This is a genomic window from Achromobacter marplatensis, assembly GCF_002209535.1.
Classification (GTDB): Bacteria; Pseudomonadota; Gammaproteobacteria; order Burkholderiales; family Burkholderiaceae_B; genus Achromobacter; species Achromobacter marplatensis.
This window is the reverse complement of the sequence record NZ_NJIG01000026.1, coordinates 1-53,257: the sequence shown is the minus strand read 5'-3', so window position 1 is coordinate 53,257 and position 53,257 is coordinate 1. Positions and strand designations below refer to the sequence as shown.

General features: G+C 66.9%; 46 protein-coding genes. 19 read left to right on the top strand and 27 right to left on the bottom strand.

What is annotated here, in order from left to right:
* Positions 1 to 665 precede the first annotated feature (665 nt).
* From CEY09_RS30065 to CEY09_RS30020, 10 genes are all read right to left on the bottom strand, one after another.
* Positions 666 to 3,242, bottom strand: coding sequence for a sensor domain-containing protein (locus CEY09_RS30065; RefSeq protein WP_088591412.1), 2,577 nt, complete (start codon positions 3,240 to 3,242; stop codon positions 666 to 668).
* A gap of 39 nt (positions 3,243 to 3,281) precedes the next feature.
* On the bottom strand, positions 3,282 to 4,079 hold the full coding sequence (gene siaD / locus CEY09_RS30060) for a biofilm regulation diguanylate cyclase SiaD (RefSeq protein WP_088591409.1): 798 nt from the start codon (positions 4,077 to 4,079) through the stop codon (positions 3,282 to 3,284).
* Positions 4,076 to 4,453: a biofilm regulation phosphoprotein SiaC gene (gene siaC / locus CEY09_RS30055; RefSeq protein WP_006228045.1), complete on the bottom strand. Its 378-nt coding sequence runs from the start codon at positions 4,451 to 4,453 to the stop codon at positions 4,076 to 4,078. The genes siaD and siaC overlap by 4 nt, the downstream gene beginning before the upstream one ends.
* A 40-nt stretch (positions 4,454 to 4,493) precedes the next feature.
* Entirely contained in the window at positions 4,494 to 5,033 is a 540-nt protein-coding gene (gene siaB / locus CEY09_RS30050) for a biofilm regulation protein kinase SiaB (protein ID WP_006228044.1), read from the bottom strand.
* 22 nt (positions 5,034 to 5,055) lie between these two features.
* Complete coding sequence (gene siaA, locus CEY09_RS30045; RefSeq protein ID WP_208625084.1) at positions 5,056 to 7,044, bottom strand: biofilm regulation protein phosphatase SiaA; 1,989 nt, start codon at positions 7,042 to 7,044, stop codon at positions 5,056 to 5,058.
* Between the two features lie 230 nt (positions 7,045 to 7,274).
* Positions 7,275 to 7,979 carry an ABC transporter ATP-binding protein gene (locus tag CEY09_RS30040; RefSeq protein WP_088591408.1) on the bottom strand — a complete coding sequence of 235 codons (705 nt, stop codon included), beginning with the start codon at positions 7,977 to 7,979 and terminating at the stop codon, positions 7,275 to 7,277.
* Positions 7,979 to 8,755 (bottom strand): ABC transporter ATP-binding protein, encoded by a 777-nt coding sequence (locus tag CEY09_RS30035; RefSeq protein WP_006228040.1) that lies wholly within the window; start codon positions 8,753 to 8,755, stop codon positions 7,979 to 7,981. Before CEY09_RS30035 ends, CEY09_RS30040 begins: the two co-directional genes overlap by 1 nt.
* Entirely contained in the window at positions 8,752 to 9,714 is a 963-nt protein-coding gene (locus CEY09_RS30030) for a branched-chain amino acid ABC transporter permease (protein ID WP_088591407.1), read from the bottom strand. The genes CEY09_RS30035 and CEY09_RS30030 overlap by 4 nt, the downstream gene beginning before the upstream one ends.
* 2 nt (positions 9,715 to 9,716) lie before the next feature.
* Positions 9,717 to 10,637, bottom strand: coding sequence for a branched-chain amino acid ABC transporter permease (locus tag CEY09_RS30025; protein WP_006228038.1), 921 nt, complete (start codon positions 10,635 to 10,637; stop codon positions 9,717 to 9,719).
* 202 nt (positions 10,638 to 10,839) lie between these two features.
* The gene (locus CEY09_RS30020) at positions 10,840 to 12,003 is read right to left on the bottom strand and encodes an ABC transporter substrate-binding protein (RefSeq protein ID WP_088591406.1); all 1,164 of its coding nucleotides are present in this window, start codon (positions 12,001 to 12,003) and stop codon (positions 10,840 to 10,842) included.
* 282 nt (positions 12,004 to 12,285) lie between these two features.
* Between CEY09_RS30020 and CEY09_RS32420 the strand changes: the two genes are divergently transcribed.
* From CEY09_RS32420 to CEY09_RS29990, 6 genes are all read left to right on the top strand, one after another.
* Entirely contained in the window at positions 12,286 to 12,474 is a 189-nt protein-coding gene (locus tag CEY09_RS32420) for a hypothetical protein (protein ID WP_088591405.1), read from the top strand.
* Complete coding sequence (locus CEY09_RS30010; RefSeq protein WP_006228035.1) at positions 12,467 to 12,961, top strand: MarR family winged helix-turn-helix transcriptional regulator; 495 nt, start codon at positions 12,467 to 12,469, stop codon at positions 12,959 to 12,961. Before CEY09_RS32420 ends, CEY09_RS30010 begins: the two co-directional genes overlap by 8 nt.
* A 54-nt stretch (positions 12,962 to 13,015) precedes the next feature.
* Positions 13,016 to 14,056, top strand: coding sequence for a hypothetical protein (locus CEY09_RS30005; RefSeq protein WP_088591404.1), 1,041 nt, complete (start codon positions 13,016 to 13,018; stop codon positions 14,054 to 14,056).
* 110 nt (positions 14,057 to 14,166) lie between these two features.
* Positions 14,167 to 15,393, top strand: coding sequence for a bifunctional glutamate N-acetyltransferase/amino-acid acetyltransferase ArgJ (gene argJ, locus CEY09_RS30000; RefSeq protein ID WP_088591403.1), 1,227 nt, complete (start codon positions 14,167 to 14,169; stop codon positions 15,391 to 15,393).
* 6 nt (positions 15,394 to 15,399) lie between these two features.
* The gene (locus CEY09_RS29995; protein WP_088591402.1) at positions 15,400 to 16,266 is read left to right on the top strand and encodes an ATP-binding protein; all 867 of its coding nucleotides are present in this window, start codon (positions 15,400 to 15,402) and stop codon (positions 16,264 to 16,266) included.
* A complete protein-coding gene (locus tag CEY09_RS29990) occupies positions 16,259 to 17,221 on the top strand; it encodes a Nudix family hydrolase (RefSeq protein WP_088591401.1) in 963 nt (320 codons plus the stop codon). The genes CEY09_RS29995 and CEY09_RS29990 overlap by 8 nt, the downstream gene beginning before the upstream one ends.
* 57 nt (positions 17,222 to 17,278) lie before the next feature.
* On the opposite strand, the gene CEY09_RS29985 is transcribed toward CEY09_RS29990, so the two are convergent.
* The 5 genes from CEY09_RS29985 to CEY09_RS29965 all read right to left on the bottom strand — a co-directional run bounded on the left by CEY09_RS29985 (position 17,279) and on the right by CEY09_RS29965 (position 21,606).
* A complete protein-coding gene (locus CEY09_RS29985) occupies positions 17,279 to 18,019 on the bottom strand; it encodes a branched-chain amino acid ABC transporter ATP-binding protein (protein ID WP_006228030.1) in 741 nt (246 codons plus the stop codon).
* Position 18,020: 1 nt separating this feature from the next.
* Entirely contained in the window at positions 18,021 to 18,728 is a 708-nt protein-coding gene (locus tag CEY09_RS29980; protein ID WP_088591400.1) for an ABC transporter ATP-binding protein, read from the bottom strand.
* A 20-nt stretch (positions 18,729 to 18,748) separates the two neighbouring features.
* Complete coding sequence (locus CEY09_RS29975) at positions 18,749 to 19,630, bottom strand: branched-chain amino acid ABC transporter permease (protein ID WP_088591399.1); 882 nt, start codon at positions 19,628 to 19,630, stop codon at positions 18,749 to 18,751.
* Between the two features lie 9 nt (positions 19,631 to 19,639).
* The gene (locus CEY09_RS29970; RefSeq protein WP_006228027.1) at positions 19,640 to 20,632 is read right to left on the bottom strand and encodes a branched-chain amino acid ABC transporter permease; all 993 of its coding nucleotides are present in this window, start codon (positions 20,630 to 20,632) and stop codon (positions 19,640 to 19,642) included.
* An 89-nt stretch (positions 20,633 to 20,721) separates the two neighbouring features.
* Positions 20,722 to 21,606: a LysR family transcriptional regulator gene (locus tag CEY09_RS29965; protein ID WP_088591410.1), complete on the bottom strand. Its 885-nt coding sequence runs from the start codon at positions 21,604 to 21,606 to the stop codon at positions 20,722 to 20,724.
* A gap of 160 nt (positions 21,607 to 21,766) precedes the next feature.
* On the opposite strand from CEY09_RS29965, the gene CEY09_RS29960 reads away from it, so the two are divergent.
* The 10 genes from CEY09_RS29960 to CEY09_RS29915 all read left to right on the top strand — a co-directional run bounded on the left by CEY09_RS29960 (position 21,767) and on the right by CEY09_RS29915 (position 33,503).
* A complete protein-coding gene (locus tag CEY09_RS29960) occupies positions 21,767 to 22,999 on the top strand; it encodes an amino acid ABC transporter substrate-binding protein (RefSeq protein WP_088591398.1) in 1,233 nt (410 codons plus the stop codon).
* Positions 23,000 to 23,061: 62 nt separating this feature from the next.
* Positions 23,062 to 24,480, top strand: coding sequence for an amidase (locus tag CEY09_RS29955; RefSeq protein ID WP_088591397.1), 1,419 nt, complete (start codon positions 23,062 to 23,064; stop codon positions 24,478 to 24,480).
* 203 nt (positions 24,481 to 24,683) lie between these two features.
* Positions 24,684 to 26,105 (top strand): ABC transporter substrate-binding protein, encoded by a 1,422-nt coding sequence (locus CEY09_RS29950; RefSeq protein WP_088591396.1) that lies wholly within the window; start codon positions 24,684 to 24,686, stop codon positions 26,103 to 26,105.
* A gap of 1 nt (position 26,106) precedes the next feature.
* Entirely contained in the window at positions 26,107 to 27,228 is a 1,122-nt protein-coding gene (locus CEY09_RS29945) for an ABC transporter ATP-binding protein (protein WP_088591395.1), read from the top strand.
* Positions 27,225 to 28,169, top strand: a complete 945-nt coding sequence (locus CEY09_RS29940; RefSeq protein ID WP_088591394.1) for a carbohydrate ABC transporter permease — start codon at positions 27,225 to 27,227, stop codon at positions 28,167 to 28,169. The genes CEY09_RS29945 and CEY09_RS29940 overlap by 4 nt, the downstream gene beginning before the upstream one ends.
* Positions 28,159 to 29,058, top strand: a complete 900-nt coding sequence (locus CEY09_RS29935) for a carbohydrate ABC transporter permease (RefSeq protein WP_006228020.1) — start codon at positions 28,159 to 28,161, stop codon at positions 29,056 to 29,058. The genes CEY09_RS29940 and CEY09_RS29935 overlap by 11 nt, the downstream gene beginning before the upstream one ends.
* A gap of 28 nt (positions 29,059 to 29,086) precedes the next feature.
* Positions 29,087 to 29,998, top strand: coding sequence for a DUF6963 family protein (locus CEY09_RS29930; RefSeq protein ID WP_088591393.1), 912 nt, complete (start codon positions 29,087 to 29,089; stop codon positions 29,996 to 29,998).
* Positions 29,999 to 30,002: 4 nt separating this feature from the next.
* Positions 30,003 to 30,662, top strand: a complete 660-nt coding sequence (locus tag CEY09_RS29925) for a TetR/AcrR family transcriptional regulator (RefSeq protein WP_088591392.1) — start codon at positions 30,003 to 30,005, stop codon at positions 30,660 to 30,662.
* Positions 30,663 to 30,672: 10 nt separating this feature from the next.
* A complete protein-coding gene (locus CEY09_RS29920) occupies positions 30,673 to 32,172 on the top strand; it encodes an N-acyl-D-amino-acid deacylase family protein (RefSeq protein WP_088591391.1) in 1,500 nt (499 codons plus the stop codon).
* Between the two features lie 80 nt (positions 32,173 to 32,252).
* On the top strand, positions 32,253 to 33,503 hold the full coding sequence (locus CEY09_RS29915; protein WP_088591390.1) for a D-amino acid dehydrogenase: 1,251 nt from the start codon (positions 32,253 to 32,255) through the stop codon (positions 33,501 to 33,503).
* A gap of 27 nt (positions 33,504 to 33,530) precedes the next feature.
* On the opposite strand, the gene CEY09_RS29910 is transcribed toward CEY09_RS29915, so the two are convergent.
* The 8 genes from CEY09_RS29910 to CEY09_RS29875 form a co-directional block, all read right to left on the bottom strand.
* Positions 33,531 to 34,535, bottom strand: a complete 1,005-nt coding sequence (locus CEY09_RS29910; protein ID WP_167390189.1) for a Bug family tripartite tricarboxylate transporter substrate binding protein — start codon at positions 34,533 to 34,535, stop codon at positions 33,531 to 33,533.
* A gap of 153 nt (positions 34,536 to 34,688) precedes the next feature.
* A complete protein-coding gene (locus CEY09_RS29905) occupies positions 34,689 to 36,149 on the bottom strand; it encodes an efflux transporter outer membrane subunit (RefSeq protein WP_088591388.1) in 1,461 nt (486 codons plus the stop codon).
* On the bottom strand, positions 36,146 to 39,259 hold the full coding sequence (locus CEY09_RS29900) for a multidrug efflux RND transporter permease subunit (RefSeq protein WP_088591387.1): 3,114 nt from the start codon (positions 39,257 to 39,259) through the stop codon (positions 36,146 to 36,148). The genes CEY09_RS29905 and CEY09_RS29900 overlap by 4 nt, the downstream gene beginning before the upstream one ends.
* A complete protein-coding gene (locus CEY09_RS29895) occupies positions 39,256 to 42,354 on the bottom strand; it encodes an MdtB/MuxB family multidrug efflux RND transporter permease subunit (RefSeq protein WP_088591386.1) in 3,099 nt (1,032 codons plus the stop codon). The genes CEY09_RS29900 and CEY09_RS29895 overlap by 4 nt, the downstream gene beginning before the upstream one ends.
* Positions 42,355 to 42,366: 12 nt before the next feature.
* Positions 42,367 to 43,644, bottom strand: a complete 1,278-nt coding sequence (locus CEY09_RS29890; protein ID WP_035214302.1) for an MdtA/MuxA family multidrug efflux RND transporter periplasmic adaptor subunit — start codon at positions 43,642 to 43,644, stop codon at positions 42,367 to 42,369.
* 318 nt (positions 43,645 to 43,962) lie between these two features.
* Positions 43,963 to 44,715 carry a cell division protein ZapD gene (gene zapD / locus CEY09_RS29885; protein ID WP_035214312.1) on the bottom strand — a complete coding sequence of 251 codons (753 nt, stop codon included), beginning with the start codon at positions 44,713 to 44,715 and terminating at the stop codon, positions 43,963 to 43,965.
* Between the two features lie 71 nt (positions 44,716 to 44,786).
* Entirely contained in the window at positions 44,787 to 45,413 is a 627-nt protein-coding gene (coaE, locus tag CEY09_RS29880) for a dephospho-CoA kinase (protein ID WP_088591385.1), read from the bottom strand.
* Positions 45,414 to 45,423: 10 nt separating this feature from the next.
* On the bottom strand, positions 45,424 to 46,281 hold the full coding sequence (locus CEY09_RS29875; RefSeq protein ID WP_088591384.1) for a prepilin peptidase: 858 nt from the start codon (positions 46,279 to 46,281) through the stop codon (positions 45,424 to 45,426).
* Between the two features lie 193 nt (positions 46,282 to 46,474).
* Between CEY09_RS29875 and CEY09_RS29870 the strand changes: the two genes are divergently transcribed.
* Positions 46,475 to 47,239: a copper resistance protein NlpE N-terminal domain-containing protein gene (locus CEY09_RS29870; RefSeq protein WP_088591383.1), complete on the top strand. Its 765-nt coding sequence runs from the start codon at positions 46,475 to 46,477 to the stop codon at positions 47,237 to 47,239.
* 217 nt (positions 47,240 to 47,456) lie between these two features.
* On the opposite strand, the gene CEY09_RS32740 is transcribed toward CEY09_RS29870, so the two are convergent.
* From CEY09_RS32740 to CEY09_RS29850, 4 genes are all read right to left on the bottom strand, one after another.
* The gene (locus tag CEY09_RS32740; protein WP_088591382.1) at positions 47,457 to 47,831 is read right to left on the bottom strand and encodes a response regulator transcription factor; all 375 of its coding nucleotides are present in this window, start codon (positions 47,829 to 47,831) and stop codon (positions 47,457 to 47,459) included.
* A gap of 125 nt (positions 47,832 to 47,956) precedes the next feature.
* On the bottom strand, positions 47,957 to 48,811 hold the full coding sequence (panC, locus tag CEY09_RS29860) for a pantoate--beta-alanine ligase (protein WP_088591381.1): 855 nt from the start codon (positions 48,809 to 48,811) through the stop codon (positions 47,957 to 47,959).
* Between the two features lie 36 nt (positions 48,812 to 48,847).
* Positions 48,848 to 49,738, bottom strand: coding sequence for a segregation and condensation protein A (locus CEY09_RS29855; RefSeq protein WP_006228004.1), 891 nt, complete (start codon positions 49,736 to 49,738; stop codon positions 48,848 to 48,850).
* Positions 49,739 to 49,754: 16 nt separating this feature from the next.
* Positions 49,755 to 49,943, bottom strand: coding sequence for a DUF3460 family protein (locus CEY09_RS29850; protein WP_006228003.1), 189 nt, complete (start codon positions 49,941 to 49,943; stop codon positions 49,755 to 49,757).
* 98 nt (positions 49,944 to 50,041) lie between these two features.
* On the opposite strand from CEY09_RS29850, the gene CEY09_RS29845 reads away from it, so the two are divergent.
* Both CEY09_RS29845 and glpK read left to right on the top strand, forming a co-directional pair.
* Entirely contained in the window at positions 50,042 to 51,496 is a 1,455-nt protein-coding gene (locus CEY09_RS29845; RefSeq protein WP_088591380.1) for a DHA2 family efflux MFS transporter permease subunit, read from the top strand.
* Positions 51,483 to 53,009 (top strand): glycerol kinase GlpK, encoded by a 1,527-nt coding sequence (gene glpK, locus CEY09_RS29840; RefSeq protein ID WP_088591379.1) that lies wholly within the window; start codon positions 51,483 to 51,485, stop codon positions 53,007 to 53,009. The genes CEY09_RS29845 and glpK overlap by 14 nt, the downstream gene beginning before the upstream one ends.
* Positions 53,010 to 53,257 lie beyond the last annotated feature (248 nt).

The window sequence follows — 53,257 nt, the reverse complement described above, 5'->3', positions numbered from 1 at the left end:
GGGGCCCGCCGATTGGCGCCGCCCGGGCGGCGCCAATCGGCATACGCGTCTGGTGTCGTTGGGGGGGTGGTCGCTTGCGCGCGGGTGGGAGGGGCGAAGGGTTCGTCATTCGTAGGATGGGTGGAGCGCGGCAGATCCACCATTAGGATGATGACGCCTGTCGCGCGTAACCCATCTGGTGGCATGCATGGATGATGGGTTACGTGCGGCATACATTCGCGTGCCTATGCCGACCGGTACGCACTCCACCCATCCTACGGAGCACGGACAGACACGTACGGGCCAAGCACCTCAAAACCCAAACCGCATCCTCACGACGCAAGACGACGCGTAAGCTCCCCGAGGCCGCCCGCGCGGCCGGCCGGGAGCGGGCCCCGCAAGGTCCTCCACCATCCAAACACCGGTGGAGAGAACCCTAAGCAAACCACCCTCCCCAGCTGACGCGAAATTTCAACTGACAGAGCCCGGGGCGACGGTGGCCTGCGGGGCGCGGGGCGTCGATAAGCCCGAGGGAATCTGAAGGCAGTTGCCGCAGGCAACAACGAAGATGACAACGGGGCAGTCCGGAGCGAAGGCTCCGGACCGCAATCGTTGACCCGCGCCCCGCAGGCCATCGTCGCCCCGGGCGTCTTAAGAACCCACGCCCGCGACAACACAAAACGCCGTCAAGCTCTCCCCCGAAGCCACTCCTCCAATTCCTTAGCCGGCAACGGCGGCGAAAACAGAAACCCCTGTCCCGCCGCACACCCCTGCTCGATCAAGAACCGCCGCTGTTCCTCATTCTCGACGCCTTCGGCTACCACCGGCAGGCTCAAGCTCTCTCCGATCCGAATGACGGCGCTCGTCAACGCCCGCGCCGCATCATCGCTTTCCAAACCCTGGACAAAGCTGCGATCCAGCTTCAATTCGTCCACGATCAGGCGCCGCAAATGCCCCAGGCTGGAATACCCCGTCCCGAAGTCGTCCATCGACAAACGCACGCCCAGGCGATGCAGTTCGGCAATGGTCCGCAACGTGCCGGCGGTAGCGTCCAGGACCACGCCTTCGGTTATCTCCAGCATCAGGTCGGCAGGCGCCAGGCCGAATTCGGCCAGCGTGGCTGCAATCATCCTGGGCAGGTTCAGGTTGTGGAAATTCGTGGCCGACAGGTTCACCGAAACCGACGGCACCTTCAATCCGTTGTTGCGCCACGTCGCCAACTGCGAGCACGCCTCGCGCAGCGCCCAGTCGCCCAGGTCGCCGATCAGCCCGCACTCTTCGGCCAGCGGCACGAAACGCACCGGCGAAATATCGCCGAGCGTCGGGTGGCGCCAGCGGGCCAGCGCTTCCACCCCGTACAGGCTGCCGTTCTTCAGGCCGACCTGCGGCTGGTAGTGCAGGCGCAGCGCCTTGGCTTCCAGCGCGTCGCGCAGAGCCGCTTCCAGCGCCAGGCGTTCTTGCGCCTGGCGGTTCATTTCCGCGCTGAAGAAAGAGATCCGGTTTCGTCCCGCCGTCTTGGCCTGGTACATCGCCATGTCGGCATGGCGCAGCAACGTATCCATGTCGCGGCCGTTTTCCGGGAACACGCTGATGCCGATGCTGACCGACGGGTTCAGGGTGATGCCGCCCACCGAGAACGGCTGGGCCAGCGCCACCAGGATGTGTTCGGCGGCGGCCGTCAGCCGGCCGTGCTCGAAGTCCGGCATCATCATCACGAACTCGTCGCCGGACAGCCGGCCGACGATGTCGGTGGCCCGCGCCAGGCGGCGCAAGCGCTGGGCCACGTCGCGCAGCAAGGCGTCGCCGATGGGATGGCCCAGGGTGTCGTTGACCTGCTTGAAGCGATCCAGGTCCAGGAACAGCACCGCCACGCGCTTGCGTTCCGGTTCGGCGCGCGCCAGGGCCTGCTCGGCCTGGGCCAGCAGCAGGTTGCGGTTCGGCAGGCCGGTCAGTTCATCGTAGAACGCCAGTTGGCGGATGCGGGCGCGGGCTTCTTCACGTTCCAGCGCCAGCGCGCACAGGTAGACGCACACATCCACCAGGCGATGGTGGAAGTCGTCGGGCAGGCGGCGTTCGCGGAAGTAGAAGCCGAACGTGCCGATCACGCGCCCGTCGCTGGATTTGATGGGCGAAGACCAGCAGGCCTTGATGTCGTCGGGCAGCGGCAGGTGGCGGTAATCGTCCCACAGGGGGTCGGTGGCGATATCGGGCACGATGACGGGGCGGCCCAAAAACGCGGAAGTGCCGCAGGCGCCCGATTGCGGGCCGATCTTCACGCCGTCCAGCGCATCGCTGTAGGCGGGCGGCATGCTCGGGGCCGCCAGCGGGCGCAGGTGGCCGGTGTCATCCACGCGCAGCACGGTGGCGGCCACTTCGGGCGCCAGGCGCTCGACTTCGCGGCACACCATGTTCATGACCTCGACCACCGAGGCCTCATTCACCATCGCCTGCAGCACGCGGCGCTGCAGGACTTCGTGCACCTTGGTGGGGGTGATGTCGGTCAGCACGTCCACGATGTTGACGAGCGTGCCCCGGTCGTCGAAGACCGAGTTGGCCATGACCGACACCCATAGCGGCTTGCCGCAGCGGTCGTAGACCAGCACGTCCTTGTGGTAGCCCTCGCGGCAGGCGATGCGGCGGTCCAGTTCTTCGCGGGTGCCGCCGTCGGGCCGGCCGCCGGCCAGCAGTTCGCCCAGTTCCTGGTGCACGGCATCGCCCCGGCCGAAGCCGAGCATGCGCTGGAAGCCGTCATTCACATAGACGATGCGGCCATCGCTGCCGGACACGGCAACGGCGTTGCCGGTTTCGTTGATGCCCAGCAGCAGCAGGCGGATCTCTTCCTGGCGCTCGGCATCGGCAATCGACTTGCGCGAGATGACCGAAATGCGCACGACCTCGCCATCATCGTCCTTCAACGGCAGATAAGTGGCCTCGATCCATAACGACCCGCCGTCCTTCTTGCGGTAGCGGCAGGTGCCCGAAAAATGGTCGCCCTGGAGCAGCCGGGCCCAGATGCGTTCTCCGCTGGCGATGCCCTTGCCTTCGTCCATGCTGTCGCACAGCCTGTCGTGGCGCAGCGCCAGGGCCTCCTCCAGGGTGTACCCCGCGGCAGCCAGGAAATTGGCGTTGGCGTTCGACAGCGAGCCGCTCGCATCGAAATCGAACAGCAGCAGCGCCCGATTCATCGACGTCAGGTAATTGCCCGCATGCCACGCGGCGCCCTGGGGGCCCGCGCTCGAAACGCCTACATGAGTATCAAGCATAAGGGGCTCCATGCCGGAATACAGCTGTTCCGGTTTCATTCAGCGCTTTGGAAAACCAAGCGCGACGCGGTCTCGTCCGTCCTGCTTGGCCAGGTACAGCGCCTGGTCCGCACGACTGAGCGTTTCCGAGAAGGTCTCTCCCAACTGGTGATGCGCCATGCCGATACTGACCGTCAACCGCAATACCTCGTCGCCCGCCGCCACCGCCAGCCCGCGCACCGCGCCGACGAGCCTGTCCATGACGCCCTGGGCGGCTTCGGGCGGCGTGTGGGGCAGCAGCACCAGGAATTCCTCGCCGCCCCAACGTCCGCACAAATCGTATTCGCGCAGGCTCTCGCGCATCACACCAGCCAACTCGACCAGCGCGCGGTCGCCCGTCTCGTGACCATAGCGGTCGTTGACCGCCTTGAAATGGTCTACGTCCAGCATGGCGACGACAAAGCTTTCGCCGCTGCGCGAGGCGCGCTCGACTTCCTGCTTGATCATTTCCATCAGGGCGCGACGGTTCAGCAGGCTGGTCAGCGGATCGCGGCTGGAGGTTTCTTCCAGCGCCGCGTTCAGGTCGCGCATCATGTTCTGGTAGTGGTCGGAAATCCGTGCGATGCGGGTCAATCGGCGCAATTGCCGGTCGAATTGGTCGCACAGGCCCAGTTCGCGCTCGTGCGCCATGGACTGGTAGGCATCCGACAACTGGGTCACGCGTTCAATACGCGCCATCTGCTCGGCCGTATGCCGCCACAGCGCCTCGAGCGCTTCGCGCAGCGGATGGCCTTCATAGGCGGGGTCCGCCAGCAGTTCGGTGATGCGTCGATCCAGCTCGGCGGCGCCCGGTTTCATTCGCGGCCAACCACCGAGAACGGAAAAGTGCAGTCTTCCTTGAATTCCTCGGCCAGTTCGCCGACGCGTTCATTGCGCTTGTCGTAGAACCAGGTCACGCTGACCTGACGGCCTTTGCCGTGGGCCGCTTCGAGGACGTCGAAGATGTCCATGACGGACTTGATGCTGCTGGTGTTCAGATACAGCAGTTCCAGTTCCAGGCTCAGCGGGGCGGTCGTGCCCAGCAGATACGCCTCGACCCACTCGATCACGGGGCCGAACAGTTCGAAGGAATTCTCGGGATAGGAGTCGCCGCGCATCGCCAGCACGCCGGCGGCGGCATCGGCGGTGATGGCGGGCGTGGACTGCGTCCCGGGAATGTTCAGATCTTTCATCAAATACTCCGAAAATAATTCTTGAATGCCTGCGGAGCCCTCAGATCACTACGCTCAGGCTGAAGAACGCCTGTCCTTCCTGCGCAGCGGGCGTCAGGCTGGCCTCCAGCGGGGCGCCGGCGCGCCGGGCGATATCGATCAGCCCCAGACCCGCGCCCGAGGCCACGCCTTGGGTGCGCGGCTTGTGCAGCTGCGTCTTGTATTCGGCCTTCAGGGCCGCCTTGTCCAGCGCGGCCAGTTCCTGGATCCGGGCGACCAGCGCATGGCCGTCATCGGACTTGACCAGATTGCCCGCCGACACCACGTAGCGGCTTTCATCGCGGCGGCCGATCACGACGGTGGCCGAGGCCTCGGCGTCTCCGTTGGCGGCAGCGTACTGGCGGATGTTCTGGATCATCTCGATGTACACCGAGAACACGTCCATCGCTTCGGCCGGGCGCACATGTTCGGCGTTCAGGTAATTCTTGAGCGCGTTGCCGATTTCCTCGATCAGGCTGCGGGAGATCGGCCCGTTGAAGCACAGCAGGGTGCGGTTCTGATTGAACCGTTCGCCCAGCGCGTAGAGATCGGAGGCATTCATAGCGGTACCGCCCTGATAACGTTTATTCGAAACGGAAAGACAGCAAGGTGATGTCGTCACGCTGGGGACGGCCACCCTGATATTCGGCCAGCGCTTGCGTAAAGGCGGCGGCCTGTTCAGTTAACGGCTGCCGCGCGTGTCTCTTGAGCATATCCGCGAAACGCGTGTTGCCGAACCCGAATCCGTGCTCGCCGCCCGCCTGGTCCAGAAAGCCGTCGGTGGCCAGGTAATAGGTCCAGCCCGGCTCCATCTGCAGCTCGATATTCTCGTAGACCCCGGCGCGTTTGTCGCCCAGCGCACGCCGGCCGCCGGGGATCTCGCGCAAGGTATCGCCATCGCTGGCGTACAGGCTGATCTTCGCGCCCGCATACCGCAGCCGTCCGGTCTGGCGGTCAATATATACCAGGCCTGCATCGGTGTTGGTGGCCAGCGCCCGGGGCAATTGCGCATCCGCAAGCATGGCGCGGATGGCGGCGTCGGTGCGGGTCAGCACGCCCGCGGGATCGCCGGGTCCGACCTCGGTGATCGCCAGGTCGATGGCGGCGCGCGCCAGCATGGTCATCAGCGCACCCGGCACGCCGTGGCCCGCGCAGTCCATGATGCCCAAGAGGCAATTGACGCCGTCCGAGCGGAAGACATAGAAGTCGCCGCCCACCACGTCGCGCGGCTTCCACAGCACGAAGTGGTGAGCGCCCAGGGACTGCGTCAGTTGGCGGTCCGGCAGGATGGCGCGCTGGATCAGGCTGGCGTAGTCAATGGAGTCGCCGATCTTCTTGTGCGCGGCGGCCATGGCGCGGTTGGCGTCTTCCAGTTCGGAGGTGCGTTCGCGCACCTTCGTTTCCAGTTCGGCCGTGTGCTGGCGAACCTTGTCGGCCATGACGCCGAAGGCGCGGCTCAGGTCGCCGATCTCGTCTTGGCCACCCGGGGGTAGGCGCACGTCGTAGCTGCCGTCCGCGATGGCGCGGGCCGACTGCTGCAGGCGGCGCAAGGGGCGCAGCATCAGCCGTTCAATGGCGTAGCCGAAGCACAGCAGCATGGCGGCAAACAGCACCGCCAGGCCGATGGCCGCCGGCCAGAGCCAGCCGGTGTCCAGCACGCGGGCTGCCCCCAGGTCTACGACCGTCAGCACATGCCAGTGCAGCTCGGGCATGTAGGCCACGGACATCAACTGGCGCGCCCCGTCCATCTTCACCCAGGCGGATTGCACCGACTGCGGATCGGCCTGGGCCGCGTGCATGGCCGAGCGCAGCTCGTCCCGCCCCGGGCCGTCGTCCAGCAGATTGAACACCCTGCCCCGGCCGTCGGCCGCGCCGCTCGCGCCCGAGTTGTAGGCGATGAGGCTCGCGTCCATGTGCGCCTGGATGGCGCCTTCTTCGTCCACGATGATGGGCGTGACGCCGGGCTGGCCGCTGTTGACGAAGTCGCGCAGGAAACCGCCCACGTCCAGGCCGGCGCCGGTCAGGCCGACGACCTTGTCGCCATCGCGCACCTGCACGTTGATCCAGACCTTGGTGGTCTTGAGCTTTAAGTCGGGGTTGACGTTGATGTTGTATTTGGCCGGCGACTTCAGCGTGGCGTAGAACCAGCCGTCGTCCGCCGCGCCGGGGCTGAGCGTGTAGCGCGGCGCTTCGGACAGCGGCTGGTCGTCGTTGAAGTAGTAGTGCCCGCTGGCGGCGCTGGCGATGAAGTAGGCCCGGCCCAGCAGATCGCGGCGGTAGCCGTCGGCTTCGCGGAAGAAGAGCTCGCGGGCGGCCGGATCGCTTTCATTGCGCAGCCAACGGCGAGTGACTTCACTGTCGGCCAGGCGCTGGGACAGGGCCAGTTCGCGCGACACCGGCGCCAGGATGCGTTGCCGGTTCAGTTGCGTGAAGTTGTCGGCGAATGCTCGCCCGAAGTGGTCTTTGACCCCATCCAGCACCAGCCAGCCGATCACGGCGGCGGACGCCAAGGCGATCACGCATGCCAACAGCAGCGCCATCAATGATTTTTTGCGCAAACCCCATTTCGCCATGCGAAGTCTTCCTGACAGCTTGATAAGACGTGACGTGCGTACCCGCCCTGAAGGCACGATAGGGGTCAGGCGCGCTAAGTGTAGAGAACAGCGGGGTCAAATGAAACAGGCGCAAACGTCTGGATGCGTTCCAGACACCTTAAGTTTCAGCTCAGCAATGTAAATACGGGTTTATTGCGTTTTATATCGTATTTTTTACGAGTGACCCCGCGGGCGATGCGGCTTTATTACTACACGCCCAGATAGCGTTCCCATAGGCCGCGGTCAGCATCCAGCGCCCGCGAGTCGCCCGTCCACACGACTTTGCCGCGCTCCAGGATGACATGCTGGTCCGCCAGGCTCAGCAACCTTTCGACATATTTGTCGATGACGAGGATGGTCTGCCCCGCCTGGCGCAGGCGCGCCAGGCAATTCCAGATTTCTTCGCGGATCTTGGGCGCCAGGCCTTCAGTGGCCTCGTCCAGGATCAGCAGCCGCGGATTGGTCACTAGCGCCCGGCCGATGGCCAGCATCTGCTGTTCGCCGCCCGAGAGCTGGTTGCCCATGTTGCGGGCGCGTTCAGCCAACCGGGGGAACAGCTCGAAAACGCGTTCCGGCGTCCAGGGTTCGCCGATATCGGGGTTTCGCGCGGCGACGAAGGCGGTCAGGTGCTCGCGCACCGTCAGGTTGGGAAAGCACTGCCGTCCTTCCGGCACGATGGCCACGCCTGCGCGGGCAATGCGGTCAGGGCTCCAGCCGCTGATGTCCTGCCCCGCGAAATGGATCTTGCCGCCGCGCAGCGGCAATTGCCCGAACAGGGTGCGCAGCAGCGTGGTCTTGCCCATGCCGTTGCGGCCCAGCAAGGTCACGACCTGCCCCGCGCCGATCTGCAGGTCTACGCCGAACAGAACCTGGCTGGCGCCATAGCCGCTCTGGGCCGATTCGATGGTGAGCATCACGCGGTCTCCTCGTCGCCCAGGTAGGCTTGCCGCACTTCCGGGTTGGCGCGGATCTCGTCGGGGGTGCCGGTCGCGATGACGCGGCCATACACCAGCACCGACAGGCGGTCGGCCAGGCGGAACACCGCCTGCATATCGTGTTCGACCAGCAACATGGCGGCCCGGCCCCGCAGGGTTTCGATCAATTCGGTCAATCGGACGGTTTCGTCCGGCCCCATGCCCGCCATGGGCTCGTCCAGCAGCAGGACGCTGGGCCGGGCGGCCAGCGCCAGCGCGAACTCCACCTTACGCTGCTCGCCGTGCGGCAAGGTGCCCGCCGGGCGGTCCAGCAGGCTGGCGTCGATGGCGCATTCCCGGGCCAGTTCGCGCGCCTGTTCATATAGCGCAGATTCGGCCGCGCGCGGTTTCCAGAATCGGAAGCTGCTGCCCGCGTGCGCCTGCACCGCCAGCACCAGGTTGTCCAGCACGCTGGACTGCTTGAAGATATTGGTGATCTGGTAGGACCGCGACAGCCCGGCCGACACGCGCTGATGCGCATTCATGCCAGTGACGTCGCGCCCGCCCACGGTCAGCGTGCCGGAATCGGCCGCCAGCGTGCCGGACAGCAGGTGGATCAGCGTGGACTTGCCGGCGCCGTTGGGGCCGATCAAGGCGTGGATCTCGCCCGGGTTCAGGGACAGCGACACATTGTCGGTGGCGACCAGCGCGCCGAAACGGCGGACTAGCCCGGTCGCCTGCAACGCAGGCGCGGTGGCGTTGATAGACGGATTCATGATCCCACCTTGCCGGATTGGGCCGCGGCGCGTCCGCCGAACAACGGGCCGAACAGGCCCACCAGGCCACGCGGCGCGCCGAACACCACGCACAGCAGCAGCACGCCCAGCGGCAGATGCCAGTATTCGGTCCACAGGCGCAGCACTTCTTCCAGCGTCAGCATCACGACCGCGCCGGCAACACCGCCCCAGCGCAGGCCGATACCCCCCACCAGCACCATGATCAGCAAGTTGGCCGACTGCGTCCAATGCATCAGGCTGGGCGAGATGAACAAGTTGTGGTTGGCCAGCAGGGCGCCAGCCAGGCCGGCCGCCGCCCCGCTCAAGGTAAAGGCCGCCAGCTTGATGCGGTAGACCGGGTAGCCCATGGATTCCATGCGCGACTCGTTCTCGCGGATGCCTTGCAGGGCCGTGCCGAAGCGCGAGGACACCACGCGGCTGAACCCCCACATGAGCAGCGCGAACAACACCAGCACCAGGTAATAGAAGCTGACGTCATGGGACAGGTCGATGCCCGGCAGCGTGGAATAGCCCGGCAGGTTCAACCCGTCTTCGCCGCCGTATTGGCGCAGCGAGATAAAGATGTAGAACAGCATCTGCGCGAACGCCAGCGTAATCATGATGAAGTACACGCCGCGGGTGCGCAGCGAAATCGCCCCCGTAATGGCCGCCAGCACGCCTGCCAGCAGCATCGCCACCGGCCAGACGATCAGCGCCGACGTGACGCCCGACATCGCCAGGATGCCGACCGCGTAGGCGCCCGCGCCAAAAAACGCGGCATGCCCCAGCGCCACCATGCCGCCATAGCCCAGGATCAAGTTGAGACTGGTCGCGGCCAGCGCGTAGATCAGCACGCGCCGCACGAATGAAATGTAGAAGTCCAGGCCAAGCGCCGGCGCCACCAGCGGAAACACCGCCAGCGCCGCCAGAAGGACCACGGTCCAGATGGTGGTTCTCATCGTCAACCCCGCGCCGGAAACAGGCCGGAGGGCCGGAACACCAGCACAGCCGCCATCAATACGTAAATGGCGATGGCGGCCAACGTCGGACCGACGCTGGAGGCCACAGCCGGAGAAAAAACCTGGCGCAGCAGCATGGGCAGGAAGGCCCGCCCTGCGGTGTCCACCATGCCCACCAGCAGCGCGCCGACGAAGGCGCCGCGGATCGAGCCGATCCCGCCGATCACGATGCACACCAGCACCAGGATCAGGATTTCTTCGCCCATGCCCACCTGCACCGACGTGATCGGCCCCAGCAGGGCCCCGGCGACGGCGGCCAGCATGGCGCCCAGCACGAAGACGCCCAGGAACAGCAGCGGCACGCGCACGCCCATCAGCGTCGCCATCTGACGGTTGGAGGCGCCGGCCCGCACCAGCACGCCCGCGCGGGTGCGCGTCACGAACCAGTACAGCCCCGCGGCGGCGGCCACGCCGAACACGATGATCATCAGGCGATAGGCGGGATAGAGCAGGTCCGGCAGCAGGCGCACCGGGCCGGACAGCACGGCCGGCATGTTGAGCATGACGGGGGCCGGGCCCCAGATCATCTTGACGAGATCATTGGCGATCAGGATGACGGCGTAGGTGCCCAGCACCTGCGCCAGGTGATCGCGCAGCGCCAGGCGGCGGATCAGCGTCAGTTCCAGCGCCACGCCAACCACGCCGGTCGCCACGGCAGCCACCAGGACGGCGGCGGTGAATGAGCCGGTGCGCTGCATGGTTTCAGCGGCAACATAGGCGCCGGCCATGTAGAGCGAGCCGTGAGCCAGATTCATGATGTCCATGATGCCGAACACCAGGGTCAGCCCGGCCGCGATCAAAAACAACATCAACCCAAACTGAAGACCGTTCAGCAATTGCTCGACGATCAGCGTAAACGTCATGAACACTACCCCCTGCCGCAAATCGCCGATGGCGTCGCTCGCGGCCAAATCACCAAACCACCTGGTTATGCCTCACGCGGCCCACCCTGCGCAGCCCACGAAACGTGCCCGCCCGAGCGGGGTCGCGCGGAGCCGGCTTCGCCGGTCCGCAGCGACGCCCCCTAGAGGGGGAAGCGCGCAGCGCGTCGGGGGTGGACTCCCCCTACAGCTTGCAGTCGCCTACGTAGACGTCCTGGTACTTGTCGAACACCTTGCCCACCAGCTTGTTGGTGATGCGGCCGCTGCCGTCCTTGTCGACAACGCGCAGGTAGTAGGCCTGGATCGGGTAGTGGTTCTTGCCGTAGGTGAAGCTGCCCCGCACCGACGGGTAGTCGGCTTTTTCCAGCGCGCGGATGACGGCCTCGCGGTCGGAGGCCTTGCCGCCGGCCTGCTTGACCGCGGCATCCATGGCCATGATGACGTCATAGGCCTGGGCGGCGTACACGGACGGGTAGCGGCCGTTGTATTCCTTGCGGAAGGCGTCCACGAAGATCTTGTTCTGCGGCACGTCCAGGTCATGCGCCCATTGCGCCGTGTTGTACATGCCCAGCATGGGGTCGCCCACGGCCTGGATCACGTCTTCGTCGGCCGAGAAACCCGGGCCGATCAGCTTGACGCTTTGCGACAGGCCGGCCGACACGAACTGCTTGACGAAGTTGATGCCCATGCCGCCCGGCAGGAAGATATAGACGGCGTCCGGCTTGGCGGCGCGAATCTGCGCGATCTCGGCGGCGTAGTCGATCTGGCCCAGCTTGGTGTAGACCTCGTCGCCCGGGGCGGTCTTGTAGCCGCGCTTGAAGCCGGTCAGCGCGTCTTTGCCCGCCGGGTAGTCCGGAGCCATGATGAACATCTTCTTGAAGCCGCGATCCGCCGCGACCTTGCCGGCCGCTTCGTGGAAGGCGTCGTTCTGGTAGGAAGTGCCGAACCAGTAGTTGTTGCACTGGGCGCCGGCGAACTGGCTGGGGCCGGGGTTGTTCGACAGGTAGGGCACCTTGGCCGCGAACAGCGCGGGGCCGACGGCCAGCGCCACGTTCGAGCCGATGGGACCGGTGAAGAAATCGATCTTGTCGCGCTGGATGTAGCGGGTGACGAGTTGGCGGGCCTGGTCGGGGTTGCCGCCCATGTCGGTCTGCACGAATTCGGCGGGCTGTCCGCCCAGCTTGCTGCCCAGTTGCTTGATGGCCAGGTTGAAGCCGTCTCGGGCTTCGGCGCCCAGCGCCGAGAACGGCCCGGAGATGTCGTTGGCGATGCCGACCTTGACGGGGTCTGCCATGGCCACGGCCGGCACCAGCGCGGCGACGGCGATAAGGGAAGTGATCAAACGCATGGTGGTGTGCTCCGTGCGCGAGCCCGCGCAGAGGGTGTTCTTATAGAGGGTGCGATTCGAATGACTTCTGTGCCCGGCCTGCCGGCGCCATTGCGCCGCCGTCAAACTGGCTTGCAAAGATATTGCTTGCTACGCCACGATCCCGTTGTGAGAGCATAGGGAAAACTGGCGCGGTTCATAGTTTAGGTTTAAAGTATTCTCCAAAACAAGACTAGGGTTTTTACCAAAGGGTTTTTACTAGGCCAGTCAATAGCCGGCCTGATAACACTGAAATCTACCGCCATGGTTACCCTCTACCGCCACGTTGACCGCGCAGACTTGGACGTCCACCACAACGCACACGCGACAGTACCCGACATCGTGCTGACGCTCAACGCCTCCCCCAGCCCGCTGACCCGCGCCCTCTTCAAGCAGATGGGTCTGGCGCCCGCTTCCTCACGCATTCCCGGTATCCTCCCTAGCCATGACTGACGCTCCCGACCTGGAATCCCGCGCCGCGCCCGATGACCACCACGCGCTGCGCCTGTGGCTGCGCATGCTGACCTGCGCCAATCTCATCGAAGGCGAGATCCGCAGCCGCCTGCGCAACGACTTCGACACCACGTTGCCTCGCTTCGACCTGATGGCGCAGTTGCAACGCGCCCCCAAGGGCATGAAGATGGGCGACCTGTCGCGCCACATGATGGTCACCAACGGCAATATCACCGGCATCACCGACCAGTTGGAAAAAGAAGGCCTGGTCGTGCGCACCAAGGTGGAATCCGACCGCCGCAGTTCGCTGATCAAACTGACGCCGCAGGGCAAGAAGACCTTTGCCCGCATGGCGCGCGCCCACGAGTCCTGGGTCAAGTCCATGTTCGGCGACCTGCCCGAATCCACCCGCAACGCGCTGTTCCAGGCCCTGGGCGAACTCAAGCTGCAGGTGGTGGCCACCCGCTCCGAGTCCGCCAAGAGCTAGACGCTGCGCCGAGGGCGCTGAAATCCGCGCCCGGTTTGGCGCATAATTGCCGCCATGATTCCGGTTTCCCTTCCTGGCGGTAATTTCTATGTGCTGATGGCGGCCTCGCTGGCCTGCCTCGCCACGTTGCTGACCTGGCTGGCCGTCCTGGCCACCACGCGCAACGCGCGGCTCTGGCTGGGCGAGCACCGGCGCACCGGCACCGCGCTGATGGCCTTCCTCGCGCTGATCGGCGCCATCTTTCCCTACCAGCAGTTCAGCCTGTGGTTCGCCGCCCAGCGCGACGCCCAGGCCGACGCCGGCCGCAAGACGACGCTGGCCCACGCCGCCCGCCTGGCCGGCGTGGACATGCCGGCAGGCACCGTGCTCAGCCTGACCCGGCCGGGCGAACTGGCCTCGTTCGACCGCGCCGTGTTTCCCCAGACCCAGCCCGCCCCCATCCTGGGCGTGGCCGCCACCCAACTGTTTCGCTACCCCGCCACGCCCAAGCAGCCCGAGACCCTGTCGGCCGAGATTGCCCGCGACCAGGCGCAGGAAGGCTGGCTGTGCGCGCACGGCCACCGGATCGAATTCGTGATGCAGGGCGGTCAGCCCCGATTCGCGAGCTGCCACCTTGCCATCGGCAACACGCTGGACCAGCAGCCGGTACCCCCGGGAGCCTGGCTGAAGGTCGACGAGGCGGCACGCGGCACGGCGCCGGATGCGGCCGGCTCCACGGCGCGCTGGCTGCTGCGCACCGAAGGCAGCGAAGCCCTGACCCTGCGCCAGATGCCGCTGCTCAAAGTGGACATGCACCTGGACGGCCAACGCCGCATCCTGGATTTCGAAGGCCTGCTGGCGCGCGAGACCGTGCTGGGCGCCATGACCTACCCGCCCGGCACCCGCGTGCTGGCCGCGAACCCGCGCCTGCCCGGCGCCCAGCCGGGCGACCTGCTGTTTTCGCCGTCGCGCGGCCGTTCGGCGCGGCGCACCGGCGGCGAAGACGTCGCAGCTGGACTGTCGGTACTGCAAGCCCCGGACGGCACCGTGCGCAGCGTGCTCAGCAACCGCGAGGCCGGAGTGCTGGACGTGGCCGCCATGCGGATGGCCCCCTGACCGGCGCCTGACAAACCCCTGCCGCAAACCGGTGGGATAATACGAAACTTTCCCCCGCGCGCCGCCTTGCCTGGCGGCGATTCCGTCCTGCCCATTCAAGAGACGAAGTCATGGCCGTTAATTTGCAGATCCCCTCCGAGTCCGAAATTTTTCCTGTTGCCGGCATTGAAATCGGCGTCACCGAGGCCGGCATCCGCAAAGCCAACCGGCGCGACCTGACCGTCTTCCGCCTGGCCGAAGGCACGAGCGTGGCCGGCGTGTTCACGCGCAACCGCTTCTGCGCCGCGCCCGTGCAGGTCTGCCAGGCCCACCTGGCCGCCGGCGGCCCCATCAGCGCGCTGGTCATCAACACCGGCAACGCCAACGCCGGCACCGGCGAAGAAGGCCTGAAGAAGGCCAACGACACCTGCGCCGCGCTGGGCAAGCTGCTGGGCGTGCCGGCCACCGAGATCTTGCCGTTCTCCACCGGCGTCATCCTCGAGCCGCTGCCGCTGGACCGCCTGGTCGCCGGCCTGCCGGGCGCCATCGCCGACCTGGCGGCCGACCACTGGTCCAGCGCCGCCCACGGCATCATGACGACCGACACGCTGCCGAAGATCTCGTCGGCCAAGGTGCAGATCGACGGCAAGACCGTGACCTTCACCGGCATCAGCAAGGGCGCGGGCATGATCCGCCCCAACATGGCCACGATGCTCAGCTTCCTGGCAACCGACGCCGGCATCGCCCAGCCGCTGCTGCGCCGCCTGGCCGTGGAAATCGCCGACGCCTCGTTCAACCGCATCACGGTCGACGGCGACACGTCCACCAACGATTCCTTCATCATCGCCGCCACCGGCAAGTCGGGCGTGAACGTCAATAGCGAGTCCGACGCCGCCTACGCCGCCGTGCGCCAGGCCCTGACCGCCGCCGCGCTGGAGCTGGCCACGAAGATCGTGCGTGATGCCGAAGGCGCCACCAAGTTCATGACCATCCGCGTCGAAGAGGCCGGCACTACCGAGGAAGCGCTGAAGGTCGCCTACGCGGTCGCGCATTCGCCGCTGGTCAAGACCGCCTTCTTCGCGTCGGACCCCAACCTGGGCCGCATCCTGGCCGCGATCGGCTACGCCGGCATCGACGACCTGGACGTGTCCAACATCCGCCTGTGGCTGGACGACGTGCTGGTGGCCAAGAACGGCGGCCGCAACCCCGACTACCAGGAAGCCGACGGCCAGCGCGTGATGAAGCAGGCCGAGATCTCGGTGCGCATCGCGCTGGGCCGCGGCGACGTCAGCGACACGGTCTACACCTGCGACTTCTCGCACGAGTACGTGACCATCAACGCCGACTACCGTTCCTGATCCATCATGAGCGCAAGCGAATTCACCACCCTGATCCAGCGCGCCGAGCGCGTGCTGGCGCAGCTTGAAGCCTTCCTGCCCCCGGCCACGCCCGAAATCGACTGGAGCGCGCACGCATTCCGCTGGCGCAAGCGCGGCTCGCGCGGCTGGCTGGACGCGGTGCGCCACGTGGCCCGCATCGACATGCAGGACCTTCAGCACATCGAACGCCAGAAGGCCACCATCGACCGCAACACCGTCCAGTTCCTCGAGCACAAGCCGGCCAACAACGTGCTGATGACCGGCGCCCGCGGCACCGGCAAGAGCTCGCTGGTCAAGGCCATGCTGGCCGCCTACGGCGACCGCGGGCTGCGCCTGATCGAAGTAGACAAGTCCGACCTGGGCGACCTGGCCGACATCGTCGAGCTCGTCGCCTCGCGCCCCGAACGCTTCATCGTGTTCTGCGACGACCTGTCGTTCGAGGAAGGCGAGCCCGGCTACAAGGCCCTGAAGTCCGTGCTGGACGGCTCGGTGTCCGCCTCGGGCGACAACGTGCTGATCTACGCCACGTCCAACCGGCGCCACCTGATGCCGGAATACATGAGCGAGAACCTGCAGGCCAAGCACCAGCCCGATGGCGAAATCCATCCGGGCGAAACCGTCGAAGAAAAGATCTCGCTGTCCGAGCGCTTCGGCCTGTGGCTGTCGTTCTACCCCTTCAAGCAGGACGACTACCTGGACATCGTCTACCACTGGCTGCGCGAGCTGGGCTGCCCGGAGGCGCACATCGAGCCTTCGCGCACCGAAGCGCTGCAATGGACGATCGAACGCGGTTCGCGTTCGGGCCGCGTGGCCTACCAGTTTGCGCGCGATTGGGCGGCCCGCCATGTCTGAGAAGATCGTCGACGTCGCCGCCGGCCTGATCCTGCGCGCCGACGGCATGCTGCTGCTGGGCCAGCGGCCCGAAGGCAAGCCATGGTCGGGCTGGTGGGAACTGCCGGGCGGCAAGCTGGAGCCGGGTGAAACCGTGCTGCAAGCGCTGGCCCGTGAATTGCAGGAAGAAATCGGCATCCGCGTCACGCAGTCGCGCCAGTGGGTCACCTACGTGCACGTCTACCCGCACACGACGGTCCGCCTGGCCTTCTGCCATGTCACCGGCTGGGAAGGCGAACCGCAAAGCCTGGAGAACCAGCGCCTGGAATGGGTGGATCCGGCCAACGCGGCTTCGGTGGGCGATCTGCTGCCCGCCACCCTGCCCCCGCTGCGCTGGCTGCAGCTGCCCACCACCTATGGCATCAGTTCGATCGGTTCGCGCGCAGGCGTGGCCGCCTTCCTGGGTCGCCTGGAAGCCGCGCTTGCGCGCGGCGTGAAGCTCGTGCAGTTTCGGGAACCGCAGTGGCCGGATGGCGCGGGCGCAAGCTCGCTGCATGAGGTGCTGCAACAGGTGGTCAAGCGCTGCCGCGCTGCCGGCGCCCGCGTGCTGGTCAACAGCGCGCACCCTGCCGCCTGGTGGAAGGAAGCTGACGGCGTACATCTGCGCACGGCGGACGCGGCGCGCCTGACCGCCCGCCCCGAATTGCCCAAGAACGCGCTGGTCGGCGTGTCGGCGCACGACAATGCCCAGGTCGTCCATGCCCGCGACCTTGGCGCTGACTTCGCGGTGCTGGGTCCCGTACTGGACACGCCCAGCCACCCTGGCGCGCAGACGCTGGGCTGGGAAGGCTTCGTGCAAGGCAACCGCGATGCCGGCATTCCGGTCTTCGCGCTGGGCGGGCAATCCACCCAGACCGTATCGCAGGCGCTGTGCCATGGCGCGCATGGCATTGCCGGGATACGCGGCGTCCTCTGACGCCTGCCCCGCCGGGGTGCGCCCCGGCGGGCTCCTGTCGACGCGTCAGTCGACGCCTCAATCGATCTTGTAGTCCATCCATGAGGCGACCATCTCGCGCAGGCCGCCCTCTTCCTCGAACGCCTCGCGCGAGCCTTCCGCCTTGTTGCGTCCCAGTTCCAGGATGTACATGTAGTCGGACACCTCGGCGCAGCGTCGCACGTTCTGGTCCACCAGCACCACCGTCATGCCCTCGTCCGCGAAGCCCCGGATCAGCGCGTAGATTTCCTTGGAGATCTTGGGCGCCAGCATCGCCGTGGGCTCGTCCAGCAGGATCACCGACGGCTCGATCAGCAGGGCGCGTCCGAATTCCACGAACCGCTGCTGTCCGCCGCTCATGCTGGAGACGGGGTCGTTGCGCTTTTGCGCCAGGATGGGGAAACGGTCATAGACCGAGTCGATCCGCTGGCGCACCCGTGCCTTGTCGCCGCGGAACGGCCAGCAGCCCAGCAGCAGGTTGTCGTGCACGGACAGGTCGCCGAACAGGCTGCGGTGCTGCGGCACGAACGCCACGCCGTGGCTGGCGCGCTCATGCGAGGGCTGCGCGCTGATGTCCTTGCCCCGCAGCGTGATGCGCCCGGTGCGCGGCGGCAGAAAGCCGAACAGGGTCTTGAGCACCGTGGACTTGCCGGCGCCGTTGGGGCCGATCACACCGGTGACCTTGCCTGCGCGCGCCTGGACGTTGATGCGGTTCAGGATCGTGATGTCGCCGTGATAGGCCACGGTCACGTCTTCCAGCGCAAGGATGGCGGTGCTCATGTCAGGCTCCCAGATAGGCTTCGACCACCCGCGGGTCGGCGCGCACGTGATCGGCGTTGCCCTGGCTCAGGATGGCGCCTTCGTTCATGACGATGATGTGGTGGGACAGCTGGTAGATGGAGGTCAGGTCGTGCGAGACCAGCACCACCGAACAATCGTGCTCGGTGGGCAGTTCGCGGATCACCGAGATCAGCAGCTGCGCCAGCGCGGGATTCACCCCGGCGAACGGTTCGTCCAGCAGCACGACTTTCGGCCGCGCGACCATGATGCGCGCCAGTTCCACGAGCTTTTGCTGTCCGCCCGACAATTCTTCGGCGTAGTTGTGCCGCAGTCGGTGCAGCTCGACCTTGTGCAGCCAGTATTCGGATTGCGCGTAGCGCTCGTCCGCGCTGCGGCCCGCTTGCTGCTGCGCCACGTCCAGGTTGTCCAGCAGGCTGAGCTGGCGGAAGATGCGCGGCACCTGGAAGGTGCGGCCCACGCCCAACCGGGCCACTTCATGGACCTGCCACCCGCCGATCTCGCGGCCGTCCAGTTCGATGCGGCCTTCGTCCGGCGTGTAGATGCCGTTGATGCAGTTGAGCATCGTGGTCTTGCCTGAGCCGTTCATGCCGATGATGCCCAGGATGGACCCCTTGGGCACCTCCAGGTCCACGCCCTGCAACGCCACCAGGCCGCCAAAGCGCTTCTTGAGATTCGTGACTTTCAACATGCGTCCGTCTCCCGGGGCTGTTAACGCAGCGCCTGGCGGCCGAACAAGCCGCTGGGCCGGATGAAGATCGTGGCGACCATCAGCGCAAAACCGCAGATGGTGGCGATGGAGGGGCTGAAGAACACCACGGACACCTGTTCGGTGATGCCGAACAGCAGCGCCCCGACCAGCGCCCCCACCGGATGGCCCAAGCCGCCCAGCACGATGACGATGAAGCCAATCAGCGTGTAGTCGTTGCCCATGAACGGCGAGAACGCCGGGAACACCATGGCCACCAGCACGCCGCTGGCGGCAGCCAGGCCCACGCCCAGCCCGAACGCCACGGCCGACAGCCGCTCGGCATTGATACCCACGATGCGGACCGCGTCGCGGTTCATGATGATGGCGCGCAGCGCCTTGCCCAGCTGCGTGCGGTACAGGAACACCGTCAGCGCGGCGATGATCGCCAGCGCGATGGCAAGCGCCAGCAGCCGCACGGTCGGGATCAGGACCGGGCCGAACTTCAGGAAGACGGGTTCGATCTCGTAGGGCAGCGAGCGCGCGTCGGCATCGAACGCCAGCAGCATGAGCGCACCCAGCATGATGGACACGCCGAACATCAGCAGCAGCGAACTGATCTCGGGATCGTCCGCCTTGGACAGCCGCGGGATCAGGACGAAGTACAGCAGGTAGCCGGCCAGGAAGAACGCCACGAACGCCAGCGGCAGCGCCACCAGCGGGTTGATGCCCGCGTATTCCATCAGGTAGAAGGCGAAATACGCGCCCAGCACCAGGAATTCGCCGTGCGCGAAATTCACCACCCGCAGCACGCCGAAGACGACGTTCAGGCCCACGCCGATCAGGCCGTAGATGGCGCCGAGGATCAGGCCGTTGATCAGGCCTTGGATAAGCAGTCCGGTCATGGCGGGTCCTCAGGCGATGTAGCGGCGCAGTTGCGGCTTGCGTTTGATCAGGCTGCCGATGATGCCGCGGGGCAGGAACAACATCAGCAGGACGATGATGAGGCCCAGCAGCAGCAGGTTCACCACCGGGAATTTCTGCCAGATCATGTGGTCGATGCCCACCAGCGCCAGCGTTCCGACCACGGGGCCGAGGATGGTGCCGAAGCCCCCCGCCATCGCGTAGATGATGCTCTTGGCGGTGATCAGCACGTTGAAGGCGTATTCCGGGTCGACGACGTTCGTGTACCAGGCCTCGATGCCGCCGGCCAGCGCAGGAAACAAGGCGGCCAGCAGCCAGGCCTTCAGGCGAGTGTTGGGGACGTGGATGCCCACGCAGGCGGCCGCGCCGTCATCGTCACGGATGGCCTTGAGCGCGCGGCCCAGCCGCGATACCGACAGCCAGGTGACGGTTGCCAGCGTGGCGCCCATGACGATCAGCATGGCGTAGTAGCTGTGCGTGGGATTGTTGGCGCGCGACAGGATGATGCCCATGCTGCCGCCGGTGAACGACTGGGGCAGGTCGGAAATGACCAGCTTGACGATGGTGGCCAGCGCCAGGCTCACGATGCCGAAATACACGCCGCGCAGGCGCAGCGTGGGCGCCAGCAGCAGCGCGATCGCCAGACCCACGCCGCCGGCGGCCAATAGCGACGGCAGGATGGGCCAGCCCATGATCTTGTAGCAGATGCCGGTGGCGTAGGAGCCCACGCCATAGAACACCACATAGCCGAACGGCAGATAGCCCGTGAAGCCCACGCAGATGTTCATGGCGCTGGCCATGGTGATCCACAGCATCAGGTAGAACGCGAACGAGATGTTCGAGGTCGCCATCGGAATCACGGCCAGGCCGGCGGCCAGCGCGGCGAAGAGGGTCACTGCGATGCGGGTGCGCAACTGCACGGCGCGCAGATCCTGCGCGCGATGCGAAGCCGCGCCCGCCGCCAGGGCGGGACTGCTGCTCATGATGTCTTCCTCCGGGCCGTCTCGGGTTGGATGGCCGCTCTATTTGGAGGCGATTATGAACAGTTCAAACCATAACTGCAAGTTAAGGACTAACCCTTATCCGGGTCTGGAAACGCCTCGGCCAGCACCCCGCGCAGCTCGTCGATGAAGCGCAAGGCGATCTGCGACGGCTCCCGGTTGCTGGCGTAGACGGCCGAGATATTCAGGGGAATGCGCTCTTGCAGCGGCACGATCACCACGTCCGGCATGGTGTTCTGCATGACCGTGAATTCATCCACGATGGCGATCCCCACCCCGGCATTGACGAGCGCGCACGCAAGCTGGCTCCAGGGCACGTCGGCACACATGCGGCACGGCAGCCCGGCCTGCTCGAACGCGCCCAGCACGAGCATGCCGAAGGGCATGCGGGTGCCCACCACGATATGCGGATGCGGGGAAAGATCCGCCAGACTGACGGACGCCTGCCCCGCCAGCGGATGCCCCCTGGGGATGGCCGCCACCATGCGCCCCACATGCAGCGGCTGCGAGGTCAGGAAGGGATGGTCCGCCTGCATGACCACCAGCCCCAGCTCGGCCTCGCCCTGCAGCACGTCGGAAATCAGGCTGGGCAGGACCGAGGTATTCAGCCGCAGCAGCAGCTCCGGATGGCGCTGCTGGAAACGGGCCACCGCGCGCGGCACCAGGAATTGCGCCAGGCTGGGAATGGAAGCCAGGCGCAGCACGCCCGTGCCATGCTCGGAAAGCGCATCGGCCAGGTCATTGACCCGCTGCATCATGCGCTGCGTTTTTTCGATTTCCTCAAACAGGCTGTGCACTTGCGAGGTAGGGCGCAGCCGCCCGCGCACCCGCTCGAACAGCGTCACGCCCATGCTCTTCTCGGTCTGGGCCAGCATCCGGCTGACGGCCGGCTGCGAAATGTTCAGCAAGCGGGCCGCGCCGCTGATCGACCCGGCCATGACGATGGCCCACAGCATTTCCGTCTGCCGGTAATTCAATTTATTCAAGGCGTGCGCTCCATGCCTATTTGTTATACGCTTTGTCGCGTATTGGGCAATTATTGCCCAATACCGGGTTCTGGGTCCCTGCTTCGCGGCGGGGCGAGGCCCCCAAATCTATAACGATTGGAGACATCCCATGTTCGCTAAATCCTGGTTGTTCCGCTTACCGGCGCTGGCCATGGCCATCGCCGCCTTGACGCCCGCTACCGGCACCGCCCAAACCTCGGACAAGATCCGGGTGGGCATGACGGTCTCGTCCACGGGCAGCTTCGCCCTGGCCTCGCAATCCGGCGTCCGGGGCGTGGAACTGTGGGTGGAAGACGTCAATCGCCGTGGCGGTATCGAGGTGAAGGGCAAGAAATACCCTGTCGAGCTGGTCAAGCTGGATGACCGCAGCGACAAGCAGATGGTCACGCGTGTCTACGAACGCCTGATTGTCGATGAAAAAGTGGATCTGGTGTTTGCGCCTTTTGGCTCCACGCTGACGGCCGCGGCCGCCACCGTCACCGAGCGGCTGGGCAAATACATGATGGTCTGGTCCGCCGCCAGCGACGACCTGTACAAGCAGGGATTCAAGAACATGGTGTCGGGCACCCAGATGCCGGTGTCCGCGATGCTGCGCGCCAACATGGAGCTGGCGGCCAACCAGGGCGTGAAGAAGGTGGCGCTGCTGTATTCCGACGAACCGTTCCCGGCCGGCCTGGCTGAAGGCGGCCGCGAACAGGCCACGAAGAACGGCATGCAGGTCGTGATGTTCGAGAAGTACCCGAAGGGCCAGAAGGACTTCAGCACCATCCTGCAAAAGGCGCGCGCCGCAGGCGCCGAAGCACTGGTGCCGACGTCCTATGAGGGCGACCTGATCAGCATGACGCGCCAGATGAAGCAGCTGGACATCAACTTCCCGTACGTGTTCATGGTGTATGCGTCGACCCCGCAGTTCCAGGCCATCGGCGCGGATGCGAACTACATCTACAGCCATACCAACTACCACCCCGCGATCAACTGGAACGTCAACGCCGGCATGAGCCGCGAACAGTTCGCGGCCGCCTACGACCAGCGCTTTCCCAAGGCCGAGTTCCCGCCCGATTTCCAGACGGCGCTGGCCTACGGCGCGGGCGCGGTCACGGAAGAGGTCGTGAAGAAGGCCGGCTCCACGGACGCCGCGGCGCTCAAGCAGGCGTCGATGGACCTGTCCGGCAAGATCACGGTCATGGCCGGCCCCTACGCCATCGACGACACGGGCAAGCAGCTGCTGATGCCCTTCCCGGTGGTGCAGTTGCTGCCGGGCAAGGGCATGGTGCCCGTGTGGCCCGCGGACGTGGCCACGACGAAACCCGTTTACCCCGCCCCTGACTGGACCAAACGCTAGTCGCGCTTTGCACAGCCGGCCGTGCGCGCCCCGCACGGCCGGCCCCCCAACCTGAGGAAAACATGTCTGAAATTGCATTTGCCACGCTCGGCGAGCTGGCCGACGGCCTGGCCAAAGGCCGCTACAGCTCGGTGGAATTGACGCAGCACTTCCTGGACCGCATCGCCCAGGCCAATCCGGCGCTGGGCGCGTATGTCAGCGTGGACAGCGCCGGCGCCTTGCGCCTGGCCGAAGCCGCCGATGCGCGCCGCCGCGCCGGCTATGGCCTGCTCAGCCCGCTGGACGGCGTGCCGGTGGCCGCCAAGGACCTGTGCGACATCCAGGGCCAGGTCACCACCGCAGGTTCCGAGGCCTGGCGCGAGCGCCGCAGCAGCGTCACGGCCACCGCGGTGACGCGCCTGCTGGACGCCGGCATGGTGATGCTGGGCAAAACCCACATGGTCGAATTCGCGTTCGGCGGCTGGGGCACGAACCCCGTCATGGGCACGCCGCGCAACCCTTGGGATTTGCAGGCGTCGCGCATTCCAGGCGGCTCGTCCAGCGGATCCGGCGTAGCCGTCGCGGCCGGCCTGGCGCCGGCCGCGCTGGGGTCGGACACCGGCGGCTCGGTGCGGATTCCCGCCGCGTTGAACGGCATCACGGGTTTGAAGACCACGCGCGGGCTGATCAGCCTTCATGGCGCGGTGGCGCTGTCGACCACGCTGGACTCCATCGGTCCGCTCACGCGCGACACCCGCGATGCGATGCTGCTGACCGCGCTGATGGCCGGGCCGGATGTTCAGGATCCGCTGACGCAAGGCCTGCCCACCTTCCAGATCCAGGAACCCGCCACAGGCGCGCAACCGTTGCGCGGCATCCGCATCGCGCTGATGCCGCCGTCGCAGCATCCCATCGCCGTGGATGCCGACGCCCTGTCTGCCCTGGATGACGCGCGCCGCGTGCTCGTCGACCTGGGCGCCGAAGTGGCCGAAACGCCCTTCCCCTTCGACTTCCGCGAGATGATGCTGCGCAACGGCCAGATCATCGCCGCCGAGGCCTACGCCATGCACCGCGAATACATCGAAGACGCGGCGCAGCCCATCGGCCAATATGTGCGCGCCCGCGTGCTGTCCGGAAAGGGCGTGTCCGCCGCCGACTACATCGCCGCGTTGCAGGCGCACGCGCAGGCACGCCAGGCATGGCTGGCATGGATGCGCGACATCGATGCCGTGCTGACGCCCTGCGCGCCGTTTGGCGCCCGCCTGCTGGCCGACGTGGACGAGGCCGCCACGCCGCTGGCCGCCTTCACCCGCGCGGGCAACTACGTCAACGCATCCGGACTGGCGCTGCCGGCCGGCTTCACCGCCGGCGGCCTGCCGCTGGGCGTGCAACTGCTGGGCAAGCCGAATGCCGAAGGCACGCTCGGCAAGATCGGCATGGCCTTCCAGGCCGTGACCGACTGGCATCGCCGCCACCCCGACCTGAAGTCCATCGGGCTGTAAGTCGACAGGCCCGTTGACGACACGCCGGCGGCACCCGCCGTCGGCGCACCCTCTCCCGCCCTCCTAGGGAAACTCCCCCCTTGCTGCCGGCCCTCCCGAAGCAATATCTTGAATCCGGAATGTGACCACATGGTCACAACACCGACCACACGTCTTCGCTGCACCCTCTCTTTGTTGTCTTCTCAACCGCAAGGAAGTCCAGCATGCCCCAGCGTTCACCCTTTGAAGGCCAGGCGGATCCCGCCCGCCGCGACTTCCTGTTGCGCAGCGCTGCAGGCCTGGCCGGCGCCGCCGGTCTGGCAGCAGGCGCCTGGCCCCTGCAGGCCCTGGCCCAGGCGCCCTCGCCGCTGACCTTCGCCTTCTGGCCGTGGGGCAGTGAAATCGTGCAGCAAGGCGCGGCGCGCTTCACGCAGGAAAGCGGCGTGCAGGTGAACCTGTCGCCCATTCCCGGCGACTACGCCGCGGTGCTGGAAACCCAGTTGGCCGCCAAGGCGCCGCTGGACATGTTCTACGCGCAACGCGGCCAGGCGTCGCGCTGGTACGCGGCAGGCTGGATCCGCCCGATTGACGACATGCCCGGCCTGGCCGACATCCAGAAGCAGATGTTCCCCGGCATCGTGGATGATGCCCGCGCCACCGACGGCCGCTACCTGGGCCTGACGTATTACAACGGCGGCCCGTTCGCACTGTTCCGCAATGAGAAGATGCTGGGCGAAGCCGGATTCGGCGGCACCGCCAACGCGGCGGACTATCCGCAGGATTGGGCCACGGTCGAGAAGCAGGCCCGCGAGATCAAGAAAAAGGGCTTGTCCGAGCACCCCATGCTGATGCCCTGGTACAACGCCTGGACCGGCCTGCCCTGGGCCCTGATCGCGCAGTGCTTTGCCGAAGGCGAACGCTTCGTCGACGACGACCTGCGCGCCACTTTCGGCGGCGACACGCCGCTGGTCAAAGTCCTGACGGACTGGAAGCGCTGGTGGGACGACGAGCTGGTGCAGCGCGCCGTGCTGACCTGGTCCGGCACCGAGACGTCCAGTTCATGGATGAAGGGCCAGCACGCCTTCCACCTGAACATCGACTACTACAGCTTCAACTACAACGATCCTGCCAAGAGCCAGATCGCCGCGTACTCCAGCTACAACCCCGTCGTGCCGGGCGCCACGCACGATACGGTGCTGGTGGGCCATGCGCTGCTGTGCATGTCGACCCGCAAGCGCACGGACGCCGAGCAGGCCGCGCTGTGGGAACTGGTGAAGTACTTCGGATACCGCGACAAGGCGGGCCAGCTGACCACGCACAAGAACTGGATCGCCAAGGCCAATCTGGAAGTGCCGTTCCCCGAGCTGTACCGCGACGCGGACAGCAAGGCGGCCATCATGAAATGGATGTACCCGCCCCAGGCCGAACAGGTCTACCAGTGGCTCTTCCAAGGCCGCGAGAAAGCCGTCGCCGCCCACATCCTGAAGGCGCCCTGGTATCAGGAATGGGATACCGGCATGCACGAGATGATCGCCCAGGACATGCTCATCAAGGGGTCCAAGACGCCGGCGCAGGTCGCCACCGAACTGCGCGCCCGCTGGGATGCGCTCTACAAGAAGTACGCCAAGATCCTGAAGCGGAGCTGATATGGCCAGCGTATCCCTGCAAGGCATCCAGAAGGCCTATACCCACTTCCAGGCCGTGCGCTCGCTGGACCTGGACATCCGCGACGGCGAATTCGTGGTGCTGCTCGGGCCGTCCGGCTGCGGCAAGACCACCACGCTGAACATGATCGCCGGGCTGGACACGCCCACGGGCGGTGAGATCCGCATCGCCGACCGACGCGTGGACCAGGTGCCGCCCCACCGGCGTAACGTGGCCATGGTGTTCCAGAGCATCGCGCTGTATCCGCACATGACCGTGCGCGAGAACATCGGCTTTCCGCTGCGCATGCAGAAGATGCCGGTGGCCGAAGTGCGCGCGCGCGTGGACCGCGCCGCCAGCCTGCTGCGCGTGGAATCGATGCTGGACCGCAAGCCCTACCAGTTGTCGGGCGGACAGCGCCAGCGCGTGGCCATCGGCCGCGCGGTGGTGCGCAACCCCGACCTGTTCCTGTTCGACGAACCGCTGTCCAGCCTGGACGCCAAGCTGCGCACGGACATGCGGGTGGAGCTCAAGCGCCTGCACCGCACGCTGCAGGCCACCTTCATCTACGTCACGCACGATCAGGTCGAGGCGATGACACTCGCCGACCGCATCGCGGTGATGTCGGGCGGCAACCTGCTGCAGTTCGCTGACCCCGACACCATCTACCGCCGGCCCGCCAACATGGAAGTGGCCGACTTCATCGGCAACCCCGGCATGAACTTCCTGCGCGGCACGCTGCATGCGCACGATGGCGTCCCCGCCCTGCAGACGGCGGGCGGACGCCATGTATTGCCGGCCGCCCTGCACCCCGCCGCGCGTGCCTTGCCCGAAGGCAGCCAGGCCACGCTGGGCATCCGCCCCGAAGCCATGGCGCCTGCGCCGCTGGCAGGCGACGGCCTGCTGCTGCAAGGCAGCGTCTGGGCCGTCGAGCCGGTCGGGCCCGACCAGTTCGTGGACGTGGCGGTCGGCGCGGAAGACGGCCCGCGCCTGCGTGCGCGCCTGCCGCCCGAACGCCGCTATGAAGTCGGCGCCCCCATCGCGCTGGCGCTGCCCGCGGCACGCCTGTACCTGTTCGACGCGCAGGGATTGCGCGTGCACGGCGGCGAGGAGCCGCGGTCATGAGCGCCGCCAGCCTGTCGCCCGCCCGACCCGCGCCGGCGCGCCAAGGTGGCCGCGAAATGTCCGACCTGGGCTTCGCGCTGACCGTGATCGTGGCGGTGTACGCGCTGAACACGCTGATCATCGGCGTGCCGCTGGGCTATTCGTTCTGGCTCAGCCTGCACGACACCAACGCCATCCTGCGCACGGAAGAGTTCGTCGGCGCCGACCTCTACGGCGAAGTGCTGTCCGACCCCGCCGTCATCGACGCGATCTGGCGCAGCCTGGGCTTTGTCGCCATGTGCGTGGCGGGATCATTCGCCGCGGCGCTGGGCATCGCGCTGGTGCTGAACGAAGAGATGCCGCTGCGCGGCCTGGTGCGCGGGCTGGCGCTCTTGCCCTGGGCGATGTCCCAGGTGGTGACCGCCACGGTGTTCTCGTTCCTGCTGAACCCCAGCTTCGGCGCCCTGACCGGGTTGCTGGCGCCGCTGGGCCTGGCCAACGCGGCCACGGTCTGGCTGGCCAGCGACTGGGCGCTGTTCTGGGTCGCGCTGGCATTCGTCTGGCATATCGCGCCACTGGGAAGCTTCTTCTACCTGGCCGCATTGCAGACGATTCCGCGAGACCTGTACCGGGCGGCACGCGTGGACGGCGCAGGCCCGCTGTCGCGCTTCCGGCACATCACGCTGCCACACTTGAAGCACACGACGCTGATCGTGCTGGTCGTGATGACAGTGGAAGCGGTGCGGCAGTTCGACCTGCTGTTCTCGCTGACGCGCGGCGGGCCCGGCACGTCCACGCAGATCCTGCCGCTGCTGATCTTCCGCTACAACTTCGAATTCTCGAAGTACGGCCTGGCCTCGGCCGCCGCCTTCCTGCTGACGGTGCTGTCGCTGCTGCTGGCCACCGCCTACTTCATGCTGATCCGCAAGAAACGCCCCCAGGGAGACGCCCATGCGCAGTGATGCCGCGAAAGTCACCGGCGAAGGCTGGCGCCCCTGGCTGGTGGGCGCAGGCGTGGCGCTCGTCGCGTTCTGGTGCCTGTTCCCGTTGTACTGGACGCTGAAGGCGTCGTTCATGGACGAATCGGCCATCATCATGGGGGTTGCGCACAACGCAGGCGGGTTCACCTTCGACAACTACCTGCGCGTGCTGGGCCTGTCCACGTCGGACTCGATCTTCGGCGGCCAGACCAAGGCCATCATGACGGGCTTCGTGAACAGCGCGCTGGTGGCGCTGCCGGCCGCCGCCGTCGGCACGGCCATCGCCACGTTGGCGGGCTATGTGCTGGGCCGGTTCGAATTCCCCTTCAAGGGGCCGCTGCTGTACGTGCTGCTGGCCTCGCGCACCTTGCCGCCCATTGCGCTGCTGATCCCGTACTACGTGTTCTTCGCCGCCATCGGGCTGGCGGGCAGCCTGTTCGGCCTGTGGATCGTGTACCTGACCGCGGTGATCCCGCTGCTGTCGTGGGTGCTGATGGGCTACTTCGCATCGCTGCCCGTGGAAATCGAGCGCGCCGCGCGCATGGACGGCTGCACGCGCTGGCAGATGCTGCGCCACGTGACGCTGCCCATGGCGCTGCCGGGCATCGCCGCGGCCTTCATCATCGCGTTCCTGGTGGGCTGGAACGACCTGCTGTTCGCCATCGTGCTGACCGGCGGCACGTCCGCGCAGACCTTGTCGGCCTCGTTACTGGGCCTGTCTCCGCTGATGCCGGGGTTCCGCGCCGACCTGGGGCTCTTCGCCGCGGCCAGCATGCTTGCCGCCCTGCCCCCGCTGGCGCTGGCCATGCTGTTCCAGCGCTTCATCACCAACCTGAACATCGTCGATCCCGTGACGAGCAACACGGACTAGGACCGGTGAACGCCAAGAGGAGCCTCGCATGACGATCGGCGTCGCGGCATCCGGCCCGCAGGCGGGCGCGGCAGTGCAGGCGGCGGCGCTGGCCGCCGAGGCGATGGGCCACGGCGCCATCGGCGGTTTTGCCGTGTTCGCCATCATGGACGACGCCGGCCGCGTACGGCACAGATGGTGCCAGCGCGGCGGCGTCACCGCCTTGAACCTGCCGCCGGACTGGTTGCAGGCGCCCCGCGCGGCCTTGATCGAAAGCGGCCCGGACCGCCCCGAACCGCTGGTGCAGTTTCTGCCCGGCGCCGATGGCGTGGGGCTGGTGACCGGGCACCGGCTGCCCAACCGGCCGGGCGCCGACGGCATCGCGCTGAACCAGGCCGCGCTCGGCCTCATGGCCGCGGGCGCCCCGCCGGGCGACGCCGTCGGCCAGGTGCTGCAGGCGCATCCGGAAATCGACGCGGGCCTGATCGCGCTGTCGGCCGCGGGCGAACTTGCCTGGGGCAATACGCGGCGCGTCGCCCGCCGCCCCGACCAAGGGCTTGCCCATCGCGACAACGGCCTGTGCCGCGTCGCCGTGCTGCATAACTCCATCCACCCCTGCCCGCCGCTGGCCGACGCGATGGCGGACCTGGCCTGGTATGCCTTGACCGGTGAATCCGCGTCCTATCGCGCCTTGACCCTCGGCGTCCCCGTCGCCATCACCGCCGCGGCCCGCGACCGCGTGCTGGTGGATGCGCAAGGGCGCATCCTGGCCATCGAACAGGCCGACCCGTCGCTACCCTCGGCGCCGCGCCGCGCCAATGCGGTCTACCTGGGCAGCGAAGTCTGGCAAGATGACAGGCATATCGGCCACACCGTCAGCGAACTCAACGCCGACATGGCCGACGGCCGGGTGTACGGCGTGCCGGACCCCGCCCGCTCCCTCATCATCATGAAGGAATAGGCCTATGTCGCGACGCGAGAATACCGAAAGGCAGATCCTGCAAGCGCTGGAAGCCCAGATCCTGGAAACCGGAATGGGCGGCGTCGGCATCAACGCGATCGCCAAGCGTGCCGGCGTCAGCAAGGAACTCATCTACCGCTATTTCGACGGCATGCCCGGCCTGATGCTGGCCTGGATGCAGGAACAGGATTTCTGGACCCGCAACCCCGGGCTGCTGGCCGCGGACGAATCCAGCCAGCGCACGCCCGGCGAACTCGTGCTGTCCATGTTGCGTGCGCAGATCGACGCACTGGCCGGCAATGAGACGCTGCGCGAAGTGCGCCGCTGGGAACTCATCGAACGCAACGAGGTGTCCGCGCCTTTGGCCGAACGGCGCGAACGCGCCGCGCGCGGCTTCATCGACCGTATCGACGGCCTGGCGCCGGAAGCCGACATGCCGGCGATGGTCAGCGTGATGCTGGCCGGCGTGCTCTACCTGATGCTGCGCGCCAAGACCGAATCCCACTTCCTGGGCGTGCCGTTGCGCACGCCGGAAGGCTGGGACCGCATCGGCGGCGCGCTGGAACACCTGGTGGCCCATGGTTTTCCTGACCCCCTGAATACCGAATCCCTTGCCAACCTGGAGGCGCGCCGCGGCACGCAGGCCGCCGACCCAGAAACCTGAGCCCCAACCCATGCCCGCGCATCCCGACCAGCAGGAATACGACATCATCATCACCGGCGGCCAAGTCGCCGACGGCCTGGGCGGACCTGCCCGCCGCGCCGACATCGCGATCCGCGGCGAACGCATTGCCGCCATCGGCGATGGCGCGGCGTGGCGCGCGCCGCGCCGCATCGACGCGACGGGCAAGGTGGTGTCGCCGGGCTTCATCGACTGCCATACCCACGATGACCGCGCGCTGCTGGGCACGCCGCTGATGCGGCCCAAGGTCAGCCAGGGCATCACCACCGTCGTCACCGGCAATTGCGGCATCAGCCTGGCGCCCGTGCGCACGCCGGGCGACGTGGTGCCGCCGCCGCTGAACCTGCTGGCCAAGCACACGGGCGAGCTCTACGCCCGCATGCAGGATTACGCCGACGCGCTGCAAGCCGCACCCGCCGCCGTCAACAGCCTGGCGCTGGTGGGCCATTCCAGCCTGCGCGTATCCGCCATGGACCGGCTGGACCGCCCGGCCGACAAGAAAGAGATCGCGGCCATGCGGCAGGCGCTGGACCAGGCCATGGCCGCCGGCGCGGCGGGACTGTCGACAGGCCTGTATTACCCGACCGCCATGCACGCCAGCACCGAGGAAGTGATTGGCGTGGCTGAACCGCTGGCCACCTGGCGCGGCCTGTACACGACGCACTTGCGCGACGAGGCCGATCACCTCTGCGACGCGATGGAAGAAGCCTTCCTGATCGGCCGGGCGGCCGACGTGCCGGCCATCCTGTCGCACCACAAGGTCACCGGCAAGCACAACCACGGCCGCACGGCCGAAACGCTGGCGCTGTACGACCGCATGCGCGCCGAGCAGCCGCTGGGCATGGACGTCTATCCCTATGCGGCGTCTTCCACCATCCTGGAGCCGCGCCGCGTGGCCGCCGGCGAGAAGATCATCGTTACGTGGTCGCAGACGCGTCCCGAGATCCAGGGCGTGGACCTGCGCGAACTGGCCGCGCGCGAAGGCCGCGATCCCACCCGCCTGGCCGAAGAACTGTCGCCCGGCGGCGCGATCTATTTCTCGATGGACGAAGCCGACGTGAAGCGTGTCATCAGCCACGGCAGCGTCATGATCGGGTCCGACGGGTTGCCGCACGACCAGCGCCCCCATCCCCGCCTGTGGGGCGCGTTCTCACGCGTGCTGGCGCGCTATGTGCGCGAGATGCGGGTGCTGGGCATGGAAGAGGCCGTCCGCCGCATGACGAGCCTGACGGCCGCGCAGTTCGGCCTGAAGGACCGCGGCGTGCTGCGCCCCGGCTGCTATGCGGACGTGGTGGTCTTTGACCCGTCCACGGTGGCCGACCTGGCCAGTTTCGCCGAGCCCACCCTGCCGTCCACGGGCATCCAGGCGGTGCTGGTCAACGGCCAGCTGGTCGAGGAAGACGGCGCTCCAACCGGCGCCCGCCCTGGCCGCTTGCTGCGCGGCGACGACCGCGCGGCCCCCGGCTTCGAAACACCCGCCTGGGCAGCCTGACACCTTATCGCCGCACGCCCGCCTGGCCGGGCGCCAACCCTTGAACGCCGCGCCCGCGCGCGGCGCCTCCCTGGAGCATCATGCACATTGTTGTCATCGGCGCGGGGGTGGTCGGCATGACCACCGCCTATTTCCTGCACCGCGCAGGCCATCGGGTCACGGTCGTCGACGCGGGCTCGGGCCCCGGGCAGGCAACCAGCATGGCCAACGGCGCGCAACTGAGCTACAGCTTCGTCGCTCCGCTGGCCGACCCCGCCGTCTTGCCCAAACTGCCCTCGTGGCTGCTGGCCCAGGACGCGCCGCTGCGCTTCCGGCCGCGCCTGGATCCGGACCAGTGGCGCTGGAGCCTCGCCTTCCTGCGCGCCTGCACGCGCGCCAAAAGCCGCTCCACCACGCGCGAACTGCTGTCACTGGGCATGTACAGCCGCTTGTGCGTGCATGAGCTCGTGCGCCAGGAGAATCCCGATTTCGATTTTTCGTCGTCCGGCAAACTGCTGGTCTATCAGGATGCCGGCGCCTACGCGCAAGCGCTGGCGCAGCGCGACTACCTGGCGGATCTGGGCAGCGAGCAGCGCGTGATGGACACGCGCGCCTGCGTGGAGATGGAACCCGCGCTGGCCGGCATCGGGACCAGCATCCAGGGCGCGCTCTACACCCCGACCGAAGACGCGGGCGACTGCCAGCGCCTATGCACGGAGCTTGAACGCATCCTGCGCGCCGCCGCGGACCCCGTGCGCTTTCATTTCAATACCCGGGTGACCGTGTTGCGATCGGAACGCGGGCGCGTCGTGGGCGCCTCTACCGCCGCGGGCGATCTGGATGCCGACCACTACGTGCTGGCAAGCGGCATGGGCGCGCAGCCGCTGGCGCGGCAGCTGGGGCTGAACCTGCGGATCTATCCGCTCAAGGGGTACAGCCTGACGTATGCGCTGACGCCGGACAGCGTCGCCCCCAACGCCAGCATCAGCGATATCCGGCGCAAGGTGGTGTATGCAAGGCTGGGCCGGCGGCTGCGGGTGGCGGGCATGGTCGATATCGGCACGGGCGGCGGCGGCGTGGATCCGCGGCGCGTGCGCAGCCTGGAGCGCGACGTGGCGCAGTTCTTCCCGGACCTGAACCCGGCAGGCCCGCCCGAGCCCTGGGCCGGCCTGCGCCCCGCACGGCCCGACGGCAAGCCGCTGATCGGCGCCACACCCTACCGCAACCTGTGGTTGAACACCGGCCACGGCGGCCTGGGCTTCACGCTGGCCGCCGGCAGCGCGCGGATGCTGACGGACCTGATGCAGGGCCGCAACCCGGCCGTGGACGCGGCCGCCTTCGCCCTGGCGTAACGCGCGAGGCAGGCGTCCGCGCCGCGCTCAGTCCGCCTTGATGCCGCGGCTGCGGATCAGCGTGCCCCACTTGTCGCGTTCCTTCACTTCAAACGCGGCCAGGTCGGCGCCGAACAGATTGCCCGGCGTGGCGCCGCCTTGCGCCAGCGACTGCTGCAGCTCGGGCGATTTCAAGGCCTGCTTCATCGCCGCGATCAGCTTGTCGACGACCGGCACGGGCGTGCCGCGCGGCGCATACAGGCCGGACCAGGCGGTGACCTCGAAACCGGGCAGGCCGGCCTCGGCCATCGTGGGCAGGTCGGGCGCGGCAGGGCTGCGTTCGGCCGACGTCACCGCGATGCCGCGCAAGCGGCCGCCCGGCTTTAACGCCGCCATGGAACTGGGCAGGTTGTCCATCAGGATGTCGACCTGTCCGCCGATCACGGCGGGTATCGCGGCCGACGACCCCTTGAACGGCACGTGCAGCATCTGCAGCCCGGCCAGCGATTCGAAATAGGCGCCCGTCAGGTGCACGGACGAACCGATGCCCGGCGACGCGTAGGAGTACTTGCCGGGATCCTTCTTCACCGCCTTCATCACATCGTCCAGATTGCGCCAGGGCGATCCGGCCGCCACCGCCATGACGTTGGGCGTGGAAGCGATCATGCCCAGCGGCACCAGGTCGGTGGCGGGATTGAATCCGATGTTGCCGTACAGGAACTGATTGACGGTCTGCGTGCCGACGGAGCCCAGCACGATGGTGTAGCCGTCGGGCTGGGCGCGCGCGGCAGCGGCCACGCCCAGGTTGCCCGCCGCGCCCGGCTTGTTCTCGACCACGATGGACTCGCCCAGCGCCGGCCGCATGTGTTGGGCGATGGTGCGCGCGAAGATGTCGGTGGTGCCGCCGGGCGGAAACGGCACGATCAGGGTGATCGGCCGCGCCGGCCATTCCTGCGCGGACGCCGCCGCGCTCAACGCCAGCGTGGCGGCCGCCGCCACGCTTGTCCAGCGCCCTGCCCTGGCGGCCGTCCGCCAATGAGTTGACCAGCCCATCCTCTTTCCCCTTCGCTGACGCGTGTTCGATTGATCAAACGGAATTCGGTGTCGGTACTGCGCGACGAACGTGACCACATGGTCACTTTCGTCGCATTAAGAACCGGCGCCGAAAACTTGTCAACGAAAGCGTAGGGGATTTAAGCGTTATCCCTAGGAGCCGTCCCAACCGCCGCCCAGTGCGACGATCAGGTTCACGCTGGCGACCAGGCGCGTGCCCAGCAGGCTCAACGCGTTGCGCTCGCTATTGAGCGCCGTGGCGTCCACGACCGCCACGCTCAGGTAGTCCACCAGACCGGCCTTGTACTGGTTCTGGATCAAGCGCAATGATTCGCGCGCGGACTCCAGCGCGCGCCGCTGGACGACCTGCTCGTTCTCCATCACGCGCAACTGGATCAGGTAGTCCTCGACTTCGCGCAGGCCCACCAGCGCGGCCTGGCGGTAGGCCGCCGCTTGCGAGTCGTACGCCGCACGGGCCTGTTCGACTTGCGCCGCGCGCGCGCCGCCGTCGAAGATCGTCAACGCCAACGCTGGCCCCAGCGACCAGAAGCGCGCAGGCGCCGTCAGCAGGTCGGCGAACTGGCCATTGCGAAAGCCCCCGTCGGCGGACAAAGTCAGCGACGGGAACCACGCGGCTTGCGCCACGCCGATCTGCGCATTGGCGGCCGCCGCGCGGCGCTCGGCCGCAGCGATGTCGGGACGACGCTCCAGCAGCTCGGACGGCAGGCCCACCGGGATCTCGGGCAACTGCAGCGTGAACACGGCCGGCGCCAATCCGAACTTGGACGGCGCCTGGCCCATCAGCACCGCGATGGCGTGCTCGTACTGCCCGCGTTGCCAATCCAGGTCGATCGATTGGGCGCGCGTGCTTTCCACCTGCGTGCGCGCCACGGCCACATCAGCCTGCCCGGCCACGCCCACCTCATAGCGGTTTTGCGTCAGCTGCAGCGATTTTTCGTACGCCGCCACCGTGGCGTCCAGCAGGCGCTTCTGCTCGTCCAGCACGCGCAGTTGCAGATAGGTCTGCACCAGCGCCGCCTGCGCGCTCAGCCGCGTCGCGGCCAGGTCGGCCAGGCTGGCTGCTGCGCTGGCTTCAGACGATTCGGTGCTGCGGCGCACACGGCCCCACACGTCCAGTTCCCAGCTGACGCTGCCGGTCACCGAATACTGGTTCGACACATTGCTGCCCGACGACGAAGACGACGAGCCGTTCTGGCCGTTGCCGCTGCCCGAGCGCGACATGCCCGCGCTTGCGCCAACCGTCGGGTAGAAGCCGGCACGCGCGGCGCGCACCAGGCCCAGCGCCTGGCGGTAGTTGGCCTCGGCCTGCGCGATCGTCTGGTTCGACGTGTTCAGGCGATCGACCAGGCCGTTGAGCGTAGCGTCGCCATAGACCCGCCACCACTGCCCGCGGTCCGCGTCGTCGCGCGGCTCGGCAGGCTTCCAGCCCTCGACCTGATCCTGGCCCTGGCCCTCCTTGTAGGAGGCGCCCACGTCCAATTCAGGGCGCTGGTAGTCGGGACCGACCGCGCATGCGCCAAGCAGCGCGCACAGCGCCAGCGTGACCGCGCTGCGAGGAAGGAAGGCGTTCGAAAGCGGCTTGATACGGATCATGTCTGTTCTATGGAAGCAGGAGCGCCCTTCCGGGGACCGCGCCCGCGCGCGGCCCACAGACGGAAGCGGTCCAGGTAGAGATAGACCACGGGCGTGGTGTACAGCGTGAGGATCTGGCTGAGCACCAGGCCGCCCACGATGGTAATGCCTAGCGGCTGGCGCATCTCGACGCCGGCGCCGGTCGCCAGCACCAGCGGCAGCGCGCCGAAGATGGCGGCCATCGTCGTCATCATGATCGGGCGAAACCGCGTCAGGCAGGCCTGGAAAATCGCGTCGCGCGGCGCCATGCCCTGGTTGCGCTCGGCGTCCAGGGCGAAGTCCACCATCATGATGGCGTTCTTCTTCACGATACCGATCAAGAGGAACACCCCGATCAGCGCGATCAGTGTGAAGTCGTAGCGCAGCAGCAGCAAGGCCAGCAGCGCGCCCAGGCCGGCCGACGGCAGCGTCGACAGGATGGTCAGCGGATGCACGAAGCTTTCATACAGAATGCCCAGCACGATATACATCGTGACCAGCGCCGCCAGGATCAGCCAGGGCTGCTGCGCCAGCGTCTGCTGCAAGGCGGCCGCCGTGCCCTGGAAGCCCGCCTGAATCTGGTCCGAGGGCAAGCCGATACGGGCCACTGCCGCGTCGATGGCGGCGGTGGCCTGCCCCAGCGACACGCCGGGCGCCAGGCTGAAGGACACGGTGTCCGCCACGAACAGCCCTTGATGCTGCACGCTGAGCGGCGCGTTGGCGTTCTCCAGCCGCGCGAAAGCCAGCAGCGGCACGCGCGCGCCGGTCGAGGTGATCACTTCGACCTGCTTGAGCGATTCGATGTCTTCGGCGAATTTGGGCTCCAGGCCCAGCACCACGTGGTACTGGTTCAGCGGCCCGTACATCACCGATACCTGGCGCTGGCTGAACGAATTGTTCAGCACCGTCGAAATGGTGGACATGCTGACGCCCAGCCGCGTGGCGGCCTCGCGGTCGATCACCAGGTTGATCTGGCGGCCCTTGTCCTCGACGTCGGTGTCTACGTCCGTGATCTCGGGGATCTTCGCCATCGCCTGCTGCACCTTGGGCATCCACGTGCGCAGCAATTGCAGGTCGCCCGACATCAGTGTGTAGTCATAGGAACCCTGGCTTTGGCGCCCGCCGATCCGGATGTCCTGCTGCGACACCAGGAACATGCGCGCGCCCGGCATGTTCTGCAACTTGCCGCGCAACCGGTTGATGACCACATCGGCCGATACATCGCGTTCGCCCAGCGGCTTCAGCTGGATCTGCATGAAGCTGCTGTTGCTGCCCCCGCGCCCGCCGGCATAACCCGTCATGCTCTGCACCGCCGGGTCCGCCAGCACCACCTTGCGCAGCGCCTCTAGCTTGGGCAGCGTCGCCTGGAACGAGGTGCCCTGGTCCACGCGGAAAAAGCCCAGCAGCTGCCCCGTATCCTGCTGCGGGAAAAAGCCCTTGGGCACCGCGGTGTACAGATAGATGTTCAGGCCCACGGCAATCGCCAGGATCAGCATCATCAGCCGGCCATGCGCCAGCGCCCAGCGCAGGCTGCGCCGGTAGCCGTCCAGCATGGACTCGAAGCCGCGTTCGGACCAGCGCGCCAGCCGCCCCGGCGGTTTCTGCTCTTTCGGTTCATGGCGCAGCAGGCGCGCGCACATCATCGGCGTAAGCGTCAGCGACACGATCAGCGACACCATGATCGCGGCCGACAAGGTCACGGCGAATTCGCGGAACAGCCGTCCGACCACGCCGCCCATCAGCAGGATGGGGATGAACACCGCCACCAGCGACAGGCTCATCGACAGCACCGTGAAGCCGACTTCGCGCGAACCGCGCAACGCCGCCCGCATCGGCGACATGCCGTTCTCCACGTGCCGCATGATGTTCTCGAGCACCACGATGGCGTCGTCCACCACGAAGCCGGTGGCCACGATCAGCGCCATCAGCGAAATCGTATTCAGCGTGAAGCCGCACAGGTACATGATGCAGAACGTGCCGATCAGCGACACCGGCACGGCCACGCTGGGAATGATGGCCGCCCGCCAGCGCCTGAGGAACAGCAGCACCACCAGCACCACCAGGCCCACCGCGATGATCAGCGTCAGCTCGGCTTCGTGCAGCGACGCCCGGATGCTGGGCGTGCGGTCCTGCGCCACCGTCATGTTCACGTCGGCCGGCATCAGCGCCTGCAGCACGGGCAGTTGCGCGCGCACGGCATCCACGGCCTCGATGATGTTGGCGTCGGCCTGCCGGCGCACGATCATCAGGATCGCTTTGCGTTCGTTGAAGAACCCGGTCTGATACAGGTCTTCGACCGAGTCCTCGACTCTGGCCACGTCCGACACGCGCACCGGCGCGCCGTCGTTCCACGCCACGATCAGCGGCCGGTATTGTTCGGCGCGGCTCAGCTGGTCGCTGACCATGATCTGCCAGTGGTAGCGGTCGTTCTCCAGCACGCCCTTGGGGCGGTTGGCGTTGGCGTTGGCCAGCGTGGCGCGCAGCTGGTCCAGCGACACGCCGCGGTTGGCCAGCGCACCCGGCAGCACGGTGACGCGCACCGCCGGCAAGGAACTGCCGCCTACGGTGACTTCGCCCACGCCGTCCACCTGCGCCAGCTTCTGCGCCACGATGGTCGAGGCGATGTCGTACAGCTGGCCCTGGCTGAGCGTGTCGGAGGTCAGCGCCAGCGTCATGATGGGCGCGTCCGACGGGTTGGACTTGTGGTACGTGGGGTTGCTGCGCAGGCTGGTGGGCAACAGCGAGCGCGCCGCGTTGATGGCGGCCTGCACATCGCGCGCCGCGCCGTTGATGTCGCGCGACAGATCGAACTGCAGGGTGACGCGGGTGGACCCCTGCGAGCTGCTGGAGGTCATCTCGGTCACGCCGGCGATGCTGCCCAGCGAGCGCTCAAGCGGCGTGGCCACGCTGGAAGCCATCGTCTCGGGGCTGGCGCCCGGCAGGCTGGCCGACACCGAGATGGTCGGAATGTCCACCTGCGGCAAGGGCGCCACCGGCAACAGGAAGAACGACAACAGGCCTGCCAGCACGACCGCCAGGCTCAGCAGCGTGGTCGCCACGGGCCGGACGATGAAGGGCGCCGACAGGATCATGACGCGTCCCCGGCCGCCGGTTCGCGCACGCCGCGCCAGCGGCGCGACATGCGGTCGAACATCAGGTAGATGACCGGCGTGGTGAACAGCGTGAGCACCTGGCTCAACAAGAGGCCGCCCACCATCACCAGGCCCAGCGGCTGGCGCAGTTCAGCGCCCGTGCCGGTCGACAGCATCAGGGGCAAGGCGCCGAACAGGGCGGCCAGCGTGGTCATCAGGATGGGGCGGAAACGCAGCAGCGCAGCCTCGTGGATGGCCGCGCGCGGCGTCAGCCCCCGCTTGCGCTCGGCATCCAGCGCGAAGTCGATCATCATGATGGCGTTCTTCTTCACGATGCCGATCAGCAGGATGATCCCGATGATGCCGATCATGTCCAGCTCGGTGCCGCTGATCAACAACGCCAGCAAGGCCCCCACGCCGGCGGACGGCAAGGTGGACAGGATCGTGATGGGGTGGATGTAGCTTTCGTACAGGATGCCCAGCACGATGTACATGGTGACCACCGCGGCCAGGATCAGCCACAGCGTGCTGGTCAGCGAATTCTGGAACGCCAGCGCCGCGCCCTGGAACCGCGTCTCCACACCGGCCGGCAAGCCGATTTCGGCTTCGGCGGCGATGATGGCTTCGACCGCGTTGGACAGCGACGCCCCCGGCGCCAGGTTGAACGACACCGTCACCATCGGGAACTGGTCCAGCCGGTTCACGGCCAGCACGGTCCGGCCTTCGGAGATGTGCGCCACCGACGACAACGGCACCTGCGCGCCGGTCGAGGTCGGCACGTGAATCTGGCCCAGCGCGGCCGGGTTCATCTGGAACTGCGGCTGCACCTCCAGCACCACGCGATACTGGTTGGACTGGGTGAAGATGGTGGAGATCAGCCGCTGGCCAAAGGCGTCGTACAGCGCCTCGTCAATCACCGCGGCCGTGATGCCCAGCCGCGACGCCGCATCGCGGTCGATCTCGACCCAGGTCTGCAGGCCGTCGTCCTGCAAGTCGTCGGTCACGTCCTTCAACCCCGGCACCTGGCGCAAGCGGTCCACCAGCTTGGGCGTCCATTCGCTCAGCACCTTCAGGTCGGGGTTGGACAGCGTCATCTGGTATTGCGTGCGGCTGACGCGGTCTTCGATCGTCAGATCCTGCACGGGCTGCATGTATACAGTCAGGCCATCCTGCTTGCCCAGGGATTCCTGCAGGCGCGCCATCACGGTGCGCAGGTCGCCGTTGCGTTCGGCCTGGGGCTTGAGCGCAATCTGCATGCGCCCGGCGCTTAGCGTGGCGTTGCTGCCGTCCACGCCGATGAAGGACGACACCGCCTGCACGTCGGGATCTTCCAGCACCAGCCGCGCCGCGGCCTGCTGGCGTTCGGCCATCGCCGGGAACGAAATGGATTGCGGCGCCTGGGTGATGGCCTGGATCAGGCCGGTGTCCTGCTGCGGGAAGAAGCCCTTGGGCACCACCATGTACAGCACCACCGTCAGCGCGAACGTGCCCAGCGCCACCAGCAGCGTCAGCGGCTGATGGCGCAGCACCACCTGCAGCGTGCGGTCGTAACCGGCGATGACGCGGTCAATGAAGTTGCCCGTGGCCGTGTGGAAACGGCCGTGCTTCTGCTCCGATTCGGCGCGCAACAGGCGCGCGCACATCATCGGCGTCAGGGTCAGCGACACCACCAGCGAGATCAGGATCGACACCGCCAGCGTGATCGCAAATTCCCGGAACAGCCGCCCCACCACTTCCGTCATGAACAGCAGCGGGATCAGTACAGCGATCAGCGAAAAGGTCAGCGAGATCAGCGTGAAACCGATCTGCGAGGCGCCCTTCAAGGCAGCCTGCAAGGGCGTTTCGCCGTCTTCGATATGGCGGGCGATGTTCTCGATCATGACGATGGCATCGTCCACCACGAAGCCGGTGGCGATCGTCAGCGCCATCAAGGTCAGGTTGTTGATCGAGAAACCCGCCAGGTACATGATGCCGAAGGTGCCCACCAGGGACAGCGGCACCACGACGCTGGGGATCAGCGTGGCCGTCAGGCTGCGCAGGAAGACAAAGGTCACCATCACCACCAGCCCCACGGCCAGCAGCATTTCGAACTTCACGTCTTCCACCGAGTCTCGGATGGTCTGCGTGCGATCCGACACCACGCTCACGTCCAGCGTGGCGGGCAAGGCCGCGCGCAGTTGCGGCAGCAGCGTCTGGATCCGGTTGACCACGTCGATCACGTTGGCGCCCGGCTGGCGCTGGATGTTCAGCAGGATGGCGGGCTTGTCGCCGGCCCAGGCGGCCTGGCGCGTGTCTTCGGCGCCTTCAACCGCGCGCGCCACGTCCGACAGCCGCAGCGGCGCGTTGTTCTTGTAGGCGATGATCAGGTCGTTGTAGTCGGTGGGCGACTTCAGCTGGTCATTGGCGTTGATCGTGGTGGACCGCAACGGCCCGTCCAGGTTGCCCTTGGGCTGGTTGACGTTGGCCCCCACGATCGCGGTGCGCAGGTCAGACAGCGCCAGACCGTTGGCCGCCAGCGCCTGCGGATTGACCTGCACCCGCACCGCCGGCCGCTGGCCGCCCGCCACGCTGACCAGGCCCACGCCGGGAATCTGCGACAACTTCTGCGCCACCCGCGTATCCACCAGATCTCGCACCTGCGGCAAGGGCATGGTGGGCGATGTGATGGCCAGCGTCAGCACGGCCGCGTCCGCCGGGTTCACCTTGTTGTAGGTCGGCGGCACCGGCAAGTCGCTGGGCAGCAGGTTCGACGCGGCGTTGATCGCCGCCTGCACCTGCTGCTCGGCCACGTCCAGCGGCAGCGTCAGGTTGAACTGCATCGTGATGACCGAGGCGCCGCCCGAACTGGTGGACGACATCTGGTTCAAGCCCGGCATCTGCCCGAACTGCCGTTCCAGGGGAGACGTGACCAGCGAGGTCATGACGTCCGGACTGGCCCCGGGGTACAACGTCACCACCTGGATCGTCGGGTAGTCCACCTCGGGCAGCGCCGACACGGGCAGCATCCGGTAGGCGATGAAACCGGCGATCAGGATTGCCACCATCGCCAGCGTGGTGGCGACGGGGCGGAGGATGAACAGGCGCGACGGGCTCACGATGGTCTCGGCTTACTTGGACGCGGGCGTGGTGCCGGCAGGCGCCCCTGCCCCGAGCGTCTTGTCGCGGGTGGCGGGTATCACTTCCGCCCCGCCCACCACTTCCACCTTGGCGCCCGCACGCAGGCGGTCGGTGCCTTCCGTGACGACGCGGTCGCCCGGCTGCAGGCCTTCATTCACAGCCACCATGCCGTTATTGATGGCGCCCAGCTTCACCTGGCGCACCAGCACCGTGTTGTCCGGCTGCACCAGGAACACGAAGGCGCCGGCCGACCCCTGCTGGATCGCGGCGGTTGGGATGGCGGTCACGTCCTTGCGCGTCAGCACGTGCAGGCGCACGTTGACGAACTGGTTGGGAAAGAGCGCGTCATCCGCGTTGTCGAATTTGGCCTTCAGCTTCAGCGTGCCGGTAGTGACGTCGATCTGGTTATCCAGGGTCTCCAGCACGCCGGTGGCGATGCGGCGGGTGTCGGCGCGGTCATAGGCATCGACCGTCAGCGTCTTGCCGGCCGCGATTTCGCCCCGCACTTCGGGCAACTGGGTCTCGGGCAACGTGAACACCACGGAAATCGGCTGGGTCTGGGTAATCACGACCAGCCCGTTGGTGTCGGAGCTGGACACCAGGTTGCCGCGGTCGACCTGGCGCAGCCCCAGCCGGCCGCTGATGGGCGCGGTGATGCGGGCGTAATCCAGTTGCAGCTTGGCGTTGTCCACATTGGCCTGGTCGCTCTTGACGGTGCCCTCGTACTGGCGCACCAGCGCCGCCTGGGTGTCCACCTGCTGCTTGGCAATGGAATCCTGCTTGAACAGGGCCTGATAGCGCTGCAAGTCGCGCCGCGCGTTCTCCAGCTGGGCCAGATTCTGCATCTGGGTGCCGCGCGCCTGGTCCAGGGCCACCTGGAAGGCCCGGGGGTCCACCTGGGCCAGCAGGTCGCCCGCCTTCACGCGCTGACCTTCCTGGAAGGCCACGTCCACCAGCTCGCCACTGACGCGGCTGCGCACAGTGACCGTGTTGTAGGCCGTGACGGTACCCAGGGACTTCAGGTAGATATCGATATCCTGCGTGGCGGCGGTGGCGATGCGCACCGGCACGGCCAGGTTCGCCATGGCGGCCATCGGGGGCCGTCCCCCGCCCGCCCGGCCGCCAGGCCCGCCGGCCGCGCCCTGTTTGGCCGACGGCCGCAGCGCAAGCCAGGCAATGACGGCCACGGCAAGCAACAAGACCACCAATCCAATGATGCGGCGGCGGGTCCAGCGGGAAGGCGGGGAAACAGGACGACTATCGGACATGGAAACGGTTCCGGCACTGACGGAGAAAGCCGTATTGTCTACTAGTCGGTCGCCTTTTCTACCATGGTGCGCCACAGTTGAAACTGGCCGCAACAAGAATCGGTCTCAAGAACGCCTGTCCGGACGTAGGATGGGTGAAGCGCGAGACGGCCGCCGCAAGAACAAGGACACCCAGCGCGCGCAACCCATCAAGCGGCGCAGGGTACTGGGCTGGTTCGGCCACAACGCAACCGTTGCTTGATGGGTTGCGCGCGCTCTGCAATCGTTTTCTACGTTGGGTTCTCTCGCGCTCCACCCATCCTACGAACCACGGGGGGGTTACGAGCTGCAGAGCGTCATCTGGAACGCCACGTCGCGCGCCACCTGCTGGGGCTTGAATTCGCCGTCTTGCGTGGAAAAACGTATCCAGATCATGTACTTATTGGCACTGATCTCGGGAAATGCGCCCTGGGTCGGGTCCACCCAGACGCGCAGCAGCTGGAATTGCTTGCCGCCCAGCATCTGCTGGTAGGCGCCCTGCTCGGCCACGATATCGGTCTTGCGGCCGGACTCGCGCAACAGGCGCAGGGCCAGCGTCAGGCCATCGTACAAAGGCAGGAAGGGCGACACCCAGGCCTGCAAGTCCGCACAACGGGCGGCTTCGGTCTTGTTCTGCCAGGCGAAATAGGAAGGCATGTCCACTTGCGTGGCGCTGCCCGGCACGGACAGCCGGCCGCGCAGGCTGGTCAACCATTCGTTTTCGCGCAGCGACTGCCCGGTCTTGCCGGGCGCGGCCAGCGCGCTGGCCACTTTTTCCAGTTCGCGCAGCATGGCTTCCAGCGCGTCTTGCGCCACGCCGGGGTGGTCGCGCAAGCCTACCAGCGCCATGCGCTGACGCTCCAGGTCTTGCAGCACGGCGCCTTTCACGTCGGTGCGTTCGCACGCGTCGAGCAGATCGAAAAGAGAGGTAACGGCAACCTGATGCTGGCGTGAGTCCCCCTCGCGAGCAAAGAAGAACAACCTGTCGAACAGGTATTCCAATCGCAGATAAGCGCGGATGCGCTCATTGAAGGGATATTCGTAAACAATCACGCTATTTGACAGGCCCATCAGTGGTCGGCCAAGTGGCCGAGGGATTCAGGGGTGCCGGCCAAGCTTGTCGCTTACCGGCCCGTTGTGGTCGCCAGCGTCAGCCAGCGGTCATGCAGGGTCTTCGCCTGCGCGCGCAATTGCTCCGGCGATGTCGCGCCGTCGTTCACGATGACGTCGTCCGCAACCTCCAACCGGCTTGCCCGCGCAGCCTGTGCCGCCATAATACGCCTGATGGCGGGCTCCGTCAGCCCGCTGCGCGACTGCACGCGCGCCACCTGCGTTTCCGGGTCGCAGTCCACCACGCAGATACGATCCACGCGCGTGCGCCAACGCGCCAGGGACTCCACCAGAAGGGGCACCACAAAGACCAGGTACAGCCCGGTCGCGGCCGCTGCCTGGCGTTCGGTCTCTTCGGTAATGGCGGGGTGCAGCACGCCTTCCAGGCGCTGCCGCGCTTGCGGATCCGAGAACGCGCGTTCGCGCATCCATTGGCGGTTCAACGCGCCTTCGGGCGTCAGCGCCTGCGGCCCGAATTCGCGTTCGATGGCCGGCATGGCCGCACCGTCGGCCGCCGTCAGCGCGTGCGCGATCTGGTCGGTGTCGACCAACGTCGCGCCCCATTCGCCCAGCATGTCCGCCACACGGGACTTGCCCGAACCGATGCCGCCCGTCAGACCGATCTTGAACATGATGCCCATCCTTTCTTGCCTAGCGCATGAACTGCCATAAACCCTGCTCGCCGCCCAGCAGCAGCATGACGATGCCGGCCAGGGCCAGATAGGGGCCGAAGGGCAGCGGCTGCCCGCGGCCGGCGCGGCCCGATAGCGTCAGCAAGCCGCCGATCAACACCCCCACCAGCGAGGCCGCCAGCAGCACCATGGGCAGCGATTCGATGCCGAACCACGCACCCAATGCGGCCAGCAGCTTGAAGTCGCCATACCCCATGCCCTCGCGCCCGGTCAGCAGGCGGAACACATGGAAGATAACCCACAGGAAAACGTAGCCGGCCACCGCCCCCACCACCGCCAGCGGCAAGGTCGTGAACGCGTCAAACAGATTCACCAGCAGCCCGGCCCACACGAGCGGCTGCGTCAGCGCGTCGGGCAGCAGGGTGGACTCGAAGTCGATCCAGGCCAGCGCCACCAGCATCGCCGACAAACCCATCGCAAACAACGCGACGGGCGTCGCGCCGTAGCGCCACGCGCAGGCGGCAAACAGCGCACAGGTCAGGAGTTCGATTGCGGGGTAGCGCCAACTGATCGGAGCATCGCATGCGGCGCAGCGGCCGCGCAGCAACAGCCAGCCCAGCACGGGCAGCCGGCGCCAGCCAGTCACCGGCGCATGGCACGCGGGGCATTGCGAGGCCGGACGCAACAGGCCGTCGGGGCTGGCCGGCCGCGCCTTGCCCACCGCATCCAGGCACTGCGCCTGCCATTCGCGTTCCATCATGCGCGGCAGCCGATAGGTCAGCAGGGTCAACCAGTTGCCGATGAACAAGCCCACCAGCGCAGCCAGTCCGATGAAGGCGCCCAATGGGATGTCGAAGACGTGACGAACGCTGCTCATGCGCCCATCCGATGGGCGCGATGGCCGGGGTTCATCGCAGCACAGATGGCGGAAAATCGGACAGCCCAACTGCGGCCGTGTCGTAATTTGTGCATAAAGTGCTGACAACACCCAAGAGTGGCTAAGGGAACGTATCGAATCTTCGCATAAGTGCGTAAAATCGGAGACAGACTCAATTCACGGATAAGCTGCCATGACCGCCCGCGTCGACATCGTTTCCCGATCCCGCAAACTTAGCGTCATGGGGCTGCTGCTGGCCGGTACGGCACTGGGTGCTGCTGGGTGCGCCCAGCAGAAAACCGAAGGCTATTACGATCCCCCGGTTGAAAGCACCGTGACCGACGCCCAATACCAGGGTTCGGGCGCGGGTTACCGCAGCGTCATCCGCGCGCCGTCGCAGGTGCAGATCGCCCTGAAACCCGACGCCCGCAAGCCGCAGAACCAGGCCTCGCAAGCCACGCCGGCCGGCCAGACCACCGAAGACGGCCAAGCCGTGCCGGAAGGCGCCGACAATGCGGCTGCAGCCTCGGCCCCCGCACCTGCTCCCGCGGCCCCGAACGCCGCTGCGCACAGCCTGGTGCCGCAACCGCAAACCTACATGGGCACGCTGCCGTGTTTCTCGCCCGCCATGCAATGCACGGCGCAGCGCGTCACGCTGACCCTGGCGCCCAACGGCCGCTGGCGCGGCCGCACCGCTTATCTTGAAAACGACCCCCAAAAGGGCCCGGCCGTGACGGAGCAAGGCTGCTGGGACGCCACCGACGAACGCCCGCCGCGCGTCATCCTGATGGATGGCAAGGGCAATGCCCGGGCGGAATTCGTGGTGGCCGCCAACAACGTGCTGCGCGTGCGTTCCGTCGCCGGCCAGACGCCCAACCTGAACTACAACCTGACCCGCCAGCCGGACCTGGATCCGATTGACGAGCTGGCCAAGGCCCAAGCGCCCCAGTGCCCGTGATGGCCTCGAGGGTTCACGGCCAGCCCCAAGGCAAGCCCTGAACCCTCTGCCCAATGAAATACCCCGCCGGGCCTGGCGAACACCCCGTTCGCCAGGCCCGGTTTGCCATTGGCGAGGCGTCAGGGGTGGAGCCGCATTGGGAAGGCAGCATTGGGAAGGCAGCAACGGGAAGCCCCTCGTCGGCCCGCGTCCCGCAGGCACGCAGCGACGGCACCCATCAAGGGTCGGACGGTTTACCGTCCGGCGGACCCAGCCCGTAGGACGGCGGCGCCGGGGCGTGCAGCACATGGCGCGGCGCCCGGGCGGGGTCGCCACGGTCGGGCGGTTCATCGTAGCGGGCCGCGCCGTGAAGCAGGGGCGAAGCGCCCGAGCGGCCATGGGCGCATAGCTGGCAGGCCAGCTGCATGGCATTGCGGGCATCGAGCTTGGCGAAAATGCGGGCGCGATGGGCCTCGGCCGTGCGTAGCGAAATGCCCAGATCGATGGCAATGACCTTGTTGGGGCGGCCGGCCGCCACATAGCCGACGATCTGCCGTTCGCGGGGCGTCAATGCGGAAAGCACCGCTTCAAGATCGGGACGGGGAGCTTGCATGGGCGACTCTTTTTGCAATGTAGGATTACATCGAGTCTGCCCGGCCGCCCAAGGCGGCGGAAGCTGGCAAATCTGACAGGGGTCGGGGCGGCGCGGTGTCCGCGCGCCCGTCCTGCCCGCCAGGATCAGGCCGTGTAGGCCAGTTCCAGGTTGTCGATCAGGCGGGTCGCGCCCAGCTTGGCGGCGGCCAGCACCACGACGGGCACGCCGGCCTGCAGGTCGGCGGCGTCGGGGCGCTTCAGGTCTTGCTGGCGGCGCAGGGCCACGTAGTCCACCTTCCATCCGCGCTGCGTCAGGCGGTCGGCGGCCTCGCGTTCCAGGGCCAGCGCATCGCGCTCGCCTTGCGCCAGCCGCTGGCCGATGTGCTGCAGTTCGGCATACAGCGCCGGCGCCTCGGCGCGTTCGCCTTCGGTCAGATAGCGGTTGCGCGAGGACAGCGCCAGGCCGTCGTCGGCGCGCACCGTCTCGTGCGCCAGCACTTCCACCGGCAGCTGGAACTGGCGGCACATGTTGCGCACCACCATCAGCTGCTGATAGTCCTTCTTGCCGAACACGGCCACGCGCGGCTGCACGCAAGAGAACAGCTTCAGCACCACCGTGCTGACGCCCTCGAAGAAGCCCGGGCGGAACTCGCCTTCCAGGATGTCGCCCAGATCGTCCGGGGGTTGCACGCGGTAGTTCTGCGGCTCGGGGTACATCTCGCGCTCATTCGGCGCGAACAGCACATAGACGTCGCGCGCCTGTTCCAGCTTTTCGATGTCGGCCGCCAGCGTGCGCGGATACTGGTCGAAATCTTCATTGGGGCCGAATTGCAGGCGGTTCACGAAGATGCTGGCCACCACGGGGTCGCCGTGCTGGCGCGCCAGCTTCATCAGGGACAGGTGGCCTTCGTGCAGATTGCCCATGGTGGGCACGAACGACACGCGATTCTGGCCGCGCAGGTGATCGCGCAATTCCTGGATGGTGTGTACGACTTTCAAGGGGACTCTCCGGGGTTGGGGGCAGCCCGGTCAGGATCAGGCCGCGACCGCCGCCACGCTGGTGTAGGCCAGGCGCACGTAAATGGGTGCATAGGGCTCCGCCTGCGTGATCTCCAGCAGGGATTCGCGGGCCAGCTCCAGCATGGCGATGAAATGCACGACGACAACCGCCGCGGGCGCGCCTTCGCGGACGCGTTCCATGAACAGGTCGCCGAATTCCATGAAGCGCACGTCATTCAAGCGCCGCAGGATATGCGTCATGTGATCGCGCACGGACAGCTGTTCGCGCGTGATGTGGTGATGCTGGTTCAGCTTGGCCCGCTTCATGATGTCGGCCCAGGCCTGGCGCAGGTCGTCCACGCTGACTTCGGGCATCATGCGTTCGACGCTGAGGTCAGCCACGGCCTGGCTGCTGACGAAGTCGCGGCCCAGTTGCGGCAGCTTGTCCAGCTTCTGGGCGGCCAGCTTCATCTGTTCGTATTCGAGCAGGCGGCGGACCAGTTCGGCGCGCGGATCTTCGGGCTCTTCGCCGGTGTCGGTCTTCCTGACCGGCAGCAACATGCGCGACTTGATCTCGATCAGCATGGCCGCCATCAGCAGGTACTCGGCAGCCAGCTCCAGGTTGGTGATGCGGATCTGGTCCACATACGACAGGTACTGCCGCGTGACATCCGCCATCGGGATGTCCAGCACATTGAAGTTCTGCTTGCGGATCAGGTACAGCAGCAGGTCCAGCGGCCCTTCAAACGCTTCGAGGAACACTTCCAGCGCGTCCGGCGGAATGTACAGATCCGTCGGCATCTGGAACAGCGGCTCGCCGTACAGGCGCGCGAAGGCGACGCTATCGACGGTATCGGGCGTGCTGTCCACGGGAGGCGCCACTAGCTTGGCCAGTGCCTCGCCCGGGACTGAAGGGTTTTGGGACATGTCTGCCGCAATGGGATCAGTCTGCCGAATAGACGTACGGGCGCTGCGGCACGCGGGCCGCGCGGAAGCCTTCCAGCAGCTCCGAGTCCTGCGGTTTGTCCCAAAGACGGGCGCGGCCTTCGCGCTGGCGTTCTTCGGTGCCAGGGTGCGACTGCTTGAAGTCTTTCAGGAAAAGGGTGATCTCGGATTCGTAGTTGGTCGCCATGACACCAATTTCAGTGGGTTTCGGATCCCGGGAGTTTACTTCACGCCGGGCGAACCCCCAGCGTTACAATCGTCAGGCTCCCAACGCCCCCTCCCGCCATGTCAGCAGAATCCGCAGCAGCAGCCAACCCCGCTCCGCCCTCGAACCCGGACGCGCTGCGCGCGGCGCGCATGATCCCCTTCATTGTGGGCTGTGCGCTGTTCATGCAGATGCTGGACGCCACCGTCGTGGCTACCGCGCTGCCGGCCATGGCCCGGGCCCTGGGATCCACGCCCGTCCGGCTGAATGTGGCCATTACGTCCTACCTGCTGTCCGTGGCCGTCTTCGTGCCGGTAAGCGGCTGGGCGGCCGACCGTTACGGCGCCCGCCGGGTGTTCGTGGCCGCCATCGGCCTGTTCACCCTCAGTTCGGTCGCCTGCGCGGTCTCGCAGGACCTGCCCCAGCTGGTCGCGGCCCGGATCATCCAGGGGATGGCCGGGGCGATGATGGTGCCGGTGGGCCGGATCATCCTGCTGCGCACCGTGCCTAAGCAGGATCTGCTGAAAGCCATGTCGTTCCTGTCCATCCCGGCGCTGCTGGGCCCGGTGATCGGGCCGCCGCTGGGCGGCTTCATGGTCACCTACATGTCGTGGCACTGGATTTTCCTGATTAACATCCCGATCGGGGTCCTGGGCATCGCGCTGGTGCTGCGCTACGTGGCCGAGATCAAGGAAGAGACCGCGCCGCGCCTGGACTGGCTGGGTTTCCTGCTTAGCGCCGTCTGCCTGGCCACGCTGGTCAGCGGCTTTGAAGCCATCGGCCGCGACGTCATGCCGCTGCCCATGCTGCTGGGCATGATCGCCGTGGGCGCGGCCTGCGGCTTCCTGTACGCCTGGCACGCCCGGCGCGTCGAACACCCCATCATCGACCTGTCGCTGATGCGCATCCCCACGTTCGCCATTTCCACGCTGGGCGGCAACCTGTGCCGCTTCGCCGTGGGCGCGACGCCCTTTCTGCTGGCCATGCTGCTGCAGGTGGGTTTCGGCCTGTCGCCATTTTCGGCCGGCCTGATCACGTTCGCCAGCGCCGCCGGCGCGCTGCTGATGAAGTTCGTGGCGACACCCATCGTCCGGCACTTCGGCTTTCGCCGCGTGCTGACCGTGAACGCGCTCTTGACCGGCGTCTTCATCATGGTCTGCGCCACCTTCACCCCGGCCACGCCGGTCTGGCTGATGATCGCCATCCTGCTGGTCGGCGGCTTCTTCCGGTCCTTGCAGTTCACCGGGGTAAATACGCTAACCTATGCCGATATCCCCCCGGCCAAGATGAGCCGCGCCAGCAGCTTCGCGGCGATGGCCCAGCAGCTGGGCATCAGCCTGGGCGTGGGGGTGGCCGCAGTCACGCTGAACGTCAGCATGGCCCTGCGCGGCGCCGAGACACTTGCAGTCAGCGATGTCGTCGCCGGCTTCATCGTCATCGGCCTGATGTGCATGGCCTCGACCTTCTCCTTTAGACGCCTCGAGCCGCAAGCCGGGGCACACCTGAACGGCGCCAAACAAAGTGACGACGAATGAATTTGTCCTAGCCCTGGACCAGGGCACGACCAGCTCCCGAGCCATCGTATTCGACCGCGACGGCGTGGTGCGCGGCGTCGGCCAGCGTGAATTCCGCCAGCACTACCCGCGTCCGGGCTGGGTCGAGCACGACGCCAGCGAAATCTGGCACACCCAGCTGGACGTGGCGCGCGAAGCGCTGCGCAACGCGGCCGCGACCGCGGCCGACGTGGCCGCCATCGGCATTACCAACCAGCGCGAAACCACGCTGATCTGGGAACGCGCCACGGGCCGCCCGCTTGCCCGCGCGATCGTCTGGCAAGACCGCCGCACCGCGCCGATGTGTGATCAGCTGCGCAGCGACGGTCACGCCGACTTCCTGCAATCGCGGACCGGCCTGGTGCTGGACGCGTACTTTTCGGGCACCAAGCTGGCCTGGCTGCTGGACCACGTGCCGGGCGCACGCCAGATGGCCGAACGCGGCGAACTGGCGTTCGGCACGGTGGACACCTGGCTGATCTGGCAACTGACGGGCGGCGCCGTACACAGCACGGACCCCAGCAATGCGTCGCGCACGATGCTGTTCGACCTGCACACGCAGGACTGGAACGACGAAATCCTGGCGCTCTTGAAGATCCCGCGCGCCGTGCTGCCGCAGATCGCGCCCAGCAGCGCGGTCGTGGGCAATGCGCTGCCCGAATGGCTGGGCGGCTCCATCCCGATCGCGGGCGTGGCCGGCGACCAGCAAGCCGCCACTTTCGGGCAGGCCTGCTTCAAGCCGGGCATGGCGAAAAACACCTACGGCACCGGCTGCTTCATGCTGATGAACGTGGGCGAAAAACCCGTGCAGTCGAAGAACCATCTGCTGTCGACGGTGGGCTGGGGCCTGCCCCAGTCCGGCCAGGACAGCTGGACCCCCACGTACATGCTGGAAGGCGGCGTGTTCGTGGCCGGCGCGGCGGTGCAATGGCTGCGCGACGGCCTGGGAATCATCCAGCGCTCGGAAGAAGTCGAATCCCTGGCCGCCAGCGTGTCGGACACGGACGACGTCTTCATGGTGCCGGCTTTCGCCGGCCTGGGCGCGCCGCATTGGGACCCCTACGCCCGCGGCATGCTGGTTGGCCTGACCCGCGGCACCACCCGCGCCCACATCGCCCGTGCGACGCTGGAATCGATCGCGCTGCAAAGCGCGGAACTGCTGACCTGCATGAACGGCGACAGCGGCATTGCACTGACCGAACTGCGCGTGGACGGCGGCGCCGCCCGCAACGACCTGCTAATGCAGATACAGGCCGATCTGCTGGGCGTACCGGTCGTGCGCCCAAGAGTGCCGGAGTCGACGGCGCTGGGAGCCGCGGGATTGGCGGGACTGGCGGTAGGGTTCTGGTCCGGGTTGGATGAGTTTGCGTCGAAGTGGCAGGCGGAACGGACGTTCGAGCCGGGATGGCCGGAGTCGGTTCGTGCGGCGCGGATGGGGAGGTGGAGGCAGGCAGTGGAGTTGTCTAAAGGGTGGGCGGCGGGGGGATCGAAGTAGCTGTTTTTTGGCTGTCTTCGGTCTTCGTCGGTTGCTCGTTGGTTGAGCTTCGTGGGTCGTCTGTCGTTGGAGCTTCGTAGGTCGGCCGTCGATTGAGCTTCGTCGGTCGGCCGTCGATTGAGCTTCGTCGGTCGCCCATCGTCGCTGTCGGCGTGACGGCGCGCGCCCACGATTGCGGTCCGGAGCCTTCGCTCCGGACGTCCCCGTCGTCATCCTTGTATGGTGAGGGTGCGCCCTCTGCAGTGGGG

Excerpts from the sequence above, each read along its gene's own strand:
- CEY09_RS29890 (WP_035214302.1), bottom strand. The coding sequence starts at position 43,644 with ATGTCCGATAGTCGTCCTGTTTCCCCGCCTTCCCGCTGGACCCGCCGC.
- CEY09_RS29900 (WP_088591387.1), bottom strand. The coding sequence starts at position 39,259 with ATGATCCTGTCGGCGCCCTTCATCGTCCGGCCCGTGGCGACCACGCTG.
- CEY09_RS29935 (WP_006228020.1), top strand. The coding sequence starts at position 28,159 with ATGCGCAGTGATGCCGCGAAAGTCACCGGCGAAGGCTGGCGCCCCTGG.
- CEY09_RS29975 (WP_088591399.1), bottom strand. The coding sequence starts at position 19,630 with ATGACCGGACTGCTTATCCAAGGCCTGATCAACGGCCTGATCCTCGGC.
- CEY09_RS29995 (WP_088591402.1), top strand. The coding sequence starts at position 15,400 with ATGAGCGCAAGCGAATTCACCACCCTGATCCAGCGCGCCGAGCGCGTG.
- CEY09_RS29945 (WP_088591395.1), top strand. The coding sequence starts at position 26,107 with ATGGCCAGCGTATCCCTGCAAGGCATCCAGAAGGCCTATACCCACTTC.
- CEY09_RS30020 (WP_088591406.1), bottom strand. The coding sequence starts at position 12,003 with ATGCGTTTGATCACTTCCCTTATCGCCGTCGCCGCGCTGGTGCCGGCC.
- CEY09_RS29845 (WP_088591380.1), top strand. The coding sequence starts at position 50,042 with ATGTCAGCAGAATCCGCAGCAGCAGCCAACCCCGCTCCGCCCTCGAAC.
- CEY09_RS30005 (WP_088591404.1), top strand. The coding sequence starts at position 13,016 with ATGATTCCGGTTTCCCTTCCTGGCGGTAATTTCTATGTGCTGATGGCG.
- CEY09_RS29905 (WP_088591388.1), bottom strand. The coding sequence starts at position 36,149 with ATGATCCGTATCAAGCCGCTTTCGAACGCCTTCCTTCCTCGCAGCGCG.
- CEY09_RS29970 (WP_006228027.1), bottom strand. The coding sequence starts at position 20,632 with ATGAGCAGCAGTCCCGCCCTGGCGGCGGGCGCGGCTTCGCATCGCGCG.
- CEY09_RS32740 (WP_088591382.1), bottom strand. The coding sequence starts at position 47,831 with ATGCAAGCTCCCCGTCCCGATCTTGAAGCGGTGCTTTCCGCATTGACG.
- CEY09_RS29930 (WP_088591393.1), top strand. The coding sequence starts at position 29,087 with ATGACGATCGGCGTCGCGGCATCCGGCCCGCAGGCGGGCGCGGCAGTG.
- CEY09_RS29875 (WP_088591384.1), bottom strand. The coding sequence starts at position 46,281 with ATGAGCAGCGTTCGTCACGTCTTCGACATCCCATTGGGCGCCTTCATC.
- CEY09_RS30035 (WP_006228040.1), bottom strand. The coding sequence starts at position 8,755 with ATGAATCCGTCTATCAACGCCACCGCGCCTGCGTTGCAGGCGACCGGG.
- CEY09_RS30065 (WP_088591412.1), bottom strand. The coding sequence starts at position 3,242 with ATGCTTGATACTCATGTAGGCGTTTCGAGCGCGGGCCCCCAGGGCGCC.
- CEY09_RS29985 (WP_006228030.1), bottom strand. The coding sequence starts at position 18,019 with ATGAGCACCGCCATCCTTGCGCTGGAAGACGTGACCGTGGCCTATCAC.
- CEY09_RS32420 (WP_088591405.1), top strand. The coding sequence starts at position 12,286 with ATGGTTACCCTCTACCGCCACGTTGACCGCGCAGACTTGGACGTCCAC.
- CEY09_RS29950 (WP_088591396.1), top strand. The coding sequence starts at position 24,684 with ATGCCCCAGCGTTCACCCTTTGAAGGCCAGGCGGATCCCGCCCGCCGC.
- CEY09_RS29960 (WP_088591398.1), top strand. The coding sequence starts at position 21,767 with ATGTTCGCTAAATCCTGGTTGTTCCGCTTACCGGCGCTGGCCATGGCC.
- CEY09_RS29955 (WP_088591397.1), top strand. The coding sequence starts at position 23,062 with ATGTCTGAAATTGCATTTGCCACGCTCGGCGAGCTGGCCGACGGCCTG.
- siaD (WP_088591409.1), bottom strand. The coding sequence starts at position 4,079 with ATGAAACCGGGCGCCGCCGAGCTGGATCGACGCATCACCGAACTGCTG.
- CEY09_RS29915 (WP_088591390.1), top strand. The coding sequence starts at position 32,253 with ATGCACATTGTTGTCATCGGCGCGGGGGTGGTCGGCATGACCACCGCC.
- siaC (WP_006228045.1), bottom strand. The coding sequence starts at position 4,453 with ATGAAAGATCTGAACATTCCCGGGACGCAGTCCACGCCCGCCATCACC.
- CEY09_RS29990 (WP_088591401.1), top strand. The coding sequence starts at position 16,259 with ATGTCTGAGAAGATCGTCGACGTCGCCGCCGGCCTGATCCTGCGCGCC.
- CEY09_RS29870 (WP_088591383.1), top strand. The coding sequence starts at position 46,475 with ATGACCGCCCGCGTCGACATCGTTTCCCGATCCCGCAAACTTAGCGTC.
- CEY09_RS30010 (WP_006228035.1), top strand. The coding sequence starts at position 12,467 with ATGACTGACGCTCCCGACCTGGAATCCCGCGCCGCGCCCGATGACCAC.
- coaE (WP_088591385.1), bottom strand. The coding sequence starts at position 45,413 with ATGGGCATCATGTTCAAGATCGGTCTGACGGGCGGCATCGGTTCGGGC.
- CEY09_RS29980 (WP_088591400.1), bottom strand. The coding sequence starts at position 18,728 with ATGTTGAAAGTCACGAATCTCAAGAAGCGCTTTGGCGGCCTGGTGGCG.
- CEY09_RS29850 (WP_006228003.1), bottom strand. The coding sequence starts at position 49,943 with ATGGCGACCAACTACGAATCCGAGATCACCCTTTTCCTGAAAGACTTC.
- CEY09_RS29920 (WP_088591391.1), top strand. The coding sequence starts at position 30,673 with ATGCCCGCGCATCCCGACCAGCAGGAATACGACATCATCATCACCGGC.
- CEY09_RS29855 (WP_006228004.1), bottom strand. The coding sequence starts at position 49,738 with ATGTCCCAAAACCCTTCAGTCCCGGGCGAGGCACTGGCCAAGCTAGTG.
- CEY09_RS29940 (WP_088591394.1), top strand. The coding sequence starts at position 27,225 with ATGAGCGCCGCCAGCCTGTCGCCCGCCCGACCCGCGCCGGCGCGCCAA.
- siaB (WP_006228044.1), bottom strand. The coding sequence starts at position 5,033 with ATGAATGCCTCCGATCTCTACGCGCTGGGCGAACGGTTCAATCAGAAC.
- CEY09_RS30030 (WP_088591407.1), bottom strand. The coding sequence starts at position 9,714 with ATGAGAACCACCATCTGGACCGTGGTCCTTCTGGCGGCGCTGGCGGTG.
- CEY09_RS29910 (WP_167390189.1), bottom strand. The coding sequence starts at position 34,535 with ATGGGCTGGTCAACTCATTGGCGGACGGCCGCCAGGGCAGGGCGCTGG.
- CEY09_RS29925 (WP_088591392.1), top strand. The coding sequence starts at position 30,003 with ATGTCGCGACGCGAGAATACCGAAAGGCAGATCCTGCAAGCGCTGGAA.
- CEY09_RS30025 (WP_006228038.1), bottom strand. The coding sequence starts at position 10,637 with ATGACGTTTACGCTGATCGTCGAGCAATTGCTGAACGGTCTTCAGTTT.
- siaA (WP_208625084.1), bottom strand. The coding sequence starts at position 7,044 with ATGGCGAAATGGGGTTTGCGCAAAAAATCATTGATGGCGCTGCTGTTG.
- argJ (WP_088591403.1), top strand. The coding sequence starts at position 14,167 with ATGGCCGTTAATTTGCAGATCCCCTCCGAGTCCGAAATTTTTCCTGTT.
- CEY09_RS30040 (WP_088591408.1), bottom strand. The coding sequence starts at position 7,979 with ATGCTCACCATCGAATCGGCCCAGAGCGGCTATGGCGCCAGCCAGGTT.
- CEY09_RS29965 (WP_088591410.1), bottom strand. The coding sequence starts at position 21,606 with ATGCTGTGGGCCATCGTCATGGCCGGGTCGATCAGCGGCGCGGCCCGC.